Consider the following 57,671-nt stretch of genomic DNA (forward strand, 5'->3'; position numbering starts at 1 on the left):
GGACTTTCCTCCCAAAGCGGGTGCAAATATAAAACCCTTTTTTTATCCCCACAATACTTTTTGAAAAATTTTTTGGAAATATTTTTTTAACACTATTCCACAATCCCAAAATATCCTGAGGATGAACTCCAAAAAAACAACCTTCGCCGTTTTTGCGGGTGCAAACATACCACACATTTTTAATTGAACAATGCATTTTTTGATCTTTTTTTTAAAAGTTTTTTTGACCCTTTTTAATGCGCTTGTTCTCTGATGGTTACATGCCTGAAAATTTATCACAATTACTAAATTAAGACGTCTTAAGCACTAGAAAATGTTGTGTGTCAATTACTATATATCGGCACATTGTACATATATTCATTTTGCCTTGATGCACTATTTGAGTTAAAAATGTCCACTGGACATTTTTAACTCAAATACATGGAACCAAAAAATCAAGTTCAAGCCGAGGCATTTTTCAGTTTTTGAAAAACTGAAAACCGGTTTGAAAACTCCGCGTCGAACTTACGTTCTCCTGTTCTCGGAGCTTTTCTTCTCCTATGCTGCGCCTTGACTCTCAATTCTGCGAATTGATTCGGGGCTTGACTTTCTTGCTACAATGTTTTTCATTACGACTTTCTCCACTTCATATTAACTTAACCTTATTATATACTGTCCATAACAGAAAAACCGAAACTTTAAATCGTAAAACCAGCTTTGGCAGGCACGCCCGCGTTAGGGATTGAACGGCATGTTTGAAATCCCCGACGAAGGAGGGATTGAGTAGTGAAAGCCCGACCCGACCCCAAAGGAGGGGAACGCCCTGAAAATTATACCTACATATATATTGTGTGGATTTGTTTATACTATTATCTTTGTTGCCCATTTTAAATTGATTTATGATACAGATTACTTTGCCTGACGGCAGTGTGAAGGCGTTTGAGGAAAACGTTACACCGATGGATGTTGCGAAAAGCATTAGTGAAGGTTTGGCCAGAAACGTGATTTCGGCCAGTTTTAATGGTACAACTGTTGAAACCGTGACGCCTTTGACCACCGATGGATCGTTAGTACTTTATACATGGAGAGATGATGAAGGAAAGAAGGCGTTTTGGCATTCTTCGGCACACGTTTTGGCGCAGGCGATTGAGGAATTGTATCCTGGGGCTAAATTGACTATTGGGCCTGCGATTGAAAATGGGTTTTACTACGATGTGGATTTTGGTGAACATAGCGTTTCGGAAAAGGATGCGAAAACTATTGAGGATAAAATGCTGGAGATTGCGCGTGGTAAGCACGATTTTAAAATGCGTTCTGCTTCTAAAGCGGAGGCTTTGGAATTGTATAAGAACAACGAGTTTAAGACTGAGCTTATTGAGAACCTTCAAGATGGTACAATTACGTTTTGCGATCATAGTACGTTTACGGATTTGTGCCGTGGTGGACATATTCCTAATACTGGCATAATTAAAGCGGTTAAGGTGACGAGTATTGCTGGTGCGTATTGGCGTGGAGATGAGACAAAACCTCAGTTGACCCGTGTTTATGGGATTTCGTTTCCTAAACAAAAGGAGTTAAAGGAATATCTGGAACTGCTTGAAGAGGCTAAAAAACGTGACCATAGAAAATTAGGTAAGGAACTGGAACTGTTTACCTTTTCACAAAAAGTGGGACAAGGTTTGCCGTTGTGGTTACCTAAAGGTGCTGCGTTACGTGAGCGTTTAGAAAACTTTTTGAAAGCTGCACAGAAAAAGGCCGGTTATGAAATGGTGGTATCGCCACATATTGGGCAGAAGGAACTGTATGTAACTTCTGGGCATTATGCGAAGTATGGTGAGGATAGTTTTCAGCCTATTACTACGCCAAAGGATGATGAGGAGTTTTTATTAAAACCTATGAATTGTCCGCACCATTGTGAAATTTACAAAAGTGCACAATGGAGCTACAAGGATTTACCAAAGCGTTATGCTGAATTTGGTACAGTTTACAGATATGAGCAAAGTGGTGAGTTGCATGGTTTAACGCGTGTAAGAGGGTTTACCCAAGATGATGCGCATTTGTTTTGTATGCCCGATCAATTGGATGAAGAATTTAAAAATGTAATTGACCTTGTACTGTATGTATTTGGTTCGTTAGGTTTTGAAAACTTTACCGCGCAGGTTTCTGTAAGGGATCCTGAAAATCCAGACAAATATATTGGTGATGTTGAAAACTGGGAAAAGGCGGAACAAGCTATCATAAATGCTGCCGAAGATAAAGGATTGGATTTTGTAATTGAGGAAGGCGAAGCGGCATTCTACGGGCCAAAGCTAGATTTTATGGTGAAGGATGCTTTGGGCAGAAAATGGCAGCTAGGAACAATTCAGGTAGATTACAATTTACCAGAACGTTTTGATTTGACTTATAAAGGTAGTGACAATGAGTCTCACCGCCCTGTAATGATACATCGCGCACCTTTTGGAAGCATGGAGCGTTTTGTGGCATTATTATTGGAACATACTGGTGGGAACTTCCCGATTTGGTTGATGCCAGTGCAAGCTAAAATATTGTCGCTTAGTGAGAAATATGAAAAATATTCTGAAAAAGTTTTAAATTTGCTTGAAAATCACGAAATTCGCGCCCTTGTAGACCATAGAAACGAGACTATAGGGAAGAAAATTCGGGAAGCCGAAATGCAAAAACATCCCTATATGCTCATTATTGGCGAGCAAGAGGAAAAAGAAAGTAAAATAACTGTGCGAAAGCACGGTGGCGAGGATTTAGGAATGATTTCCATAGATGAATTCGCTGCAATAATAAAAGAGGATATTAGTAAAACGTTAAAATCGTTCTAAAATATAAGTTTAATTAAAAAACAGATAAGCCATAGCAATTAGAAGAAGAAGACAGCCCAATAGAAGGGTTATTCAAGAAGACAAACACAAGATTAACTCCAAAATTACAGCGCAAAAGTTGCGTTTAGTTGGAGACAATGTAGAAGTAGGTATTTATACCAAAGGTGATGCCTTAAGGCTAGCTGACGAATTAGGTTTAGACCTAGTTGAGATTTCGCCAAAAGCAGATCCGCCTGTTTGTAAAGTTATGGATTATAAAAAGTTTCTTTATGAACAAAAGAAACGAGAAAAAGCTTTAAAGGCCAAGGCCTCTAAAGTAGTAGTAAAGGAAATTAGATTTGGACCACAAACTGACGACCATGACTACGAATTTAAAAAGAAACATGCTATAAAATTCTTAAAAGACGGTGCCAAGTTAAAAGCATTTGTGTTTTTTAAAGGAAGATCGATTATATTTAAAGAGCAAGGACAAATTTTATTATTACGTCTTGCTCAAGATTTAGAAGAGTTTGGCAAAGTAGAGCAGATGCCAAGGCTCGAAGGAAAACGAATGACAATGTTTATTGCTCCAAAGAAGTAATAACTAAAGATAATTAAGCGCAATAATTAAAACCTAGGAAAAGAAATGCCTAAAATGAAAACAAAATCTAGTGCCAAAAAACGTTTTAAGTTGACGGGTACTGGTAAGATTAAAAGAAAGCACGCTTTTAAGAGCCACATCTTAACAAAGAAGTCTAAAAAGCGTAAGCTTGCGTTAACCCATGACACATTAGTGCATAAGGCTGACGAAGATAATATTAAAACTATGTTACGTTTAAAGTAACACAGTTTTAATCGGTTAAAACAATTTATAAACCCTGGAGTTAGGCAAAATAATTTAGCAAGTGTCGATTATCGACCGCCTACTACAAAAAACAATTAAAATTATGCCAAGATCAGTAAATTCTGTAGCAAAAAGAGCCCGAAGAAAAAAGGTTCTTAAACAAGCAAAAGGTTACTTTGGAAGACGTAAAAACGTTTGGACAGTAGCAAAAAATGCGGTTGACAAAGCGATGCAATACTCGTACAGAGACCGCAGAAACAAAAAGAGAACATTCCGCGCTTTATGGATTACGCGTATTAACGCCGGAGCCAGAGAACACGGTTTGTCTTATTCGCAATTTATGGGGAAACTTAAAGCTAACAATATCGAATTGAACCGTAAGGTACTTGCAGATTTAGCAATGAACCACCCAGAAGCTTTTAAAGCAGTTGTAGATAAAGTAAAATAAGGCGCTTAGCCTATTGTAAAACATATTATTCGCTTAATAAAAAGTCCGATTCGAAAGAGTCGGACTTTTTTGTGCATATTAATTTTGTAAGTTTTCTTTTTTAAGACTACTGTTCATCGTAAAAAAATGCAAAACTTTTTTCTTGAACGAATTTTTAGAGCAAGACATCTTTTTTATTATGAACATATTATCTCCAGCATGTAAGTTTGTCCCAAGAACTTATCTTCCCTCGGATTAGTTTGAATTAAAAAATTTAAATTCAAATTAAAATGAGAACCCAAATCAAAAAAGTTTCGCATTTAGTTTTATTAGTAGCTATAGTCGCTGGTGCCTTCAGTTGTCAAGTTGAGCCTATACAGGAAGAACTCGCTATAGAGGAAAACTTATCTTCTAAAAAGAAGAAGAAAAAAGGGAGTACATCTGAATCAGAATATATCTTCTCATCAGAAAAATGTATGCCCCGAAACAGTACAACTCTCTATGCAGGAAAGAACATTGAAGTTGGTAATGTTTCCGTTAAGGTAAATGATATATATTATGATATAACATATAGCATAACGAACAAAGACTATTATTTAGTCGCTACCAACTTATCAGTAGTTAATGATCCATCTGAGTTTCCGTTGAATAAAAAAGGAAATCCAAGAAAAGGAAAATTTGAATTTGGCGACGACATGCTGGATGGTATTACAACAATCACTTATAGTGTTCCAATGTCTAAAGGAACTTATATAGCAGCTCATGCTGTGGTTCAAAAGAATGGTTATGGTTCAAAGAAGCGAAGAAAATCAGCTTGGGGTGATGGATGTGATTTTCCTGGTAATAACTGGGCTACATATTTCCAATTTTTTGCACCAGATGAGTGGTAGGCACATTTAAAACTACAAATTTGGGACGCAACAAAATAGTTTCTTAGTATATAACATAAAGTGATTAGACTAGTTTTAAAATAGTATCACTTAATAAAAAGTCCGATTTGAAAGCGTCGGATTTTTTATTTTTTGGGCGTTACCCTATCGGGTCGGGCTTTCCGCTATATCTTTTTGCTATTGCGGCTTCGAAAACCTCAGCCTCCATATCAAAAAGGATGCCGCTACAATCCCTAACGCACCTATCCGCCAAATGCAGTGATTACCAATTTCCTAGAACCACCATGGTCGCGATGTTCGCATAAATATATTCCCTGCCACGTGCCTAAATTTAATCTTCCATTTGTAATAGGAATTTGTACTGAGGCTCCTAATAATGATGTCTTAATATGTGCTGGCATATCGTCAGATCCTTCGTAAGTATGCTGATAGTAAGGCGCATTTTCAGGCACCATTTTATTAAAATGGCTTTCAAAATCTGTCCTTACGGTATAATCAGCGTTCTCGTTAATAGTTAAGCTCGCTGATGTATGTTTGATAAATACTTGAAGTTGGCCTACTTGAATTTCTTCTAATTCTGGAATAGCCGATAAAACTTCATTTGTAATTAAATGAAATCCTCTTGTATATGCTTTTAATCTAATTTCTTTTTGGAAATATTTCATAAATATTTACTTACTCAACATCCCTAGACATTTCTTTTAATGCCACTTTAAACTCTTTCCAATCTATTTTTCCGTCACCATCTTTATCATAACCTTCAATTAGTTTTGACCCCACTAATCCACGAATAAAACCATTGATTTCGGCTTCTTTTAAAAGGCGAACTACTTCTTTTTTAGACAGTTTTCCATCACCATTTTTATCAAAAAAATTGAAAGCGTCTTGTGGAGAATCAAAATGCTTGGTTAATACAATTTGAATCTTTTTAATAATTGTTTTTTTGGATGCCATGTTTCTAGTTTTAGATTGTTTTCTAAATTTAAGAAAAAGAAATGAATCTAATTTGGCAATCTACAAAAACACATTTAATCGTGCACAGGATCTTGTGTACACGGACAATTACTAATGCCTTGTAAAAAGTTAAGTCCTATGGTAACAACATGTGTGCCTGAATTGTACGCTGCTAGTTCATTAGTGGTAATTTGGTAGGCATACCCAAAATAGAATATGTTTTTTTGAAAGCCAATCATAGGACCAATATTTAGAGGTTTTAACAATTGGTCATTCAAAAAACGATATGAAATCCCACCCCAATAATAATCACCGTAACGGTTATACTTTCTGAACTTAAAATTTAAATCAGTGGCTGAACGTTTATCACTTCCAAATAATTGATAAAATACTGAAGGCTCATACTCTAAACCACTTTTCTTTGGCCCTCTAAACGTATATCCAGAATAGATTTGGTAGTTAAGCAGCAAACTAGGTTCTTTTTGTCTTATAAATTCATCAAAATTCTTGGGTAAAATATTGTTTGCATTAAAACTTAGCCAGAAACCACCAAAGCGATATAAAGCACCAATATCGAAGTTATTGTTTGATGTTCTCCTATCATCGGTTACATAAGGATCTATCGTTGGGTTTTCATAGGTAGTATTAAAATTGTTGATATCGATTCTAAAATTATTAATGTTATACGAAATTCCGAAGGATAAATATTGCTTAGAATAATAATCTATGATTAAATGATGTGCAAAGGAAAACTTCGCTCCCGTTTGGATGGTATTACCGTTTCTATCATTATATAATGAGAGGCCTACACCTGTTCGGTCTGCAATCCTTACGTCACCATAAATAGATTGGTTGTCAGGCGCACCTTTAATGCCTACCCACTGTGTTAATCCGTTTGCTCTTATTTTTAGGTTATCCCCAATTCCTGCATAAGTAGGAGATACCACAAAATTATTGTCTGCTAGGTACTGCGTAAATACAGGTAAATTTAACTCTTGTCCGTAAGCTTTCACTACCAATAACAGTAATAAAGCCATCATTAGGTTTCGCATCTTCTTTTGTTTTATATCTGTCATCATCATCCTCATTTTATCTATATAGGGTAAAGTGCCCCACAAACTCTTTATCGTTTCGGCTATCATTTAATTTTACTACATACCAATAATCTCCAGTAGGTAGTTCCTTTCCTTTGTATGTTCCATCCCATTTTTCATTAACATTAAGGGTTGCAATTTTCCGTCCATATCTATCAAAAATATCGAAGGTTAAATCGTCATATTGTGTTGCACAACCAATACCCCAACTATCTAAAGTGCCATCATCATTTGGTGTAAAATAGTTTTGAATACATATATCTATAAACTCTATAGGTATGGATGCTTCAACCTGACACCCATTATTATCGACAACAGTTACCGTGTAAGTCCCTGTCGCATAAATATTAAATGTGTTTTCACTTCCGTAAGATTCTCCATTAAGGAAATACTCATAATTTCCTGTACCACCAGTGGTTGTTGCTTCAATTTCGTTCAGTCCACTTTCAGTTAATACTAAAGCTAATGGTTGATAATCTTCTATATCGAAATAAGCACTTCTCTGCACACAACCATTTGTATGTCTTACATCTACATAATGGTCTAAGCCTGCGTATACATTGGTAAATACATTTTCTGGTTGGTATGGCCCTCCATCTAAGGCATATTCTAAATCTGCAGGATCGATATTATCTGGATCTAAAGTCACGGTAACACTGTTTGTTGAAGTGTTATTTACACAACCATAATCAATTACCAATTGCGGATTGATTAAAATGGATTCTGGGAAGTCGATTTCAAACTCAGCCTCACACCCTTCGTTATCCCTGATATAAACCACATGGTTTCCACCTGCTAAAGCAGTAAAATCGAAAACAGTTTGTGCATTGGTTCCTGTTGTATATGGACCATTGTAGTCATCTAAACTCACGCTATATGGTAAGCTTCCACCAGAAATATCAACGCTAAATGCTCCATTAAGTTCTCCGCTACATAATTCAGGAACTGTTGAATTTGGCACTACCGTTAAGAATACCGGCGTAGGCTCATTAATGCTAAAATCAATAATTACAAAACATCCAAGTTCATCTTGCACTACGGCTTGATATGTTCCAGGAGCTAAATCCTCAAAAATTGGTTCATCAAAAAATTGATTTAATTGAGGAGAAATGGCGTATTTGATAGCTCCTGTACCACCAGTAGCTATAATTTCTATTGAACCATTATTTTCGCCTGTACAGGTTACGTCTGTTGTATTAAACGTAACCTCTAACGGTAAGGCAGGTTCAGTAATTGGAATCGCTGCAGAAGTTGTTAAACAATCGCCGCTATCCACACGTACCTGATAATTACCCGCAGGCAATTCGGTAAATACACCTGGGCTATTTTGTATAGCAGGAATTGCATTTCCAGAAGTATCTTGTAATGTATACACATAGCTGCCTAAGCCACCCTCGGCAGTTGCAATAATAACACCCGTACTATCCCCGGTACAGTTAATAGTTGCATTCATGGCATCAAGGTTAACCGTTAAAGTTGGTAAAGGATCGATAGTAATTTGATTTGAAACGTCTGCAATACAACCATTGGCATCTCTTACATAATACTGATAATTTCCTGGCGAAACAGAAAATGTAGTTGATGTTGTAAATGTGCCAATCACTGTTGAAAAACTACTGTCTGTACTATAGCTGTAAGGACCATTCCCTCCTGAAGCGCTCAATGTTAATGTAGACTCCGTAAGACAAGTTTGAGATGTTGCTTTTACCAGAGATGCTTGTAATTCGGTAGGTGCATCGATAACAATATTGGCGGTGTTAAACTCACAGTTATACCCATCGGTTACCGTAACATTGTACGTTCCAGCTCCTAAATTATCAAAAACAGTAGAGGTTTGAGGACCTGAACTTGATGCTGTAGGCAACACTTGATTTAAAACATAGGTATAGTTTGAGCCTTGTCCGCCGGTTGTATTTGTTATAGTAATTGCAGCATTGGTATCTCCAAAACAAGACAATAATGTTGTACTTGCAGAGATTGTAGCATCAATTGGATTAGGAATAACAAGTGTAGCATTATCAGAAGCTACACAACCCCCAGCATCTCGAACATTAACAGTGTACACTCCTGCTTCTAAGTTGGTAAATGTACCATTTGGGGAGTATGCAACTATAGCTGCCCCTGTTAATTCGTATTCATAGGTGCCATAACCACCACTGGCCACCGCTGTAATTGTTCCTTTATCATTATCACAAGTAACATTTGATGTTTCAGTAGCAATAACGCTTAAAGCCTCTGGCGGAGATTGAATAATCACATTAGTTGTGGTTGAACAGAACGGACTTGCGGTTTGGGTTACTACAACACTGTATTCCCCTGATTGCATTCCTGTAACCACCTCTGGGTTTATTGATGTATTTGCATTAACAACTCCAGTTACTGAAGTTGATGCACTATCGAACACTTCATAAGTATAGGGTCCTAAATAACCGCTGACATTAACCTCAAAGCTTCCGGTGTTATCACCAAAACAGGTAACCGCATTCGGTACTGTTGTTACTCTTGGAGGAATAGCTTCTGGCAGCAATACCTCAATATCAGCAGAACATGTGTTGGCATCTGTTATAGTAATTGTATATGTTCCAGAAGGCAAGTCTGAGAACACATTGCCACTTAATGTTCCTAAACTTGGGCTAATGGCATATGTATAAACACCTGTCCCTCCACTACCAGTAATGGTAATTTCGCCATCATCATTATTACATGTTGGTAATGCTGTTATACTCGGTGTTAAATCAACTGGGGACGCAATATCTACAGTAACTAAATTTCCACAACCATTAGCGTCTTGTATTTCCACAGTGTGAGTACCTGAAGCTAAGTTTGAAACGGTGAAAGGAGCTGTTCTTGTTTGGAATGCTCCACCATCAATACTATAACTGTATGGTGGAACTCCAATAGCAGTTAAAGCTATATCAAGTTCAAAATTACCTTCAGTTACTGTACATTGATTATTTACTGTTGCAGTAATTATAGGCTCTGGATCTTGAGGCAATACAACTGCCGTTGTTGTCTTAATACAATCGTAAGCATCTTTAACATGAACATAATACGTATTTGCGTCAACATTGAAGGTGTTTGCAGATGCCCAAGACGGATCAGTTGCCAATGGTGCCGTAGCTGATGTTGTAATCTGATACATATATGGCGGTGTACCATCTCTTGCTATGGCGCTTATTAATCCTGAATTTGGGTTACAATTTGCATTTCTATCCGCTGTTGCGGTAATGCTTAAATCTATTGCAGATTCATTAATATTAAATGGTACAGTTACCACACCACATCCAGCATTTGGCCCACTAGTTTCACTAATTGACACAAAATAAGTTCCAAAAGGTAATGGTCCTAAGTTTGAGACTGTTAAACTTCCCCCTGCTGGCACTACTCCTGTTCCTGTAATAGTGGTAGAAACTAGCGATAATGAGTTGAATATCTCATAATTAACATTGGTCGCAACACCGTAAACACTATTGATAGTAAAAGATACATTTCCGTCAGCACTTCCAACACAAGTAATATTATTGGATGTTAATGCTGAGGAAGTCAGCGTAGAGTTTGTTGGCACCGAAGCCGAGGCGGTTTCATAATAACTACATCCTGTTGAGTCATCATAAACTATGAATGTATAAGTTACACCAGGGAGTAAGCCTGTAAATGTAGTTTGTGGTGTACCCACTACCGGCGTATCTTGTAAAACCCATGTACCTCCTGGTGGCGGTGGTGGAATTGTTCCTCTATAGATATCAAAATAAAAGGGACCAGAACTCGCTAAAGCAGAACTTACACTTACTGTAGCTTCACCTCCTGTTGTACAGTTTATAGTTGAATCAACCACAATATCTAAATCGTTTGGTGGGGAAGCAACTAAAACATCCTCTACCAAAACAGAACACCCATTGGCATCAACCACATTTATTTGGTATAAACCAAAATCTACTACATCAAAAGTTGTTGATGTTGTACCCGAAGCATTCAATTCTGTTGCAGAATATCCATTTGTTCCAGTCACATAATAATTATATGGCGCTGTTCCCCCAGTAACATTTTGCACGATTACCGATCCTTTAGAAACTCCTCCACTTAAAACATCACAGGTTATGGGTAATGATGTATGTACTACATTAATAGGTGTTGGTTCAGTGATAGTGATGGTTTCAATATCTTCACAAGAATTGGCATCAGTTAATGTGATGGTATAATCACCTGCTGGTAATCCTGAAGTTTGTGTTCCATAGTCCGTACCTGTAGTATCGTTATTTACATTTATAACGAATGGTGGTGTTCCAACTGTATTATTGATACTTATGCTAATTGCAGCATTAACATCGCCGTTACATAAATTATCAGCCGTTTGAATTACGGAAGCAATTTCTGGTAATGAAATTGCATTTATCGTTTGTACTCCAGATTCTGCAGTACAATTATTGGCATCTGTAATTTGGAATTGATATGTCCCATCTACTGGCACTGAGTAATTAAATGTGGTACCTGTAGCTCCTAAACTAGTATAACCTCCTCCATTTATTGAAATGGCATAGCTAAACGGAGCGACTCCTCCAGTAATTATCCCTTGTATAGTACCGTCAGGTGAGGCTGTACAATCCAAGTTTTTAGTGATTACCGCTCCAACAGTTAACGGTGGTAGTGGATCTATGGTATATGTTTCGGCATAAGTACATTCGTTGGCATCCCTAACTTGGAATGTATAAGTTCCAGGGCTTAAACCTGCAAAAACATTTAATGGTTGATATGCTGTCGCAGCACTAGCTGGGGCAATTATCTGATATTCTAGTGGGCTTAATCCTCCAGTAGCTGTTATAGTAACATCTGAAGTATTTGCTGGACATGTTATTGCGGTGCTACTAAAATCTAAATCCGTTGGTGGGGTTAGCGCGTCAATTATAATTGGAGCTGATACAAACGTACAAACGTTAGCATCTCTAACCGTTACGGTATAAGTACCATTGGTTAAGCCTGAAAATGTTGTCCCAGGTTGAAAGTTTATACCATCAATACTATATTGATATGGCGGTGCTCCGCCTGTTGTTCCTGTAACAGTAATGATTCCGCTTGTTGTACATGTGTACGGCGTAGTAAGTGATACAGTTCCGTTTATAGCAGTGGCTGCAGTAATCGTAATTGTTTGTGGTGCAGTGAAACAAACATCAGTTCCCGAAGTGTACTCTACAATTACATCATAATCGCCAGCCGTCACATTTGTAAAACTCGGGGAATTCTGATATGTAGTCCCGTTATCAATACTATAGCGTAATGCGTTTCCGTTTGGGTTGGTCACATTAACTGTAATTGTACCGCTATCAGGTTCATCAGCACATAAAATATCAGTTTGTGACACTGTAAAATCTGGAGCAGGAATTGCATCAATAGAAATAGTGGTTTCCGCTTCACAATTATTGAAATCTACTACTCTAATTGTATATGTTCCAGCAGTAGGCACATCAATTACAGGTGTACTTTGGAATGTAGTTGAACCATTTACAAAATAGTAATATGGTGGTGTTCCTCCTGTTGGATACGCCGTAATCTCTCCATTAGTACATGTTAAAGGCTTTGTAATAGCCGATGTTACTTCAAGTAGCGGCGGTTCAATGATTTCTATATCTTCCGTAAACGTACATCCATCTTCTGTTGAAACATTTACTGTGTATGTCCCTAGATTTAAGTTATCAAACGTATAATTATCATCTATAATTGGACCAACACTATTTACCAATGTCGCACCATCATATATTGAAAAGAAATATTGAGGACGTACATCATTAGCAGCTAAAACTACACTTCCTAACTCCCCATAACATATTGGTTGTGTAACTGTAGTTTGAACTGTAAAATCCCTCTCTCTTATTTGTACATCTGGGACTGAAAAAATACACGGATTTGGTGTTACTCCTACTTGTCTTATAAACAGGGAATATATACCTGCAGTATTTACAGAAAATGTATTACTAGATTGATAATTTGTGCCATCAATACTGTACTCGTATCCACTTGGTACGCCACCAACTACTATTTCACCTGGGGTAGTACAAATAATATCACGTGATGTTACAGTAGGAACCAGTAAATTTTCATAAACATTGAAATAAAATTGATTGAAACAACCACCATCATAATTCAATGTTAATCTGTATTGACCAGCAGTATCAGCTGTATAATTTGCACCTGTGGCTACTTGATTCCATGTACAAGTGTCACTTTCGTTAGCACAATCTTCATTTAAAACTGCGTCGCAACTTGATTCATCTAAAACTTCCCATATTATGGAAGTTGCATCGGTAATATTCGTTTGAATGAATCTTGAATCGTTTGCCCCACATAAGAAGATATTTGGTAACTCTTTTCCATCATTAGGACAAACAACCACCTCATCAGCAAAAGGAATTACAGGATTAGTAACATTTGAGCCGAAAAGCGTCACATCAAATTGTTGTGTAATAGATTGACATGGTGCAGTGGCTGCATTGTATACATAATACGTTCCTGTAGCGTTTACGGTAATGGACTGCCCTGTTCCGATAACTGGTGTCATACTCGGACTCGTAGACCATGTGTAAGAGTCGTAACCGTTTGCTGCAGTTAAAGTTGTTGAATCACCACAAAGCACCACATTTTCGTCAAACGTACAGTTTAAATCTGCCAAAAAGTTTGTTGCTCTTGGCGTGATTAAACATCCCGTATTACTATTATAACTTGGGTCATCTGAAATTGTAAAGTTTGGATTTATGGTTCCTTGATAAGTTGCATAAGCTTGATTATCAATAACATTTGAGCATGCGTCAGTTAATAAACTACAATCTGAAACTACAGTAACTCTAAAACGAATAGATTGAACAGGGTCATTTTGCTCTACAATTGAACGATCAACGCTAAATACTATTTCCCTAGTTGATGCATTATAACTCTGTACGGTTACCCCTGTAGGTAATGAAACAATATCAGCTGGATAATTGAAAACAATATTTGTTGGTAAAATATCTCGAATAGTAAGATTGGTTGCATCATCGTTACCAGTGTTTTCAAAACCAATGACATAGTTTAGCTCATCTCCGAGATCTACTTCTTGTCCTTCTATATTTGTGCCAAACTCGTCTTCAACAATTTTGGTCAACACGATATTTGGGGCAATAATTTCAATAGCAAAAGCACTAAAATAATAGTAATAGATATCTAAATTACTACCTAAACTTATAGTAGCCGTAGTATCACCATTTCCAATTAGCGTATTTCCTGCATTAGGAATATTAATAATTCCAGCGTCAAACCCTAGGGTATTTGTACCAGCGGGATTTCTATCAAAAAACAACTCTGGCGTATTTGTAACAGGATCTATAATGGATACCGTACTATTAAAAAAGTTATTTCCTGGTCGAATAATGGTACCAGAGTTATCCGTGGCATCAATCACACTTCCATTCAATTCTAAATAATCACCTGTATACCTTCTGTCGCCTTCAATGGTGCTAAACGCAAATTTTGCACGAACAGGCCCTACAGGAATGGTTTGAAAACCAGAAATTGGAAATGTTTCGTTGATGGTGCTTGTAATTTTTGTAAAACCATCAAATGATGTGATGTATTTACTTGGTAATAAAGGATCTTCATAAATAACGAAAAGCGACCAACCTGCTGATAGTCCTTCTGAATTAGGCTTTGGACCTACTAAGGATGAAATATTTGCAACCCCATAGGTGCCTTCTGGATTTGGTAAAGCAGTAAGAATATCGGTTACGTCATGATAATAAACATAAGTGTTTGAATTATTGTTGTTTGTGGCATTTTGAAAATAAATTTGTGTTCCGGTAATATCTTGATAGGCAGAACTCCCAGGCACCCTAAATTTAATATCAGATATTGGTTCAGCACCGTTAACCACAGCACTCCAATATAATCCAGCATAAACAATTTGGTAACAATTTGTGTCACTTGGTACATCTAAATCAGCAGTACTGGAATTAAATGTTGTAGGGTCGCTGTCAATATCTACATAAACTGCAGCATCAACTCTATCATTCGTGTCGTTTCCATTATATGGATTGGTAACATGTAACCCAACGTTACTATTTCCAATCAAAAGCATATCACCCTTAATAGCCTCGTCATATCTAGGTGAAAATGGAACAACATTTTGTGCAAAACACTGTATACCCATTAAGAGCATCAAAGCAAGTGTACAGTTCTTTACATAAGTAGGTGTTTTCATGGTTGTTAGTTTTTCTATTTCAATTCATTTGGGGTTGAGAGAAATAGCAATCTGTTTTTATTTAATTCTTCTAGTTATCAATTTTTACGAGGGACATCTTACCATTGTAAGGTTTGCTTCCTTTTTGGTCTAAAGCATTTTTTGCTTGACTAATGGAGTCAAACTTTTCATAGTATATAAAATATTTGTTAGTTTTTACATCAAAGAAAAAGTTTACGTTTTTCTCTCCAGAGGCAACAACTTTTTCTAAAAATTCATCACGTTTTTCCACACTATTATGAACCGCGATTACCATATAGTACCCTGATTCTTCATTTAATACATTCTTGATGATCTGGATGTTTTTTGTTTGCTCTTCTCCAAAATCAAAATCTTCTTCTTGCAAAGGAACTGCACTTTCATCTGTAAACTTCTTTATTCTTGCTAATGCTGCTTTATCCTTATTATATCTATCTTGCTGGTTATCATATGCCGCACGACGTATTCTTCTTTTTCTCTCAAAATCAGTGTCTTCGTTTATCTTTTCTAAGTTTGAAATTAACCTTTCTTTAGAGCTTTTAATTCTAAGTTGATCTGCCTTTATTTGATCTAAGGCATTTATATAGAATTCATTAATTCCTTCTGCATCTTTTCTGAATTTTCTTTTTCGTTTAATGAGAAGTGCTTCAAGCTCGATCATTTTAATTTCTTGATCTTTCTCAACTTTTTCAATTTCATCTTTTAATGTTTCTATTTCAGCATTTTCCGCTGACAAACTCTTAAATGGTTTTGGAGCCAAATAAATTCCCTTTTCGCTCAGATCGTTTTCTTCTTTTAAATCATCTAAATCTTTTTGCTTCACAGCAATCTTTTCGGCTAATTTTTTCATTAGCTCGTTCTGTGCTTTTTTGGCGGCAGCTGTTTCATTAACTAAAGCACTCATAGCTTTGGAAACTTCGTCATCAGCAGCAGGAGTGGCTTCTTCTTTTTCAGTATTCAACCGTTCTTGTTCTAATCTAGCTTTTTCTTCAGTTTCAGCTCTTTCTCGCTCCTTTTCAGCTTCTATTTTTTGACGCTCCTCTTGCTCTGCTTTTATCCTTGCCTCCTCTTCTATTCTTTTTCTTTCAGCCTCTTCCTGTAATCGTTTTGCTTCTTCGGCTTTTTCATTTTCAAGGGCTTCTTTAGCTTTTTGCTCAGCTTCAAACTTTAATCTTGCTTGTTCTTCTGCTTCCGCTTTAGCCCTAGCTATGGCCTCTGCCTCTAATCTTTCGGTTTCCTGTTTCTTGCGTGCTTCTTCCTCTGCTTTAACCCTTTCAAGCTCCTCAATTCTTTGTTTTTCAGCTTCTTGTAGTAATCGTTCTGCTTCTTCTGCTTTCGCTTTTTCAAGTGCTTCTTTAGCCTTTTGTTCTGCTTGCAGTTTTAATCTTGCTGCTTTTTCTGCTTCTATTTTTTGGCGAGCCTCTTCTTCCGCTTTTGTTTGTTTTTCTAATTCTAGCTTTTTACGTGCCTCATTTTCAGCCCTTAATCTGGCTTGCTCTTCTACCTGTCTTTTTTCAGCTTCTTGCTGCTGCTTTTCTTGTTCATCAACAACAGGTTTCTCTTTGACTACTGCTTTAACCTCAGTCTCATTACTATCTATTTCAACAGTTTTATCCTCAGTAACCTCAGGCTGATCAACTTTTGTATCGGCTGTTACTTGTTTAGCTTTAGCTTCTGCTGCAGCTTTTCGTTGTGCAGCAATTTCTGCTCTTCTTTCTGCGATTCTAGTACGATCCTCTTCTGTTAAATTATTAGGCCTAGACTTTCTCTTTTTATTGGAATTAAATACTGATTGCTCTTCTTCATCATCTCCATAATTGTATCTGTAATTTTTCTTGAATCGATAAGCAAGTGTGATTTCGTGTGAACTTCCAAATCCAGAGAAATCACCCATGGATTGTTCGTAGTTGTACTCAATAGCAATATTGTTAGTTATGTTAATTCCCAAGCCTGCAGAAGCACCATATAACGTATTATAACCCGCCTGTGCCCATATTCCTTTGGGTACGTTTAACATGGCAAGTCCCGAAATAACGGTTTGGTCCTTTTTAAATTCACTTCTTATCAATGTAGAAAATCTACTTTCATCAAAAAATCCTCTTGAATTCATGTACCCTGTGTACATTATATGTGCTTGAAGTGCCTGTTCTGGATTATCCTCAATAATCTGGGATTCGTTTAAATTATAGGAAACCAAATTATTTATGGCTACACCAAAATCAAAGAAATCTGTACCATAGTTTATCCCAGGATTTACGGTGATTAAAAAGTTAGATGGTATATTTTGAAGAGATGGATCAGGCGTATTCACTACTACTTTCCCTTCATTTAATCTGCTTTGGTAAGCTCCAATATTTAACCCAAAAGTCAGGTTACTTTCTCTACTTATATTGGTGTTATATGCGAAATTTAAAATCCCACCAAATGTGGTTAAAACACCAAAATCTTGTTGAAACAAACCAATACCGGCACCTATGTTCTCAGAAAAACGACCTGAATAACTAAATAAATAAGAATGTGGTGCATCGTTAAATTGAGCCCATTGTTTCTTATTAGTAAAACTGATGTACTTGTTTTGCTCTCTTACAAAACTAAACGTTGGGTTAATAGCATATCTATTAAACTTTAAAGAGTTTCTAACAGGTAATGCCAAAGCAACAATACCATTGCTCTCTTGAGAATGAAATTGCTGAATGGTACATAACACTAGAAACATATATAATAGATATTTATTCATTTTATTTTAGAACCGTAATAGATCCCTTCTTTATATTTTGATTTGAGGTTTTGATAATATAATAGTAAACCGGATTTACATCCTTGAAATTTAAGCCACTTTCAGGCCAATTATTTTGATAGTCATTTGTGCGTAACACCACTTTTCCCTGTGCACTTATTAATGTAACTTCCGTATTAGTTCCACTGACAAATTCTTGCGGTATTACCCATGTGTCATTAATGCCATCGCCATTGGGCGTAATCACATTAGGAATATTTGCCACATCAGGAAACGGCTCAGTAACTCTAAAGTTTATTTCTTGTGTAGCATTACAGCCCTCGGTTTGTGTAATCTTTACTTTGTAGTTACCTTGCTCTGTTACTTCATAGCTATTTTCATCAGCACCACTAATTCGTGCATCATTCAAATACCATTCAAATATGGGATTGGTTGCTGATGTGGTTACATTTACCATCAATCTTTCACCAGATTCCAGTCTATTATTTTCATCTACATCAATTTCACTTGTAAAATCTGTATTTATCAAATTTATTGACGCTGAAGCGGTACAGTCATCTAAATCTATCCTTACATCATATTTACCTGCTTCGTTGGTTTCATACATTTGGTTAGTAGCACCTGCAATTGCTTCGCCATCTTTAAACCATTGATAGGATGTACCTTTAATAGCACTTAGGGTAGTTGGACCATTTGTAACACAATAGGGATTACCCAAACTAGAACTAATTGAAGATGATGTTGAACCAGATGTCACTTCACTTACCGTAACTCTATTAGAAAATGAATCTGACGTACAGGTGCCGTAATTGGTTTCAACAAAATATGTGCCTTCCGTATTCACCTCTAGACTTTCACCAGATGCTACAAAAACTGATGTGGTAGGACTTGTTTCTTTGTACCAGTTAAAAGTTAGGCTAGGGTATTGCAAAGGCGAATCATTCATCGCATCACCTGGATTATCAATAGTAAGCAGATAACTTCCTCCAGCGCAGAACACACCTGTATCAATCAAATTGTTGATGGTAAATGGACTGTCTTGTATCTTGTAATAAGCAGCAAACACATTTGAAGCACTACTTGTGGCCTCAGGAGCAGTACTTTTTACTCTTAACTTGTAACCTTCTCCAGCAGTTTCTGTAGGTATTGAAAAACTTAATGTAGCAGGAGAAGTAGTTACACTTCCCGCGGCAGAAGTATATACAGTTGTGGCATTGGAAAAACTGCCGCTTTCATCGGAAAATTCTATAATAAATGCATTGGATGCCCCTAAATTTCCCTCAGGTGAAAATGAAAACGTAACATCGTAGGAATTAAAAGTAGAACTAGCACATGCTTGAGTAAAGCCTAAATTAGGCTTACTTATAACCACTTGTGCCTTAAGGGTTGAGCTAAACCCGATAAGGAAAACAAGAAAATTAAAAATAGTAAAATTCCGCATGTAGTTCTATTATTTAATAAAACCTCTAGGAATTAGATTTCTAATGTTGCCATCAGACTTTGCCAATTATGTTGGGCTGTAAATGAGATTAAATACCTAGAGTTATTTCATAATTATTGATTAATAATATGCTTTAGTCATCTATTGCATCTCTATCAATATTAGATGCTATGATTTTGTTTATTCTAAGTCTATAATCTGGTCGTTTATAATTATCAGCAGCAATAAAGGTTTCAGTGTTATTACTCTTTGAGTATACATTAAAAAACACTCTGTTGCCATACCAATTTTCTAAATCGTCGTTGTTGGAATTATTTTCAACAAAAATGTTGCCGTTACAGTTATTGAAGTACATCTCTTCAAATCTTATTTTTTCTAAATTACCTTGGTTAACGCGGATATTTTCATCTAAAATCACAGCAGGATTAAAGCCGGAAATAACACTTTTTGACATATTTAATTCTGCATCAGCTCCAACATAAATCGCCTCATGCACCAAATTCATTTTAATTGCTGCTTCCAAATCTTTACTTGAGTTTAAAAACGTGAGATTGTTAGCATCTAATGATGTTTTACTCTTCTCAAAATCCACTTCTTCTTTCTTATGGTATGACAGTACCTCCAAACATCTATCACCACTTCCGTTTGAAGCATATGGTGACCTAACGGCTAGTGAGTTAGAAATTATTGACGTAGTTCCGTAATTAAATTTGAAATCTGTCCCTTTGGATCTATAAGACACCATATTCGACATGGAAATATTTCCTCCCCATATTTCAATTCCATCTTCACCAGCATTACTTACCATGATATGATCTATTTCGGTACCTGCTCCAACGCTGGCCAGCAATAACCCATTAAAGTATGTGTCCTGAGACACACGCTTACCCGCACATTCAATACGAACATACCTTAAAACACCAGAAGAACCCAATATTTCATCTCCGCCATAATTAGTATTACCGTAATCAGATGGACTAATATTTGGATAAAAATTTGCTACAGAACCTGATCCGTATCTATTTATTGGAGCATCTCCAAGAATAATCAAACCACCCCAATCTCCAGTTTTTCTAATACTTCGATTGGAAGTAAAAATAATGGGATCTGTTGATTTTCCCTCTGCTAGAATTTGAGCACCTCTTGCTATGGTTAATGAGCCATTAGTCTTGTAATCACCTAAAATTACTGAGCCAGGTTCAATAGTTAGGGTTACACCAGGAGCAACAAAAACACTTCCTAAAAGTAAATAGACTTCACTTTTCTTCAATAGTGCATCTTCAGATATGGTTCCTGCTAAAATTTGTGTTGGCTCACCGTAATCAATCTTATTTGATTTAAACTGTGTCCAATTATTTAGCCAATTTACTTCCCCAACTATACCTTTTTCCTGCTGTGCAAAACAACTAAAAGTGAGTGAGATTGCTAAAATGATTTGAGTAATGTTTTTCATCATACTTATTATTTTCCAATATGGTTAAATGTCTAGAATTCAACATAATCAAAAATAATAGAATTATCTATGAAATACCAAATATTTCGATGAAATACACTTTTATTCATCAAATTAAACATAAAAAATCGATGAAATACACTTATAATTGTTATTGTGAAAATAAGAAAGAATTAGATTACAATTATTTTTAAAGATATTTATTTAGAAATATCCCTATGAAAATTGAAAAGAAAAAACAAAAAAACCCAATAACATTGGGTTTGCATATATTCTAATACTATCGACCATTTGTTAATGAAATTCGCTATACTCATGCAGCGATTTTAGAGTCTCTTCGTAAAATATTATAGCAGAAACTAAATCATTGGTATCAGAATATGGCAATATCCGTTTTTGAAATTCTGAATTTTTATCTAAAAATTCATCCGTAGCATCAAATTGATCATCAAGAGCTTTTCTATTATCGCTATCATTTGGAATTCCTAATGTAGACATGGTAACTCCAGGTTTTGTAGCAAATGCAATATATGGCATCAGTTTTACCAAGCTTTCAATTCTTTCAACATAAAGTACTAATAACTCGCCTTTTGCCATTCTATCAAGCTCATCTTTACTATGATATTTTTTTATAGCTACGCCATCACTAATAATACTTTTTGGCTGTTTCTTTTTTTGTGCGAAACCTACACCAGAAATTAATATAAAGCAAAAAATAAGAAAAAATAATTTCGTTTTCATGGATCATGATTTGGGTTTAGGTCGCTAATTTATGTAATTTATCGTAAAAAACAAGCGTTTTATCGATTTTTTTAAAGAAATTTGACTTAAATTGCAACTCAATTTCAATCTAATTAGATTAAAAATACATATTTGAGTATTAATTAATACGTTATTCATTTTTTCAGCTTAAACAATAAAGTACTTTTACCACTTAAATTAAATACATGAAATTATCACAGGTTAAACTTGTAGTTACCGATATGGATGGCACTTTGTTAAATGCTCAGCATGAAGTAAGTCCCTTATTTTTTAAACTTTTCAAAAAACTAAAAAAACACAATATTATTTTTGTTGCTGCCAGTGGCAGGCCTTATTATGGGATGGTAGACAAACTAGGTGCCATAAAAGACAATGTGCTAATTGTAGCGGAAAATGGTGGTTTGGCTATTCAGAATGATAATGTACTGCTATCCAACCCTATCAAAGAAAAAAATCTAAACAGATTTATAACAATAATTAGCGATATTAAAAATACGCATCCTGTGTTTTGCACGCGCCATAGAGCATATGTAATGAACAAATCTGAAAAGTTGTTAGGGCTATTATCAGAATACTACCATAATTATAAGGTAATTAGCGATCCACATAATATTAAGGAGGAAGTATACAAAATCGCTTTATTTCACGAAGAAAGTTCAGAAAAATTTGTATATCCATATGTGAAGCAACTAGAATCAGAATTTAAGGTAAAACTATCTGCAACACATTGGGTTGATATTTCTGAAAACATCGCTAATAAAGGTACTGCCATTAAACAAATACAACAGAAATATAGCATAAGCCCAGAGGAGACTTTGGCTTTTGGAGATTACAATAACGACTTGGAAATGCTAGAAAATGCTTATTTTAGTTTTGCCATGGAAAATGCACATCCTTCAATAAAATCTGCAGCACGATTTGAAACCAAAAGCAATAACGACCTGGGAGTTGAAATTATACTGCAAAAGCTATTGGAAGAAAAAGAAAAATTGGTAGCTAAACCATAAGTTTTTATCTTTATTACGCAACCTTTACTTATTTTTTACATCAATATAAAGAAAGAACACATCTATTTATCATGAAATTTAAGTTTATAGCCCCAATAATATCACTATTCTTTATACTTGGTTGTAGTGTTAATGATGACACCCCAGAAATACAAGATCAACAAGAAGCACAGGTTTTTCAGTGGCATTTAACAAATGTCTCTGGCGGTATTGCTGGTGTTGATATTGATTTTGAAACTGATACTATTATCTGGGTTTTTAGTGTTGATTTTGTGGGTAATGGTGTGCTAAATGTGCAAAACCAAAATTCAGATAGTTCTAAAGAAGATGGTTTGGATACTGGTGTTTATTCTATCTCAATACCTGTTTACGATTCACAATCTATTCTTTTTATTAATGGCGATGAATATGCAGGGTTACTTACCCCTACTGAAGAAGATTTGATTATAAACCAGAACATCACATCATCTGGAGCAACTGGTTCTGATGGATTTATTTACACATTTAAACGAAAGGTTGTAACTGAAACAACTGATTAAGTTTTTTGTTTTTTCTTTTTTGCTGCAGGAAACAATACATTATTAAGAATTAAGCGATAGCCTGGTGAAGTAGGATGTAAATCCAACTCTGTTTTTGCATCTCCTACCCTATGTTGGTAATCTTCTGGGTCGTGCCCACCATAAAATGTAAAAAAGCCTTTACCCTTAATACCATGAATATATTTGGCTTCTCCATTGGTTCTGTTTTCACCCATTATCAATACATTCGATTTTATTTCATCTCTTGTAAAAGCAGTAGTTTGCCCCATAAACCCCTTAACTAATGCTGTATGATTTTGACATAGCATGGTTGGGATTGGGTCCCATTTTGCAGAAAACTCCATAAGAGAAAAATAATCCGTTGTTTTGGAAATAGCGCGCTTTCGAGTGGTATCAATTGACGAAAACTCATAAACCTTGGGGTTTCTTTCCAGTAGAAAGTTGGTAAAAGCAAAAGTTTTATTGAAATCAATTTTATTCTGATATGCGGGGTCACTACCATCGCCATCAAACATAGGTTCACAAATATCAATACCTTCTGCAGCGAGTGCTATATCAAAACTATCTGTGGCGCTGCACATGGCAAACATAAAGCCTCCACCCAAAACATAGTTGCGTATTTTTAATGCTACATCCAGTTTTGCGTCAGATACCTTGGCGTACCCAAGTTTTGTTGCCAAAGCTTCTGCTTCTTTCTTTTCTTGTATGTACCAAGATGATGAACGATACATACCGTAAAACTTCCCGTATTGCCCTGTAAAATCTTCATGGTGCAAATGCAACCAATCAAATAGTAAAAGCCCATCATTTAAAACTTCTTCATCATAAACGGTTTCATACGGAATCTCAGCATACTTCAAAACCATGGTAACCGCATCATCCCATGGCAATTTACCTTTAGGCGTATAAACTGCTATTTTTGGAGCTTTCTCCAAAACTATAGCTTCCATATTTTGACTTGGACTTGCTATTTCCTCAAGAATACTTTCGGCTTTACCATTAGAAATTATTTCAAAAGAGACGCCTCTAATTTGGCATTCTTGCTGAATTGTTTCTGTGTCGGGCAATAAAAAGGAGCCTCCTCTGTAATTCAATAACCATTTTACCTTTAGCTGCTTTTCAAGCGTCCAATAGGTAATCCCGTAAGCCTTTAGATGGTTTTTTTGAGTTTCTGCATCCATTGGAATAAGGATATAGGATGCATAAGATTTAAATGCTAAACAATAAAAAATCAGTATAAAAATTATCTTTTTCAAATGAGGCTGATATTGAATAAACAGTTGAGTCTGTCTACAGAATTCTAGAGTAAGATACTTAAAAATGAGAATTAAGGAGACTGTTTAAGAAAAAATTATAAATTACAGCTTCCCAAAAAAATTGGTGATATCAAAAAAATAAGTCTTCTCTTCATTGGTCTTAAAAACTTTTATGACTAAAACATCATAGCTTTTATTGCCCTCATGAACCAAAGATTGCTGCACCAAACCCCAATCAATCCCTCTTTGCCCTTCTTTTTTTCCAACAAATTCATATTCGAGAGGAATACCCTGCATACTACCACTGGCATGAATAACTACTGCATCCTCCATACTCAACCCAGAACTTTCTTCATAATAGGCTTTAGAAGAACTAGATTTACTCGACCTGTTTTCAACAGAACTATACGATTTTGAACCTCCACATGATGTCAAAATGACGAACATCCCCAAAAAAAATAGATTTCTTAAAATAGTTTTCATATTAAAAAGGTACATCGTTATCATCTTCCTCGTCGTTAAAAGAACTTCCAAAAGCTTCATCCGGACTTGCTGCAAAGTTATCTGCCTTAAAGGTATCGTCATTGGCTGCAGCATTCATTTTGCTGTGGAATTCAAACGGAGAGTCAAAATCGTCCAAATTATCAAATTTACCTAAATGGCCGATGAATTTTAATCGAATGTTATCCAAACCACCATTTCTGTGCTTAGCAATAATAAATTCAGCTTGCCCTTCAGTTGGTGTTCGTTCCTCATCGTCCCATTCGTCAATCTTGTAATATTCTGGTCTGTAAATAAAACTAACAATATCAGCATCTTGCTCAATCGCTCCGGATTCACGTAAGTCGGACAATAAAGGCCTTTTACTGCCACCCCGTGTTTCAACTGCTCTAGATAACTGAGATAAGGCAATTACCGGAACATTTAATTCTTTTGCCAAAGCTTTGAGGTTTCTGGAAATCATTGAAATTTCCTGCTCACGATTTCCTGAGTGACTGCTTCCGCCCGTCATTAACTGTAAATAATCAATCATTATCAATTTGATACCATGCTGTGAGGATAAACGGCGCGCTTTTGCACGTAAATCGAAAATGGATAATGACGGTGTATCATCAATAAATAATGGTGCTTTTTCTAAATCCTTTACTTTTACATTTAGTTGCTCCCATTCATGTTTTTCCAATTTTCCAGTTCTCAGCTTTTCTGACGATAATCCTGTTTCACTTGAAATAAGACGCGTAATTAGCTGCACAGATGCCATCTCTAGAGAGAAAAACGCAACAGGAATATTTTGGTCTACAGCAATATTTCTGGCCATAGAAAGTGTAAGTGCTGTTTTACCCATACCAGGACGTGCCGCTACAATCACTAAATCGGAGGGCTGCCAACCTGATGTTAATTTATCCAGCTTATGAAACCCTGTTGGAATACCACTTAAACCTTCTTTATTGGAAATTTCCTCAATTTTCTTTTTAGCCTGAATTACTAATTCTTGAGCAGTTTCACTGGATTTTTTAATATTCCCTTGAGTAACTTCGTAGAGTTTTGATTCGGCTTTGTCCAATAAATCAAAAACATCCTTGGTTTCATCGTACGAATCTTCAATAATTTCGTTTGAAATTTTAATCAAGCTTCGCTGAATAAACTTTTGAAGTATGATACGTGCATGAAACTCAATATGAGCAGAAGATGATACTTTTTGTGTAAGGGAAATTAGGTAAAAATCGCCGCCTACCATTTCCAGCTTACCGTTTTTCTTTAATTGGGTGGAAACGGTTAATAAGTCCACAGGTTCACTGCCTTCAAATAACTGAAAAATGGCTTCAAAGATAAGTTGATGCGCCTCTTTGTAAAATGCATCAGGACTTAAAATGTCAATTACCTCATCAACACCTTTTTTATCAATCATCATCGCCCCAAGCACAACTTCTTCTAAATCAACTGCTTGCGGAGGTATTTTACCCTTCTCAAGATTGATAATAGTACTTTTATCTACTTTGTATCCCGTTATTTGGTTAGGTTGTTTCATGGCTACGAAAATATACAAATAAAGTATGGCATTTTAAAAAAATAGGGCTTCGTTGTGAACGCTTCATTAACAAAAGAACTGTTAATAACTCAATTCTATTGTGAATAACCATAAAAAAAATCTGAAGCAAAAACTTCAGATTTTTTATCTTTTGGTTTTAAAGGGGTTACCCTTTATACACTCCCATATTTGAGTATTTTTCCATACGCTGGTTTATCAAATCTGTTGGTGATAAGTTTTTTAACTCGCCAAAATGTTTTTCAATAGCTGTTATAACAGTCTTAAATGTCTTTGCCCTATCTCTGTGCGCACCACCCAAGGGTTCTTTTACGATAGCGTCTATTAACTTTAATTTCTTCATATCCGTTGCTGTTAATTTTAGGGCTTCAGCTGCAGTTTCTTTATGCTCCCAGCTACGCCATAAAATAGATGAACAGGATTCTGGAGAGATTACCGAATACCAGGTATTTTCTAACATTAACACTCTGTCTCCAACACCTATACCCAATGCTCCACCAGAAGCACCTTCACCAATTATAATGGTTATAATTGGCACTTTAAGACGTGTCATCTCTAAAATATTTCTTGCTATAGCTTCACCTTGTCCTCGTTCTTCAGCCTCTAATCCTGGATAAGCCCCTGGCGTATCAAGTAAAGTTACTACAGGAATTCCAAATTTTTCGGCAGATTTCATTAAACGCAATGCTTTTCTATACCCTTCAGGATTCGCCATTCCAAAATTTCTATATTGACGTGTTTTAGTGTTATAGCCTTTTTGCTGACCTATAAACATATAACTTTGGTCTCCTATTTTTCCCAAACCGCCTATCATGGCCTTATCATCTTTAAAACTTCTGTCTCCGTGTAGTTCTAAAAATGTATCTCCACAAATGGCTTTGATATAATCTAAGGTATAAGGTCTATTAGGATGTCTTGATAACTGCACACGTTGCCATGGCGTTAGGTTTTTATAAATATCCGTTGTTGTCTTTTTAAGCTTCTTCTCAATTTGCTCACAAGTTTCAGTAACATCAACTTCGCTCTCCTCTCCAATGACTCTACATTTTTGAAGTTGATCTTCGAGCTCTTTTATTGGTAATTCAAATTCTAAATATTCCATAAGAACTTAATTCAGTTTTAAGTTAGCATACAAAACTAAGGAAATTATTTTGTTTCAATTTTAGAAATCAACGTATTTGTTTTCGTTTGAATGCATGTTTGTTTTTCAATATACCGTTTAATATTACGGTTCCTATTATCATGATCGCACCATAATAGAAATCTGCACACATTTTTTCACTATCAGGGTATAAGATAATTGCAAGTAAAATTCCATAAACAGGTTCTAAATTATAGGTGAGTACGACGGTGAATGGACTAATAAGTTTCATAACATAAACGGCCGCAATAAAGGCATAAGCGGTACAAACTGAAGCAAGTATAAATAAATACCAGAAATCTTTGGTGCTTAGTTTAAAAAAGTCCACCGAAAATCCTCCCTTAAAAAATGCAATAAATATTGAAATGAATAGTACACCACTAATAAACTCATAAAATGATATGACTGTTGCTGAATGATGCTTAAGAAAAACACCATTTAAAACTGCAAATAAAGATGAAAAAAATGCAGATGAAATACCTAGTATAATACCGGTTAAGTACTTTATTTCACCTTGGGTGATTATGAATACACCTATAATCACCAATATTCCAAATATTATTTCGTAACCAATAATCTTTCTTTTGTAGAATATGGGCTCTATAAAAGAAGCAAAAAAAGCGCCCGTTGAAAACATTGCCAGCGCAATGGAGATATTAGCTGCATCTATGGCAGCAAAAAAGGTAATCCAATGTAATGCAATGATAATACCAGCCAATGATAGTCTAACAATAGACCTCTTATCTATTTTCAACTTAACTTTTCTAATCTTTATAAAAAGAAACATTAAAATGGTCGCCATAGCCATACGAAACCATACTAAAGGAATTGCTGTGATAGAAATCTCTTTTCCTAAAATGGCTGTAAAGCCAGCAATAAATACTAAAAGATGTAAATGAAGGTAATTCTTAACTTTAGCGTTTGGCATTATACAATAGATATATAGCTAAAATACCAAAAATGAAATTGGGAAACCATACTGCTATTACTGGTGGAAAGTTAGATTGTTGCGCCATAACACCAAATATTTTATCGAAAAACACAAATACCATAGCGATACAAATACCAAGCGCTAAATTAACGCCCATACCACCACGTCGTTTTATGGACGACACCGCAACCGCGATAATGGTTAAAATAAATATTGAAACTGGTAAACTCCATTTTCTGTATAGCACCAATTTATAGCGTCCTATGTTTGAAGATCCTCTGGCTTCTTCCTTTTTTATGAAGTTAGTTAACTCTGGGTATGATAAGGTTTCAGCAATATAAATTACAGGTGTCAGGTCTTCAGCTTCAAAAGAAAACAATGTATCCTTTTTCCTTTCAATCTCTAAAGTGTCTCCTAATGGTCCAACTTTTCGTTTTACGTAATCTATCAATCTGTAAGACGTGTCTTTGTCAATATATCTTATACTTCTAGCACTAATTTTATACACTAGCTCATTATTTTCAAGATGCTCTAAAGTAAAATTCTGCCCTAGTTTGTTTTTAGAATCGTAGCTGCTTACGTATATAAAATCGTTGTCATTTATTTGCCTGTAAACATTTTTATTGTCCACTGCACTTTTCCCTTTCTTAAAATATTTATAGTCAAACTCATTAAACCCTTTACTAGCTTCAGGTGCTAAAAACATTCCTAAAAAAAGAGCAAATATGGCCGTAATTGACGCACCGTACAAATAAGGTTTAAGGAATCTTGAGAAAGACACACCCGAACTTAAAAAAGCAATAATCTCGGTATTATTTGCCAATTTTGAAGTAAACCATATAACGCTAAGAAACAAGAAAAGGGGAAAGAGCAAGTTTGCAAAATAGATTGTGAAATCTAAATAAAACAACGCTACTTCATTAAAAGGAACATCGTTATCCAATATCTTTCCAATTTTTTCAGCCAAATTCACTGTTATTCCGATAGGAATAAACAGCAATAACATCATCAAAAATGTAAATAAGTAACGTTTTAATATGTACCAGTCTAGAATTTTCACCTAAGCGTGCCTATTACAATCTTTTATCCATTTGTTTCACCATCTTATTTTTCCATTCTCCAAAGTCCCCTGCTAATATATGTTTTCTTGCTTCGCGAACCAACCACAGGTAAAAGCCAAGGTTATGAATTGTGGCGATTTGTTTTCCCAATAATTCATTTACTGTAAACAAATGACGCAAATAAGCTTTACTATATTCAGTGTCCACAAATGTAATTGCCATGTCATCAATATTCGAAAAATCGTCTTCCCATTTTTTGTTTTTGATGTTTATCGTGCCATGAGCGGTGAACAACATCCCGTTTCTGGCATTTCGTGTTGGCATTACACAATCAAACATATCAATACCTAACGCAATATTTTCTAAAATATTGATTGGCGTACCCACGCCCATTAAATATCTTGGTTTATCCTCTGGTAAAACATTGCATACTACCTCTGTCATGGCATACATTTCCTCTGCAGGTTCGCCAACTGATAATCCTCCAATGGCGTTACCTAATGCGCCCGCATTAGCTATGTATTCAGCAGATTGAATTCGCAGATCTTTATAAGTACTTCCTTGAACTATGGGAAAAAATGCTTGACTATAATCGTATTTTAAAGGTGTTTTTTCTAAATGATTAATGCATCTATCCAACCACCTGTGAGTCATATGCATGGAGCGTTTGGCATAATTGTAATCACAAGGATATGGCGCACATTCATCAAATGCCATTATGATATCAGCACCAATGGTACGCTGAATTTCCATCACATTCTCTGGTGTAAACACATGGTGACTACCATCAATATGCGATTTAAACTTTACCCCTTCTTCTTTAATCTTTCTATTTGCTGAAAGGGAATAGACTTGGTAGCCACCAGAATCGGTTAAAATATTTCTATCCCAATTCATGAATTTATGAAGTCCTCCAGCCTTTTCAATAATATCGGTCTGAGGTCTTAAATATAAATGGTATGTGTTTCCAAGGATAATATCAGGATTAATATCATTTTTAAGTTCACGCTGATGTACACCTTTTACTGTGGCTACGGTTCCCACTGGCATAAAAATTGGTGTTTCAATCACGCCATGATCGGTAGTAATAGTTCCAGCCCTTGCTTTACTTTGGGAATCTGTTTGTTTTAAATCAAATTTCATATATAAAAACCAGTGCGCAAACCTACATATTTTATGTCAAAAAAAACAAACTATTCAACACTACTTAATGTTTAAGTAGATTTATGAAAAATAGAATGTTAATACTTTGTAAAACTATTCTAATCCGCTATTTTTGTGGCGCAAAAAATAATCACTACACATGCCAAACATTAAACACTTAGAAGACATCTGTACGCAAGTGCGCAGAGATATCTTGAGACAGGTGCATAAAGTAAATTCTGGACATCCAGGGGGTTCTTTAGGTTGTACCGAATTTTTCGTTGCACTTTACAACGAAATTATGGATAGAAAGGATGCGTTCGAAATGGACGGAATTGGAGAGGATTTATTCTTTTTATCAAACGGACATATCTCGCCAGTATTTTATAGTGTTTTGGCTAGAGCTGGTTACTTTCCAGTTGAAGAACTAAACACATTTAGATTGATTGATTCCCGTTTGCAAGGGCATCCTACTACTCATGAGGGTTTACCAGGAGTGAGAATTGCATCAGGATCTTTGGGTCAAGGTATGAGTGTTGCTATTGGTGCTGCTCAAGCCAAAAAACTGAACAATGATGATAAAATTGTTTATACTTTACATGGCGATGGTGAGTTACAGGAAGGGCAAAATTGGGAGGCCATTATGTATGCTTCGGCAAAAAAGGTAGACAACTTAATTTCCACGGTGGATTTAAATGGGCAACAAATTGATGGCGCCACAGATGATGTACTGCCCATGGGAAGCATAAAGGCTAAATTTGAAGCCTTTGGATGGACTGTTTTAGAAATAGAAGAAGGCAATAATCTTGAAGCTGTTTTAGAAGGTATGGCGAAGGCTAAAGCTGAAACTGGCAAAGGAAAACCTGTATGCGTTTTACTAAAAACCATTATGGGTAATGGTGTAGATTTCATGATGCATACACATGCATGGCATGGTAAGGCGCCAAACGATGAGCAATTAGAAATAGGTTTAGCACAAAACCCTGAAACTTTAGGCGATTATTAACCACTTACTTAAACGATAATGAAAACATATACATACACAGAAAAAAAGGATACAAGAAGTGGTTTTGGAGCTGGTTTAGCTGAATTGGGTAGAACCAATCCAAATGTGGTTGCTTTATGCGCAGATTTAATTGGTTCTTTAAAAATGAACGAGTTTATCAAAGAAAATCCAGAACGCTTTTTCCAAGTAGGAATTGCAGAAGCCAATATGATGGGTATTGCTGCTGGTTTAACTATAGGAGGAAAAATTCCCTTTACCGGAACTTTCGCTAACTTCTCAACTGGGCGAGTTTACGATCAAATTCGTCAATCTATTGCATATTCTGGTAAGAACGTAAAAATATGCGCATCACATGCCGGTTTAACTTTAGGTGAAGATGGTGCAACGCACCAAATACTTGAGGATATTGGGATGATGAAGATGTTGCCTGGAATGACAGTGATTAACCCATGTGATTTCAATCAAACAAAGGCTGCTACCATAGCAATCGCTGAATATGAAGGACCAGTATATTTACGTTTTGGGCGTCCATCCGTTCCAATTTTCACACCTGCAGACCAGAAATTTGAAATTGGTAAAGCCATTAAATTTACAGAAGGAACAGATGTTACCATTGTTGCTACTGGCCATTTAGTTTGGGAAGCTTTAGAAGCTTCAAAAGTGTTGCATGAAGCTGGAATTTCGGCTGAGGTAATTAACATTCACACTATTAAACCTTTAGATGATGCAGCCATTTTAGAGTCTGTTGCAAAAACTGGATGTGTAGTTTCTGCTGAAGAGCATAATATCCTTGGTGGATTAGGAGAAAGTGTTGCTAGATTATTAGCAACTAATTCACCTGCACCTCAAGAATTTGTGGGTACTAACGATACCTTTGGGGAATCTGGAACTCCTGCGCAACTAATGGATAAATATGGCCTTAGCAGTACTGCTATTGTAGAAAAAGTTAAAAAGGTTATTGAAAGAAAATAGCTTATTAAGATATAAAAATGTAAAAGCTCCTAGGTTTATAAACTCAGGAGCTTTTTTTATTATAATTCTGTTTTTGTTAAAATATTTAACGTTTGGCAACGTTTTTGATAATATACTTGACATCAAATCTTAAAACGAATAATTATGAAAAAATCGAATGAATTACACAAAGAACTAAAAAACCAATTTTCTACAGTTAAACTCATTCTGTTACTAGCAGCAGTTGTGCTTTTATCCCTTTCTAGTTTTGCGCAAACACAAACTGGTTTTGGCTTAAAAGGCGGACTAAACTATAATGGAAATGGTGATTACATCGAATCTATAGGAGATAATGCCGAAAATCCCGATAGAAACATTGGCTATCACGTGGGTATCTTCGGTAAAATTGGACAAAAAGTATATTTGCGCCCCGAGTTGATTTATACAAAAACTAAAAGTGACTACAGAAATGATAGTTTCGAAATGAGCAAATTGGATGCTCCAATATTAGTGGGTATAAAAGTTTTAGGCCCGTTAAGCGTATTTGGTGGCCCTTCGTTTCAATACATACTTGATTCAGAATTCGATAATATTTCAATAAATAACATTGAAAACGATTTCTCGGTAGGCCTTAATTTCGGAATAGGATTTAATTTAAAGAAAGTAGGTATTGACCTAAGATACGAAAGAGGTTTTAGTGATAATGAAGCCAGTTTTATTAATAATAATATAGGAGGAAATCCACAAAGTAGACTAGATACACGACCAGATCAATTAATTTTAAGTTTGGCTATTATTTTATAAAAGGTGTTATATCTACAATAAAAAAGCCCACTTAATTGTGGGCTTTTTTATTATTTTGAATCGTTAGCTTCAGGGTCTAAATATCTTGGCAAACTAGGGTTAATAGGACTCATATCGTTTGTTGGGTCGCCATCACCATCCCAATCCTCATTAACAGTCGGTACACCATCACCGTCATCATCGGGATCTACATAATCTGGAGTACGATCATTATCTGTGTCATCATCTCCTTCTTTATCTAAGTCATCGGGGTCAAGAAAAAACTCGCCATCTCCGTCTATATCCTCCTTCCAAGAAGGCACACCATCATTATCATGATCGTTGACAAAACTCTGCAACAATTCAAACTTAAAAATTAATGGTGAATACGCTGGAATACCTGTCCTCGCATCTGCAAAGTATGCCAACCCTGAGGGTAAAAACATTACCCCAGCCCCATGATTTGAATAACTCACTGTACCATCACCGTTTTCAACAAAACTTTCAGCTACATTAAATCTAGGGAAAACTTTTCTCCAACCTGGAATCAACGTTGTTAAATCTAACGTTAGTGGAGTTACTGCACTATCAAAAACTTCATTGTCCAGCGTAAATCCTTCATAAGTGATCAATATGTTATCTGCAAAATTTGGTGAGCTATCACCTCCTCCTTGGTTAAGACTTAAAACGTAATACTCATATTCTACGTCAACAAAAGTTACTTTTATTGGATCCCCAACAGCGTTTATTAATAAAGAGTCTGCATCGCTAGAAATGGTTTCATCTGTTATCTTAGTTATTACTAAATCTGTTGTTTTAGGATTTGTATTCCCCTCAAACATACTTTTATTAAAATAATGTGAACTTAAATAATCATCAATAGAATCTTTATCTACAATTTGTTGCTCAGCTCTATCTCTTAAGATTATTTCTGGAATAGTTACACCGCCATCGTCATTATTACATGACATAAATACAAGTACAATAACTAATATCGCTGAACCTATTTTTCTTAAACTCATTATTGCTTATTTTTGGCGTGCAAGATACAATTTTAATGCAATCTTGTACAATAACATTAACGTTGTTTTTACAAAATTTGTATGCGAATAGATAAGTATTTATGGTGTGTGAGATACTACAAAACAAGAACTTTAGCAACTACAGCTTGCAAAAAAGGTCATATCAAGGTTAATGGAGATACCGTAAAGCCTAGTCGTGAAGTTTACCCTACCGATAAAATTGAATTGCGTAAAAATCAAATTAATTATCAACTGACTGTAAATGATATTCCGCCGAACAGGATTTCCGCAAAACTCGTTGATATTTATCGTACGGATACTACTCCTAAAACCGAATTTGAAGCCCAAGAACTACTAAAATATTCTAAAGACTATTATAGAAAAAAAGGAACAGGAAGGCCTACCAAAAAAGATAGAAGAGATATTGACGATTTTAATACTGAAAATGATTAATTTTAAACTTTAACTTTTATAGCAGCTTCATGAAATTAAAGGATAACGTTATTTTAAACCACAAAGAAATACAACATAAAATAAAGCGTATTGCATTTCAAGTTTATGAAACTAATGTAGATGAAAAAGAGGTGATTATAGCTGGAATTGGAGAGAATGGGCATGTTTTAGCTAAAAAACTAAAAACCATTCTTGAAAAGATTTCCGATATCAAACCTGTACTTTGTAAGGTTACTATTGATAAAAAAAATCCATTAGAGCCAATATCGACTTCCCTTAAATCTGAAGATTACGCCAATAAATCAGTAGTTTTGGTAGATGATGTGCTTAATTCTGGCACTACATTGATCTATAGCGTGAAACATTTTTTGGATGTTCCTCTAAAGCAATTTAAAACGGCCGTTTTAGTAAATAGAAACCATAAAAAATATCCAGTAAAAGCAGATTTTAAGGGTATTTCTTTATCCACATCATTACATGAACATGTACAAGTAGATTTAAAAGGGAAAATGCACCAAGTTGTTTTAGAATAATTCTAGAATAATATCTTCTACAATTTCTATTTTTTTCTTGTTATCGGTTACTACATGAATTTCGGCTTGATTATAAAATTGTGAGCGTTCAAATAAGTGCTTACCGATAAACTCCGTCATTAATGCCTCTGTTTCAATATGCGCTATTAACGGTCGTTTTGCCTTTTTGACAAACAGCTTTTTTGATAAAAACTGCAACGATCCCTTAAGGTAAACAGAAACGGCTTTATCAGAGGCTAAAATGGCCTCCATATTTCCCGCAAAACAAGGTGTACCACCACCTAATGCCAAAACAGTATTATCTTCAAGCTGTAATAATTCTTTTAAATATTCGGTTTCCTTTTTTCTAAAATAAACTTCTCCCTTGGTTTTGAAAATTTCAGATACAGAAGTGTTTTCTTTTTCAATGATATAGTCATCTAAATCAATTAAATTATAGCTTAGTTTTTCCGCCAAAATTCTGCCTACAGAAGACTTCCCAGACCCCATATATCCTAATAAAACTATAATCATTTTTCCGCTAGTATTTGATAATTAAAAACATACATAATTGTGCTGCAAAAAAACGAAAAATTATATAAAAAAAGTATTGTTTTATTAATTAAACATTATATATTTGCACCCGCTAACACTAGAAGGTTAGTCATATATTGACCGGGTAGCTCAGTTGGTAGAGCATCTCCCTTTTAAGGAGAGGGTCCTGGGTTCGAGCCCCAGCCCGGTCACTAAAAAAGTTAAGCTTTATCGCTTAACTTTTTTTATTTTAGCATTTCTTTGAAAAAGCACACGTGGCGGAATTGGTAGACGCGCTGCCTTGAGGGGGCAGTGTCTGTATGGACGTGGAGGTTCGAATCCTCTCGTGTGCACTTATTATTATTACTTAAACCTGCACTTGATAGTAACTAATATTTCTTTTCCAACCATAAAACCTCCATTAGGCCCTAGTTTAAAATCTTTTCGCAGAATCTTTAAAGTCCCTGTTAACTCTTTATTTCGATATTCTAAGGGTATGCTTACTGTTTTGCTTATGCCATGCAATGATAATTCACCCGTTACATACAGTAAATCCGCTTTATTCTCAATAACACTTGACACAAAACAAATATCAGGAAACTGTTCAACATCAAAAAAATCCTCTCCCTTTAAATGGTTATCCCTTTTGGTGTTATCAGTATTGATAGTTTTTGCATCGAGACAAACATCTATGTAACTTTTGGAAGGTTTAGCCTCATCTAAAATAATTTCACCTTTCATGCCTCCTATCTTGCCTTCAACTGTTCTAACCTTCATGTTGCTCACGGCAAATAAAACCTTAGAGTTTTCAGTATCAATCTCTTGAGCATGAATCGGCAATAGAAAAAATGTAAAAAAGAGAAGAACTAATGTTTTCATTAGATATTTCTTTTTCGGGTTAGCTTTTAAACAAATATAAAGCATAAGCACCCATTTATCTACTTAATATTTAAACATTAACAATTATTGTGCAACGTTTAATTGCTTATAGAAAGATAGATATTGCTTGTTATTTGGATACAATTGTACCAATCTTTCAGCCATATTTTTAGCTTTGGCTATATTTCCCTGTTTTTGATAAATATAAGCCAGAACGTAGATTAATCCTTCATTATTCGTATCCAACTTTAATCCTTTAGAGGCAATCTGTTCTGCTTTTTTAAGGTTATTTACCTTATCATGAAGGAGACTTAAATTATAATAAAACCTGATGTTTTCTGGCATGCGTTTTATAGCCAAATCCATCTGTTGAATGGCTTCCTCTACTCTATTTTGTTCAGCCAATAACAAGGCATAAGAATAGTAAGTTTGAGCAAACTCTGGTTCTTGTTTAATTATAGTTTTAAATGCTTTTTCTGCATTTTTTATATCGTCATTTCTATAATAAAGGTTTGCCAAATTGGTTCTGATCATATTATTCATATCATCAATCTCAAGTGCTTTTTCATACCATTTTATAGCATTTACCAAATCCCCTTTTTTTATAAAGTATAGAGCTTTTTTTGCTCGTCCTCCTGTGAAATCAGAAGTAACATCTAAATGGGTATTAAACTCCTTTTCTACCTTTTTATAAACATCTTTATAAGCTTCAGGTATTTGAAACTCATTTAAACCAGCTATGGCCAAAAATGCTTTTACCCTAACAGTACGTTTTTCATCTTTCAACAAAGGCAAAAAGTAATTAGCATAATCTGCAGAATTAATATCATTTAAGGCATCAATGGTTGCCCCTCTAACCAAAGGCGATTCATCATTTAAAAATGCCAACATATTATCTATGGCATTTTCATTCAAATAGCCCTCCATTGCTCTGACAGCTGACGCTCTGGAAATCTCTGGGTAAATTGTGTCTTTTGAAAGTTCCAACAACTTTTCAAAACCATGCGGATCTCCTTTTAAACCGGGCGCCAAAAGCTCAGAAAAATGTTTGTTTTTAGGTGTACCATGAGTTTCTTTGTATTTCTCCCAAGCCCAAGTATCATCTTTATCAGTATGGCATTGTGTGCATGCATTTGGCGTACCATATTTTAAACTTAGATCTGGACGCGGAATTCTAAAACTGTGGTCTCTTCGGTAATCATTACCCATGTAAATTTTTCCCGCCATATGGCAGTTGATACATTTTGAACCTTCTGAAGCCGTTTCGTGAAAATGATGTGAAGGTACATCATACACTTTAGTGTCATGGCATTGCGCACATAACATATTTCCTTCAAACCTTAGTTTTAAAGAATGCGGATTGTGGCAATTGGTACATGTTACATTGTTTTGATACATTTTACTTTGAAGAAATGAACCATAAACATAAACTTCATCTAAAATTTGACCGTCAGGATGATATAAATTATCCGTTAATAATTGGGGGGCGTAGTGATCTAAAAATGTACCTTCAAAATTGTAAAATTCAGAATATTGCTCTCTTCTTGCATGACACCGTGCGCATTGATCCACTAATTCTTTTGGCCCCGTATTTAAAGTCATCTTTAAATCTCCGTTAGGTTTATAAGCATTTCCTAATTTTTTTGCATTTTCAACATGGTTCTTTCCAGGGCCATGGCAAGCCTCACAGTTTACGTTAATCAAAGCATATTTAGTATCATAGCTATGAGTTTCGATATCGTAATTTTTACGAACATTGGTAGAATGGCAATCGGCACACATATTATTCCAGTTTAGCCCACCTCTGGACCAGTGTAGCCATTCGGAATGCACCACCTTAAATTCTGGATACAGATCAAACCACTTATTCTCCTTAGTATCCCAAGCGGTTCTTAAACATTGATAGTGCCCGTCAGGAAACTTAACGATGTACTGCTGTAACGGCTCTATCCCAAAAGTATACTCAATTTTATAATCGTGATATTTACCATCACGCCCTTCAGTATTGACATAAAATGAGTCATCCTTTTTAAAAAATCGAGAGGTTATCCCTTGACTTTTAAAATACGTATTGTTGAAATCTCCTAGGACAGTTGAATCAGCTGCAATCTCCATGGCTTTGTCATGATGAGACTCTTTCCAATCCTTAAATTGCTCATTATGACATGAAGCGCAAGCCTGATCGCCTAAAAAGTGATTATCAGGAATTAAATGAGTGGAGGCAAATTTCTCTTTACTAGTACCCTGTGCATCAACATATTCTGATTTATTTTTTTTACAGGAAAAACACAATAAAAGTGTTAAAATCAAAAATATTGAACGCATAAATAGATACTGTGAAGTTTATAAGACGATAATAAAAGTTGTCAATCAAAAATAATTAATAATCTCACAGCAGCAAAGGTTTTTCGGGGGAAAAGAAATTTAGTGAATTTTTGAAAATATCTTTTAAATTAGATTTAATAATGCATTCTACCACATATCATTTGTTAATTTTTTAAAACTTTTATTATTTTTTTAATGTTTATTCGTTAGGTATTCGTAATTTTGTTTAACAAAAATTGCTTTTTGATGAACAATATACAAGTTAATTTTAGTATTAAAGACCTTGAAAACTTAACAGGAATAAAGGCTCATACTATACGCATATGGGAAAAGCGATATAATTTGCTACAGCCAAATAGGTCGGATACCAATATCAGAAATTACAGCTTGGCTAGCTTACAAAAGCTACTTAACATTTCCTTTTTGAATAATAGTGGATATAAAATATCTAAAATTGCACAACTCAGTGATGAAGAAATCCCCATAAAGGTAAGAGAAATAGCTTCAAGAGCTAAGGTAGAAGATCATGCTATCAATGCATTTAAGCTTTCAATGCTTAATTTTGATCAGGTATTATTTTACAATACATATAATAATCTTATAGAAAATAAATCCTTCAATGATATTTTCTATGATATTTTTCTGCCGCTATTGAACGAAATTGGGCTTTTGTGGCAAACAGATACGATAACACCAGCCCATGAGCACTTTTTAACATCACACATAAAACAAAAAATATTATTAAATATCGAAAGGCTTCAAAGTTTAGAGCCTAAACCCGTTTCAAAAACTTTTATTTTATTTCTGCCAGATAATGAAGTGCACGACATTGGTCTTTTATTTATTAACTATCAATTAAGAAGTAAAGGCTATCACACTATTTTCCTAGGGGAAAGCGTTCCTATGGCAAGTTTAGTAAGTGTCTTAGAATTTTTTGACCAAATAACTTTCATTACATATTTTACTGTAAAACCTGAAATTGAGGAAATTCCAGATTATTTAAATGATTTTAGTGAATTATTACTTGATAATTCTAAAATTGACTTGTTGCTTTTAGGCCCAAAATTATCGGCCTTAGATGAAAACACGCATTTGCCTGAACGGGTGAAAATATGTGATTCCATCGAAAATTTAGTTAAAGATTTATAATTTCACTTATTCTTGTTTAACTTTTACTTATATTTGTTAAACAATGAAGAAAACAATCGCTATAATAGGTTCTGGATTCTCTGCGCTTTCTGCCAGTAGTTACTTAAAGCAATACGGTTTTGACGTATCTGTATTTGAAAAAAATAGTACCGTTGGTGGTCGCGCAAGACAATTAAAAAAAGACGGCTTTACCTTTGACATAGGTCCAAGTTGGTATTGGATGCCAGACATCTTCGAAAAGTTTTTTAATGATTTTGGAAAATCAACCTCAGACTATTACCAGTTAGACAAGCTTAGTCCTGCTTATAAAATTTTCTTCAAAGATGAGATTATCACGATTGGAGACACCATGGACAAAATATGTACAGAGTTTGAGCGTATTGAACCTGGTAGTTCTAAGCCACTAAGGCAATTTATTGACAAAGCTGCAACCAATTATGATATTGCCATAAACAAAGTAGTTTTAAAACCTGGCATTTCACCTTTTGAATTAGTAACACCCGAAACTGCAACTCGTGTAGATCAATTTTTTAAAACCATTAGTGGCGATGTTCGGAAAAAATTTAAAAATCCCAAATTAATTTCAACTCTGGAATTTCCAGTACTTTTCTTAGGTGCAAAACCCAGTAACACACCCTCATTTTATAGCTTTATGAACTATGCCGATTTTGGTCTAGGTACATGGCACCCCAGAGGTGGTATGTACGAAGTCATTAAGGCAATGAAATCCCTTGCTGAGGGTTTAGGCGTAAAAATATATACCAATAGTGCAGTAGAAAAAATAAATGTAGAGCAAAAAACTGCTACCTCAATTAAAGTAAACGGGGAAATTAAAACGTTTGATATTGTTCTAAGTGGCGCAGATTACCACCATTCTGAAACTTTACTTGATGAAGCTTTCAGACAGTATTCTGAAACATATTGGTCTAAAAAAACCTTTGCCCCTTCTTCCCTATTGTTTTATGTTGGGTTCAATAAAAAGTTAAAAAATATCGAGCACCATAACTTATTTTTTGATACAAGTTTTGAAACACATGCTGAGGAAATTTATGATAATCCCCAATGGCCTAAAGACCCATTGTTTTACGCAAATTTTCCATCTGTTACAGATACATCAATGGCTCCTAAAGATTGTGAAACCGGTTTTTTCTTAATACCTATTGCCCCAGGCATTGAAGATACTGATGAAATTAGAGCACAATATTTCGACATCATTATGTCGCGATTTAAAAAATTAACGCAGCAAGATATTTCAAATAGTATTATATTTAAAGAATCCTTTTGTGTTAAGGATTTTATTAAAGAGTATAATTCTTATAAAGGAAACGCATATGGGATGGCAAATACGCTTTCCCAAACTGCCTTTCTAAGGCCAAAGTTAAAAAGCAAAAAGGTAAAAAACCTTTATTTCACTGGTCAACTCACTGTCCCTGGACCTGGAGTACCGCCATCGCTAATTTCTGGAAAGTTAGTAGCGCAACTTATTAATAAATACCATAATCAATAATATGAAAGCATTATTTGATACCGTTTCATACAATTGCAGTAAAGTAGTAACAAAAAATTACAGTACATCATTTTCGTTAGCCACCAAAATGCTATCGAACTCCATTAGAATGCATATATATAATATCTACGGGTTTGTGAGGTTTGCCGATGAGATCGTAGATTCTTTTCACAACTATGATAAAGAAGATTTATTTAAACGTTTCTCCTCAGATTTAGAAAATGCACTTAAGGATAAGATAAGTCTCAATCCTATTTTAAATTCATTTCAGCACACATATCATAAATTTAACATTGATAAAAGCATGGTTGATGCCTTTATGGAGAGTATGCGATTGGATTTACATAAGAAAGACTACCTTTCTGATGACGAATACAAAGCATATATTTATGGTTCTGCAGATGTGGTTGGCCTAATGTGCTTGAAAGTATTTGTAAACGGCGATGACGAAAAATATAATGAATTGAAAGATTCCGCTATGTCCTTGGGGTCTGCTTTTCAAAAAGTGAATTTCTTAAGAGATTTGAAGGCTGATTTTACGGAGTTAAACAGAAGCTATTTTCCAAATGTAGATTTGGACAACTTAGATGAAAATTCCAAACAGCAAATTATTGATGATATAGAAAGTGATTTTGAAAAAGGCTTGAGCGGTATTAAGAAACTACCAATGGAAGCTAAATTTGGTGTGTTTATGGCTTACCGTTATTACAGTCAGCTTTTAAAAAAATTAAAAAAGACGCCTGCTTTAAGAATTAAAGATACGCGCATTAGAGTTTCCAATCCTAAAAAAATTGAACTTTTGGCGCGCAGTTATGTAAAATATCAATTAAATTTAATGTAATTTTATACTATGCAAATTGTGTATTGGATATTAGTGTTTTTAGGCACTTATTGCTTTATGGAATTTATGGCGTGGTTTACCCATAAATACATTATGCATGGGTTTTTATGGAGTTTACATAGAGACCATCATCATAAAGACCACGATAGTTGGTTTGAACGCAACGACTTGTTTTTTATTTTTTATGCCGTAGTAAGTATTGGTTTTTTTCTACTTTGGAGATATTACGGCTTTTGGCCTGGGCTACCCATTGGCTTAGGAATATTCGCTTACGGTTTATCATACTTCTTAGTACATGATATTTTTATCCATCAGCGTTTTAAAATGTTTAGAAATGCTAATAATTGGTATGCTCGCGGCGTACGTAGAGCGCATAAAATTCATCACAAACACCTTGGAAAAACCGATGGCGAATGCTTTGGGATGCTTTTTGTTCCTTTTAAATACTTCAAAAGAAAATAAATAGAAATGGTGAATGGCTCCCATTTCGACTACATCATTATTGGAAATGGTTTGGCTGGTTTGCAGTTGGCTTTAAAAATGGCCTCCGATGCTTTTTTTGATGACAAGCAAATAGCACTCATTGATCCGTCAACAAAAGAAGTTGATGATAAAACATGGAGCTTTTGGGAAACCGAGCCCTCACAATGGCGTGATTTACCCTATAAATCATGGAGAAAAGCTAAAATTTTTACTTCTGAAAAAACAATTGATTTAGAGCTTGCCCCTTACGCCTACAAATCTATAAAGGCCATTGATTTTTATAACTACGCTAAATCAACATTGCAGAAATGTAACAATATCCACTTTTTAATAGATGAAGTAGTTTCTCTAGTTGAAGATGAAAACGTTCTTGTAACTACTGTGGCATCTCATTTTACCGCAAACCACGTATTTGATAGTAGAGTTCCCGATGCCTTTTATCAAGATTCAGAAAGCATTAAAATCAATCAGCATTTTAAAGGTATTGTTATTAAAACTAACAGTGCTATTTTTGATGAAGACCACTTCACCATGATGGATTATAGATTGAAGGATGGCCCGCAAACCACGTTTACTTATGTGTTGCCATTCTCAAAACATGAAGCCCTTATTGAGTTTACTTATTTTACTGAGCATACAGTTGACGAAGCCATATATGATAGCTACATCGCACAATATATTAATGATTATCTAAAAATTGACGACTATAAAATTATAGCATCTGAAAAAGGTAACATCCCAATGACTACGTTTCCTTTTGACAGTTACAATACTAACAGCATCACAAAAATTGGTACAGGAGGTGGTTGGGTTAAGCCATCCACAGGGTATTCGTTTAAGCACACCGAAAAAAAAGTAGTCAAAATAATAGAAAACGTAAAGGCAAACCGGGCACCCTCGGCAAACTTGTTTAAAAACAAATATAAATTTTACGATAAAGTGTTTTTGAAGGTCATAAAAGACGAAAACCATAAGGGCGAATGGATTTTTCAACAGTTTTATGATAAAAATAGTATTGCAACCATGTTGCGGTTTTTGGATGAAGAATCTACATTTGCGGAAGAACTGAAAATTATGAGTTCGCTTTTCTCATGGAGTTTTATCAAAGCTTTTTTTAAGACGCTTTAGTTTGTTTCTGCTACCAATAGTTTATCAATAGTTTCACGTACGGTTTCACTGTTCCAATTTGCAGCACCTGTTTTGTCAATGATTATATTTCCATTAGTATCAATCAAAAATGTTCGCGGAATACCTCCTACATCAAATACCTCTGGATATTTTGTAACAGGCTTATATACGTTAAAATTGTACTCGTTTTTGTTTAAAAACTTTTTAATCACCTCTTGTTTTTCATCAGATACAAAAAGGAACTCTATTTTATTACTGTAGTCTGCATAAAGCTTATCCATACTGGGCATTTCTGCAATACACGGTGGACACCATGTTGCCCAAAAATTGATAAGTACCACTTTGCCTTTAGTATCTCTAAAATTTAGCCCTTCTCCATTAATATCAATTAAAACCCAATCAATTTCACCTATATGCTGTTGCTTTGAAGCCTCAATCGTTGAGGGACTAAATAATGCCAATCCTCTATTTACAAGCACCTGAATTGGCTTCCTTGTCTGTGGTATAATGAACAAAGCGGCTACACCGAGAAAAATCAAATTTTTAATATGTTGCTTAGTAATTTTCATGCTCTATAACGTCTTTACTTCTTCCTTTTATTAGAATTTGCAAATCGAAGATTTTCTATTTTTGAAGCTGCTTTGCCTCTTCCCAAAATATATCCATTTCAGCTAAGGTCATTTCTTTAAGCTGTTTATTGAGAGCTTTTGTCTTATCTTCTAAATACTGAAAGCGTTTAGTAAATTTTTTATTGGTGCGCTCTAAAGCATTTTCAGGGTTGATATTTAGGAACCTTGCATAATTAACCATAGAGAACATCACATCACCAAATTCACTCTCAATACGATTAGCATTTCCCATTTCAACTTCAGCATTTAATTCTTGTAACTCTTCCTGAACCTTTTCCCATACCTGTTCTGGCTTTTCCCAATCAAACCCTATACCAGCAACTTTTTCTTGAATACGGTTAGCTTTAACCAAGGCAGGTAAACTTTTAGGAACGCCTTCCAACACGCTTTTTTTACCTTCTTTAAGTTTTAAATTTTCCCAGTTGCGTTTTACATCGTCTTCATTTTCCACATCAACATCACCGTAAATATGCGGATGCCTGCTAATAAGCTTCTCACAAATTTCATGACACACATCAGCGATATCAAAATCCTTGGTTTCGCTACCTATTTTTGAGTAGAATACTATGTGTAATAGTACATCTCCCAATTCTTTCTTCACCTCTTCCAAGTCATTATCCAAAATAGCATCACCCAACTCGTAAGTTTCTTCAATAGTAAGGTGTCGTAGCGTTTCCATGGTTTGCTTTTTGTCCCACGGGCATTGTTCTCGCAACTCGTCCATTATAGTTAGTAATCTATCAAAGGCTTTCAGTTGGTCTTGTCTGGAATTCATTCTTGAAGTTTTTGTAAAAATAAGGTTTTGACGTTTTTGGATTAAAATAATTTATTGAAAATTTCTTTTAAAATAACAATTGCTATTAAGTTCATAGTTTGTCTTTATCAGAAAAAAAAGATAACTTAGTTTAGTGTCCAACTAAGCCTAATAAAACGAAATTTGTTTTAGATTAAGCAATATTTGGTTAACCAAAATTCAACTTAAAATTAGATGTTTTCAATTGTAAGAAAAACAAGTTTATTCTTTTTATTAGTCCTAATATTATTTACCAATGTAATTAATAGTCAAGAAAACGGGTTGTTTAATTGTAGATTAATAAATGCTAAAGATAAAACTCCGTTACCTTATGCAACTATATTGATTAAAAATAAAGCTAAAGGGTTAATATCTAATATAGATGGAGGATTTAAAATTCCTTATGAACTACAAACATTAAATGATACTCTAGTAATTTCTTCTATAGGATTTGCTACTAAAGAAGTTTCATTATCGAACTTTGATAAGAACATAATTAATATTATAACATTAGCTGAAAAAACAGAAATACTAAGTGAAGTGGTTGTAGTTGCTTCTAAGAAAAGAAGAGAAAGAAAAAGTGCATTAGAAATTTTCAATTTAGCATTAGATAAAATACCAGAAAATTATCAGTTTACACCATATTCTTATATAGGGTATTACAGGGATTATCAAATAAAAGAAGGAGATTATTTAAATCTGAACGAAGCCATCATGGAAGTGTTTGACCCAGGTTTTGCAGCTATCGATTTTAATGAAACTCAAACAAGAATATATCAATACAAAAAGAATACTACTTTTCCAACTGATCTAATTGCCAGTAGGCCTTATGATTTTAAAAAAGGTGAAAAAACAATTTCCTCTAGCTTTAATATACGCAACCAAAATGGAAATGAATTTACTATTTTACGAGCGCACGATGCAATACGCAACTATAGCATTGACACCTATGATTTTGTAAATCGATTTGACTTTAATTTTGTTAAAAACCACCAAATTAAGCGATTACCAGACACTTCAATTAACAATATTGCGCTTTACTGTATAGATATATATAAAGCCATAGAACACGTTGTAGTGAAAGGTAAAATTTACATAAGTAAAGGTGATTTTAAAATTTATAAAATGCAATACGCTGTTTATGACAGCAGAAAATCTAATAAATCTAAAAAGAAACAAGATACTGAAGAACAGAATTTTGGAAAACTACAATATGAAATCATTTTAGAATACCAGTTAAAAGAAGATAAAATGTATTTAAGCTATATTTCTTTTAATAACACATTTGAAGTGTTGCAAAATCCAAAATTTACTACAATTAGTACAGAGGTTAATTACACAAAAAGATTTGATCCTATTTCTAATACCTATGAAATCATTTTTAATAGTTTTGAGATAACTTTTAATAATATTTTATCTCAAAAAAATGCGTTAAAAAAAAGTAATTATAAATTACGGTACAGAGACAAAAAACTGAAAATTGATAGTATAAAAGTTAATAAAGATAAAGTAGTTTTGTATTTAAATAAAAAATTGCTTTTGAGCTCTAGGGAAATGAAGTCTTCAAATAAAAACATTGAAAACGATATAATTATAGAAATCAAAAAGATAAAAGATATAAATGGCAATATTGTAAACCACAGGGAATATGCAAATTACAATCAATATAGAGAGTTTTTTGTTCAAGAACTTAAACTAAATTCTTCTAAACCAGTAGATCCATTTTTCATGCTAAAAAACAAACCGATTTTTAAAAATCAACCTATAGCCCCCTTTGATAACCTTTCAGATTATTGGTTGAATACGCCATTGAAATCAAATTAGCAGCGAAAAAGTATGTTTTAAATAATCAAGCTAAACCATTAACTCAATTATTAAAACTAAAAATCCAGCTTTTTTAGCTGGATTTTTAAATGCAAATATTTAATTAAAACTAAGCGTTTTGCTTCTTGATTAAGTTAAGCGCAGAACCCTCGTTATACCAAGCGATTTGTGCATCGTTATAGGTATGGTTTAACTTGATGGTATCTTTACTACCATCGGCATGCACAACTTCTAGAGTTAACTGCTTATCTGGTGCAAATTCGTTTAAATCTAGGAAGTTGAAGGTATCATCTTCTTGAATTAAATCGTAATCTGATTCGTTGGCAAACGTTAAGCCCAACATACCTTGTTTTTTAAGGTTGGTTTCGTGGATACGCGCGAACGACTTTACAATTACGGCAGCCACACCTAAGTGACGCGGTTGCATTGCAGCGTGCTCTCTTGAAGAACCTTCGCCATAATTGTGATCTCCAACCACAACGGTTTTAATGCCTTTAGCTTTATACGCGCGTTGTACATCTGGCACACCACCGTATTCCCCAGTTAATTGGTTTTTAACAAAGTTTGTCTTTTTATTAAAGGTATTTACCGCACCAATTAAGGTGTTGTTGGCAATGTTATCTAAATGTCCTCTGAAACGTAACCATGGACCTGCCATAGAAATATGGTCGGTAGTACATTTTCCAAAAGCTTTTATCAAGAGTTTTGCTCCTGTGATAGAATCGCCTAGAGGCTCAAAAGGAGTTAGTAGCTGTAAACGTTCTGAATCGTCCTTCACCACCACATTTACGTGACTTCCATCTTCTTCTGGCGCTAAATAACCATTTTCCTTTACATCAAAACCTTTAGGTGGTAACTCCCATCCTGTTGGTTCATCAAGCATTACTTCTTCTCCATTTTCGTTGATTAATTTGTCCGTCATCGGATTGAAATCTAAACGGCCTGCAATAGCAATAGCTGCAGTAATTTCAGGAGAAGCTACAAAAGCGTGCGTGTTTGGGTTACCATCGGCACGTTTCGCAAAGTTTCTATTAAAAGAATGTACAATACTGTTTTTTGGTGCATTTTTTGGGTCTGAATATCTTGCCCATTGTCCGATACATGGTCCACATGCATTGGTAAAAATCTTAGCATCTAATTTCTCGAATACTTGAAGGATACCATCACGTTCGGCGGTATAACGTACTTGCTCTGAACCTGGATTGATACCAAATTCTGCTTTTGTTTTTAATCCTTTATCTAGGGCTTGTTGTGCTATGGATGACGCTCTTGACAAATCTTCGTAAGAGGAATTGGTACAAGACCCTATTAATCCCCACTCCACTTTTATTGGCCATTCATTATCGGTAGCCTTTTTCGTCATTGCTGAACCTACTGTAGTAGATAAATCTGGAGTAAACGGCCCGTTTAACAATGGACCTAATTCTGATAAATTAATTTCAATAACCTGATCAAAATATTGCTCTGGATTTTCGTAAACCTCTGGATCTGCTGTTAAATGTGCTTTAACTTCGTTAGCAGCATCGGCAACATCCTCTCTATCTGTTGCTCTTAAATAGCGCTCCATAGAATCATCATAACCAAATGTAGATGTAGTTGCACCTATTTCAGCACCCATGTTACAGATGGTTCCTTTTCCTGTACAAGACATAGACAATGCACCCGGTCCAAAATATTCTACAATAGCACCAGTACCACCTTTAACAGTTAGTATTTCAGCTACTTTTAAAATAACATCTTTAGGTGCTGTCCATCCAGATAATTTACCTGTTAACTTCACGCCTATTAGTTTTGGAAACTTTAATTCCCAAGCCATACCAGCCATTACATCAACAGCATCAGCACCACCAACACCAATAGCTACCATTCCTAAACCACCAGCGTTAACTGTGTGTGAGTCAGTTCCAATCATCATACCTCCTGGAAAGGCATAGTTTTCCAAAACTACTTGATGGATAATACCTGCACCAGGTTTCCAAAACCCGATACCATATTTATTAGATACAGATTCTAAGAAATCAAACACCTCACTACTTACCGTATTAGCATGTTTTAAATCTGTTGCGGCACCTTCCTTAGCCTGGATTAAGTGGTCACAATGTACCGTAGTTGGTACAGCAACTTTATCTTTTCCAGCTTGCATAAACTGCAATAACGCCATTTGCGCGGTAGCATCTTGACATGCAATTCTATCGGGAGCAAAATCAACATAATCCTTTCCTCTTACAAATGCCTTGGTTGGCGTACCATCCCATAAGTGATTATATAATATTTTTTCAGAAAGCGTTAGTGGCTTTCCAACAACCTCACGTGCTTTATCAACTCGTTCGGCCATTGTGGAGTAAACTCCTCGTATCATTTCAATGTCAAATGCCATATAAAATTTTTTAAGGTTTGTTATTTTTTTCAGTCTCGCAAATTACGAAATTAATACAAAGTTTTAAAAAGAAACAGTAAGTAACAAGTAGTATTGATACTTATTTACTATCCCGCTATTATTTGAGCATATGATTGTATTTTCTTTACCTGTACGCAAGTATTTCTAATGAATTAATAATTTAAGATTTGCGATTTATATATACCTTTGGTAAAAACCTAACAGCAGAATGCTTCTTATTCTATTAACCTGGATTTATATTGCCATAACCTGCCTGAATTTTGGGTTTGTTTTTCGAAAACTTTTTAAAATTACTGATTGTCATTTTGCAATCCATCTGGTTTTAGGGTTATTTCTTTATACCACCTTAACCAGCTTTATTGCATTTTTTTTTCGAATCAATATTGAATATTACATTGGTATTTTTTTGCTGACTTGTGCGCTGTACTTTTGGTTTAGAAGTGATATAAAGCGCTACTTAAAGCTTGTTTTACAAACTTTAAGTAGTTTAAAAAATTCTTATAAAGCCTTATATCTATTATTGTTTTTCGTAGTGCTTGCACAAAGTGCTACTAAGCCCTATTTAATTGACAATGAATCCTATTACATACAAACCATTAAGTGGATAAATGAATTTGGCTATGTAAAAGGTCTTGCCAACTTACACATCTTCCTAGGGCAAAACTCCTCATGGCATACGCTACAAGCTGGATTTAGTTTTTCTTTTATTTCTAATTATTTCAATGATATTAATGGGTTTCTTTTTATCGTATTGGGGTTTCTTTTTATTGAAAAGTTGAATAACAATTCTAATGTTCAGGATTATTTCTTAGGACTTGTACTGGTCTTCAGTTTATTTTTTATGCAATTTGTAAACGCGCCTTCTCCAGATTTGGCTATCTTTTTATTGACACCCTATGTGGCTTATGAGTTCATTGTAAACTATTATAATATAACAGCTAGCAAGTTTAAAATATTACTGTCCGTAGTACTCTTTTTGTGCTTTATAAAAGTGACCATGCTCGTTATAGCCCTTTTAGTATTGATACTATTTTTGAAACACTTTAAAACCTTGAAAGCACAAAGCCTAAGGTATGGGGTTTTATGCGCCGTTATACTTGTATTGTTTCTATTTAAGAATTATACAATTTCTGGGTATTTGCTATATCCAACATCGGCATTTGATATTTTTGGAGCAGATTGGAAACTACCCAAAGAGTTATTACAACTTTATCAAACTGGTACGTACCAATCCGGTTTTAACAACATTGACACGTCCTCTTTTAGCTTTTTTGAAAAACTAAAATATTGGTTGCAAATTCCAAAACTTCATGGATTATTCAACAAATTATTTTTATTACTGTTGGCAATCTTTCCGGTTTTTATTTGGAAGCGTAAAAACAAAAAATCACTTTTCATAATTTATGCTCTTGGCATTCTTCAATTTATAATCGTTTGGTTAAACTCACCGCAATACCGTTTCTTTTTTGTGTTTATCTTAATTTTCTCACTTCAGATATTCATTACAGTTTTTAAATCGCGAAAACTTGGTTTGTATCTCGCTTACTTCTCTATAGGTTTAAGCGTTATTCCTATATTCATTCCTTTGAATCTCAATGTCTTTACGTCCAATCAGTTTGCAATGTCTTTCAGTAATTTCAAACCTAAAAACATTGTAATACCAGAAAAAAACACAAAAACAGTAACTACATTTTCTGAAGTTAATATTGACGGTTTTGATTTTAACTCTCCTGGTGAAGAAGTTTTCTTTTGGGGTACCGGAGATGGCGATTTACCTTGTGTTAACCAACAACAGGTGGAGTATATAAAAACTTACTACAAGTATATTCCTGAATTAAGAAGTGAAAATTTGAAAGACGGGTTTATTTCTAAAAATTTAAAACGTGATGAACTAGAATAAGCTCTTTATCACTTGATATTCTGAAATACCCTCAGCTTCAGCTTTGTAGTTTTTGATAATTCTGTGTCTTAGCACACTTGAAGCAACAGCTTGCACATCTTCATTATCTGGAGAAAACTTTCCATTGATAGCTGCGTGTGTTTTTGCCGCTAAAATTAAGTTTTGAGATGCTCTTGGTCCCGCACCCCAATCGATATATTGTTTTACCAAGTCTGGAGCTGTTGAACCATTAGGTCTTGTTTTACCCACCATAGCCACAGCGTACTCTATTACATTATCAGCTACAGGAATTCTTCTAATAACATGTTGAAACTCTAAAATTTCCTCTGCTGTAAACAATGCATTTACTTTAACTTTTACATCATTTGTTGTTGCTTTCACCACTTCTACCTCTTCTTGAAATGAAGGATATTCTAAATTAATAGCAAACATAAAACGATCTAATTGCGCTTCTGGTAAAGGATACGTTCCTTCTTGCTCAATAGGATTTTGTGTGGCCAACACAAAGTATGGTAAGTCCAATTTATAGTGATGACCTGCAACCGTAACGGCGCGTTCTTGCATCGCCTCTAACAAAGCTGCCTGTGTTTTTGGAGGGGTTCTATTTATTTCGTCCGCTAAAATAATATTGGCGAAAATAGGCCCCTTTACAAATTTAAAGTGACGGTCTTCATCAAGAATTTCACTCCCTAAAATATCACTTGGCATTAAATCTGGCGTAAATTGAATGCGCTTAAAATCCAGCCCCAGTGCTTGTGCAATTGTATTTACCATCAAGGTTTTGGCTAATCCAGGAACACCAATAAGCAAAGAGTGACCACCAGAAAAAACAGATATCAAAATTTGGTTTACAACATCATCTTGTCCAACAATAACCTTAGCTATCTCTTGTTTTAAGTCTTTATATTTTTTTACAAACTGTTCTACTGCAGCTACGTCAGACATAAACTTTTATTTTTTTAACCAGTTACTAGAAAATTCACAAGCTCTCATATTCCCTGTTATTTTAATGTAGGTATCATCAATTTTTTCAGCTTGCCAATCTTCTATTGCTTTAATTTTCTTTTCGTTTAAGGCCAACTCTTTTATCTTTAAAAAGTCTCTTGCATAATCAGCCTCGTGATCTTCCACTCTGTCAGAAACCGTAAGAATCTTAAATTTAAGTTTATTTGATCTATCTGTTTCCCCAACTACTTGACTTACCTCTCCGTCTTTCAAATCTTGAATTTGAGAATATAATTCAGGATCCATTCTTGTTAATTCAAAGTTATAATCTTGGGTCTCAGGATTTATCAATTGTCCTCCATCTAATCTCGTTACAGAATCATCGCTTATTTCCTTAGCAGCTTCGGCAAAGGTAATTTCACCATCAACGATTTGCTGTCTTACTTTCTCAAGTTTCTCCTTAGCTTCAATGACCGCTTCACTTGATACTTCTGGGATTAAAAGTACATGACTCACATCATACTCTTGACCTCTAATTTTTTCACAATACACAATATGGAATCCAAAATCAGTCTCAAAAGGTTCTGAAACCTCGCCTTCTTGTAGGGAAAATGCAGCTTCCCTAAACTCCTTTACCATTCTTGGTTTTTTTCTATTCAGTGTATATTTATAGCCCGATTGTTTGATACCAGGGTCTTGACCGTATAGGATGACTTTTGATCTAAAGCTAGCACCATTCTCTTCAACATCGGCCTTAAATTGTTTTAGCTGATTGATAACTCGCTGTTTTTCTTCTTCAGATACCTTTGGCTCCACTACAATTTGTGCCACTTTTAATTCTGTACCAAAATTTGGACGATCTTCCTTCGGTATTTTATTAAAAAACTGTCTTACTTCCTCTGGAGTTATTTCAATTTCCTCAATTACCTTGGCCTGCATACGTTGGGACAACATCATGTCCTTATTGGTTTTAAACATTTCATCCCTCAGGCTCTCTTCACTTTCTTTATTATAAATGGATAACAATCGATCCATATCTCCATTTACCTGAGCTAAAAATTGCTGAATTTGATACTCAACGTTATTTCTAACTTCTGCATCAGAAACTAAAATACTGTCTTGAATGGCATGATGTGCATACAATTTGTTCTCTAAAAGCTTACCAAAAAGTTGACATCTGGTAATATTTTTGGTATCCACTCCAGAAGCCTGTAATTGTAAAAATTCTTTATCAATATCAGAATTTAGCACAATATAATCTCCAACTACTCCAGCAACACCATCAACTTTTACAGGTTTAAACGCCGAAGTAGAATCATTAGCTTTCTCTTCTATTTCCTTTTCTGCCTCAATTGGCTTGTCTTCAATAATCTCTTGAGCCTGTATTATTCCAACAAACATCAAAAGTGATAAAAGGCTAATTATAAATTTCAAATTCCTTGTTTTTAATGGCATCTTTTGTAATATCTTTTTCTAATTTTTTTATCAGTTCCAACTTACGTTTGTTGATAACAATTTGATTAATTGTTGGTTTTACATACTCTAACGGCGCAGTATCATTACGCAGCAATACATCATTAACTTGCATCAAATATACTCCTAATGAATCTTTGAGTTGCACAAAATTAGATTTTTTTAACAGTTGATTTTTGTTTTCTGAATTCACTCCTGGAATCTTCGAAATAACCTGACTCATTTTAACCCAAATAGAATCATTAAGTGAGTAGGATTTAAATTGGATTGCAATAGAATCTAATGCTGTTTTATCATCTTCTTCAAAACGTCTAAATCGCTCTTTAATGTTGCTGAAATCTATAATATTTTCATCAACGTGGATGTATCTAAATTTTATAAGCTCTTCGTTCAGCTTAAACACATCTTTATTTGCTTCATAGTAGGTGTCGGCCTCTTCATTGCTGACCGTAGTATCTAGATTTTTTTTCACTAGTGCTTCCAAATAGGCTTTACTAAATAGATCGTTTTTGTATTGTACAATCAGTTTATTAAAGTTCTCCTGTTTTTCTTCACTTAGATTTATTTGGGCACCACCAACTAAAAGTTGCTCTGTTGCCCATTCCTTTATAAAATTTTGGACTATCAAAGTACTATCCTCGCCAGTAACCCCTTCAGACACCAAACCCTCTAAATCATCTTCATAAAGGTAACTGTCATTTACCCTAGCGATAGGTTTTCTATCATCAGTATTTCTAAAAATATCGCAGGACACTATTAGAAGTACTATAAGGATTATGTTGAGGGATTTTGTGCTCACAATTATTATTTAACATCAGCTTTAACTCTCTTTAAAGCATCATTATTAATGACCACTTTATACTTATTTTTAAGCTCTTCCAACCAAATATCTTCTTTATACGTTTGGTAATCGCTCATCACCAGTCCTTTAACGTCTTCGTATGGTTTTTGCTTCTTAGGTAATACTTCTGAAACATTTGCTACAATAAAACCATTGTTGTGTTTATATACTTTTGAAACGCCTTTCTCCATTTCAAACGTTTTTGGTAATGCTTGATGGCTTACATCCATGGTGTCGGTAGTGAAAATTACATTAATTTCTCCATTAGTATTTACCAATGCTTTAATGTCTTCAGCAGCCATGTTTTTTTCCATGAGTTTAGCTACTTTCTTTATTACTTTTTTACTGTTAGAAGATGCTACCTCAGCATAAACCCTAACAGGTAAAACATAGTTTTCCTTATTTTTTACATAGAATTTTTCAACCTCTATAGAATCTGCTTTAGCTGCTTCCCAAATCGTGCTCTCCATCAAATCAAATAACAACAACCCATCTCTATACTCACTTAAGATATGCGCATAATCTTCATTTTCATTTTCAAGATTTTCTTCTTGATACTGCTTTAAATTTGAGTTTAAAAACGAGGTGTAGGCATCAATCACTATCTTATCAAAGCTTTTCTTTCCTATAATGCGTTTTTGTTGAGACAACAACATATCTGCAAAATCCGCATTAGTTAATTGCTTATCACCAATCTTTAACAAAGGGACATCGCCTTTAAAATCCTCAGGTAATTTCCATGTACGTTGATAAAAATCTTCATTTAATATTGAGACGAAATAACTTAAATCTGGTATCTTATCTGCAATATCATACTTTTCTTTTAACTTTGAAATTAATGCTTTCTCAATCAATTTTGAACGTGAATCTCTTTTTACTTTTTGTTCCAGCTCTGGCTTTATTTCTTCAAAAGCACCAATGGGTTTAGCATTTACTAGTTTAATAATATGCCAGCCAAATTCAGTTTTCACTGGTTTCGAAATATCTCCTTCATTTTGTAGTCCAAATGCGATATCTTCAAATTCTGGCACGCTTAATTGTCCACTGGAAAATGCCTTAAGTAGACCACCTCGTGGTGCTGAGTTCTTGTCATCTGAAAACTCCTTAGCCAAAGCTTCAAACTCCTCTCCTTGTTGAATTTTTTTATGAATCTCACGTATACGCTTTTCGGCATCAAAAACAGTATCGTTCTCTTTTGGCCTTATCATTATATGTTTCACCGTTCGCTCCCCTCTTGCTTTGCGCTTATCCAAAACTTTAATAATGTGATAACCAAATCCCGTTCTAAAGGGTTGAGAAATTTCTCCAACTGAGGTTTGATATGCCGCTTTTTCAAACTCGTACACCATTTTAAAAGCAGAAAACCATCCCAATTCTTCACCAAAAACCGTCTCACCATTATGCACTTGTTTTCTGGTTGTTTCAAAACCGTCGTTCAGAACACGCAATCTTAAATCTTCAATCCTGTTATATGCAGCTAATGTGTCTTCTGGGTTGGCGTCGTGTGCTACCCGAACCAATATATGATTTGCATTTATATCTTTAGTCATGTGTTCATAAGCTTCCCTAACCAACGCATCATTTACATCAGCGTCTGTCATATAGTTTTTTGCCAATTGCTTTTTGTAAGTTCCCAGCTCTCTTTGGTAGGTAGACTTTTTGTGTAAACCTTGTGCCTTAGCTTCTTTTAGCTTTAATTTATAGTTTACAAACAACTTAAGGTATTCTTCAATGTCTTTTTGAGATTCGTCCTGAACCAAATTGAGATTCTTATTATAAACCCTTAAAAATTCTGAAACGTATACAGGTTCATCTGCAACAGTAAACAATACATCTTTATGTTGTACTTGGGCAAATCCGAAACTTATAGAAAGTAATAAAATTATTAAGACAAGAGACTTTAATTTCATAGTAGGATATTATTAATCAACGGATACAAAAATACTAATATATAGCTTTAAAACAAGTTGTGTTAACAAACGTAAATAAAGGGATTTTATTTTAAGTTTTTAATGGGACTTTACTTCAAATTTTAGACCTTTGACTATCAATTCTACACCTTATGCGACAACTAAAGCTAATTTGGGATTTTCGTGGGCCAGATGCCTTAAAAATTGCGGAGCATCATGAAATCCATTTAAAGGAATATATTAATGCCCAACATATTTCTTTGAATATTACTGGTTTTGAATCTGTTAATGAATTACACGCCATAGCTTTTATGGTAGTAGTTGAAGATGAAATGAAACCTGTAAGAGATGCTTTAAAACCACATCGAGGGCAAGTATATCAGCAATAGCTCTTCTATATTGACAAAAAAAGCCAAATCTTTTTGATTTGGCTTTTTATTTTAAGTAGACTATTGATTAATCCACTTTTGTCTCGTTCTTAATTTCCGGTGCCTTTTCAAAATCTCCCGCATTCACTACCGTCCATTCATCAAAAGGTTTAAAGTATTTTTTAATTACCTTATTTACATCCTCAACAGTCAAAGAAGTTACTCTATCTTCAATTTTTTTATAGAACATCATATCTCT

General features: G+C 34.8%; 48 protein-coding genes and 2 tRNA genes (1 of these 50 running past the window's edge). 22 read left to right on the forward strand and 28 right to left on the reverse strand.

The annotated features are described in order from the left end of the window. The coding region (locus tag EYD45_RS16885; RefSeq protein ID WP_207303293.1) for a hypothetical protein at positions 1-196 on the reverse strand (196 nt) is incomplete at its 3' end. Positions 197-878: 682 nt separating this feature from the next. On the opposite strand from EYD45_RS16885, the gene thrS reads away from it, so the two are divergent. From thrS to EYD45_RS05195, 5 genes are all read left to right on the forward strand, one after another. After that, entirely contained in the window at positions 879-2,813 is a 1,935-nt protein-coding gene (gene thrS / locus EYD45_RS05175) for a threonine--tRNA ligase (protein WP_130963299.1), read from the forward strand. 70 nt (positions 2,814-2,883) lie between these two features. After that, a complete protein-coding gene (gene infC / locus EYD45_RS05180) occupies positions 2,884-3,393 on the forward strand; it encodes a translation initiation factor IF-3 (protein WP_130963300.1) in 510 nt (169 codons plus the stop codon). A gap of 45 nt (positions 3,394-3,438) precedes the next feature. Continuing rightward, on the forward strand, positions 3,439-3,636 hold the full coding sequence (gene rpmI, locus EYD45_RS05185) for a 50S ribosomal protein L35 (RefSeq protein WP_019388182.1): 198 nt from the start codon (positions 3,439-3,441) through the stop codon (positions 3,634-3,636). Between the two features lie 103 nt (positions 3,637-3,739). Further along, a complete protein-coding gene (gene rplT, locus EYD45_RS05190) occupies positions 3,740-4,084 on the forward strand; it encodes a 50S ribosomal protein L20 (protein ID WP_130963301.1) in 345 nt (114 codons plus the stop codon). Between the two features lie 269 nt (positions 4,085-4,353). Then, positions 4,354-4,953 carry a hypothetical protein gene (locus EYD45_RS05195; RefSeq protein ID WP_130963302.1) on the forward strand — a complete coding sequence of 200 codons (600 nt, stop codon included), beginning with the start codon at positions 4,354-4,356 and terminating at the stop codon, positions 4,951-4,953. 242 nt (positions 4,954-5,195) lie between these two features. On the opposite strand, the gene EYD45_RS05200 is transcribed toward EYD45_RS05195, so the two are convergent. The 8 genes from EYD45_RS05200 to EYD45_RS05235 form a co-directional block, all read right to left on the reverse strand. Next, positions 5,196-5,618, reverse strand: coding sequence for a secondary thiamine-phosphate synthase enzyme YjbQ (locus EYD45_RS05200; protein WP_130963303.1), 423 nt, complete (start codon positions 5,616-5,618; stop codon positions 5,196-5,198). 10 nt (positions 5,619-5,628) lie between these two features. After that, positions 5,629-5,907, reverse strand: a complete 279-nt coding sequence (locus EYD45_RS05205) for an EF-hand domain-containing protein (RefSeq protein ID WP_130963304.1) — start codon at positions 5,905-5,907, stop codon at positions 5,629-5,631. Positions 5,908-5,981: 74 nt separating this feature from the next. Further along, complete coding sequence (locus tag EYD45_RS05210; protein WP_130963305.1) at positions 5,982-6,959, reverse strand: PorP/SprF family type IX secretion system membrane protein; 978 nt, start codon at positions 6,957-6,959, stop codon at positions 5,982-5,984. A 37-nt stretch (positions 6,960-6,996) separates the two neighbouring features. Beyond that, on the reverse strand, positions 6,997-15,222 hold the full coding sequence (locus tag EYD45_RS05215) for a T9SS type B sorting domain-containing protein (RefSeq protein WP_130963306.1): 8,226 nt from the start codon (positions 15,220-15,222) through the stop codon (positions 6,997-6,999). A 70-nt stretch (positions 15,223-15,292) separates the two neighbouring features. Further along, positions 15,293-17,977 (reverse strand): PorP/SprF family type IX secretion system membrane protein, encoded by a 2,685-nt coding sequence (locus EYD45_RS05220; protein ID WP_130963307.1) that lies wholly within the window; start codon positions 17,975-17,977, stop codon positions 15,293-15,295. A 1-nt stretch (position 17,978) separates the two neighbouring features. Further along, positions 17,979-19,418 (reverse strand): T9SS type B sorting domain-containing protein, encoded by a 1,440-nt coding sequence (locus EYD45_RS05225; protein WP_130963308.1) that lies wholly within the window; start codon positions 19,416-19,418, stop codon positions 17,979-17,981. Between the two features lie 133 nt (positions 19,419-19,551). After that, the gene (locus tag EYD45_RS05230) at positions 19,552-20,874 is read right to left on the reverse strand and encodes a hypothetical protein (RefSeq protein ID WP_317127928.1); all 1,323 of its coding nucleotides are present in this window, start codon (positions 20,872-20,874) and stop codon (positions 19,552-19,554) included. Between the two features lie 291 nt (positions 20,875-21,165). After that, on the reverse strand, positions 21,166-21,612 hold the full coding sequence (locus tag EYD45_RS05235) for a hypothetical protein (RefSeq protein ID WP_130963309.1): 447 nt from the start codon (positions 21,610-21,612) through the stop codon (positions 21,166-21,168). Between the two features lie 206 nt (positions 21,613-21,818). Here EYD45_RS05235 and EYD45_RS05240 point away from each other — a divergent pair, with 206 nt between their 5' ends. Further along, positions 21,819-22,640, forward strand: coding sequence for an HAD family hydrolase (locus EYD45_RS05240; protein ID WP_130963310.1), 822 nt, complete (start codon positions 21,819-21,821; stop codon positions 22,638-22,640). A 71-nt stretch (positions 22,641-22,711) separates the two neighbouring features. After that, positions 22,712-23,179, forward strand: a complete 468-nt coding sequence (locus tag EYD45_RS05245) for a hypothetical protein (RefSeq protein ID WP_130963311.1) — start codon at positions 22,712-22,714, stop codon at positions 23,177-23,179. On the opposite strand, the gene EYD45_RS05250 is transcribed toward EYD45_RS05245, so the two are convergent. The 7 genes from EYD45_RS05250 to tgt form a co-directional block, all read right to left on the reverse strand. Then, on the reverse strand, positions 23,176-24,360 hold the full coding sequence (locus tag EYD45_RS05250) for an asparagine synthetase B (protein WP_130963312.1): 1,185 nt from the start codon (positions 24,358-24,360) through the stop codon (positions 23,176-23,178). The two genes, EYD45_RS05245 and EYD45_RS05250, sit on opposite strands and share 4 nt — an antisense overlap. 177 nt (positions 24,361-24,537) lie before the next feature. Then, positions 24,538-24,918 carry a hypothetical protein gene (locus EYD45_RS05255; protein WP_130963313.1) on the reverse strand — a complete coding sequence of 127 codons (381 nt, stop codon included), beginning with the start codon at positions 24,916-24,918 and terminating at the stop codon, positions 24,538-24,540. A 1-nt stretch (position 24,919) separates the two neighbouring features. Beyond that, the gene (dnaB, locus tag EYD45_RS05260) at positions 24,920-26,464 is read right to left on the reverse strand and encodes a replicative DNA helicase (protein ID WP_130963314.1); all 1,545 of its coding nucleotides are present in this window, start codon (positions 26,462-26,464) and stop codon (positions 24,920-24,922) included. A gap of 166 nt (positions 26,465-26,630) precedes the next feature. Further along, positions 26,631-27,584, reverse strand: coding sequence for an acetyl-CoA carboxylase carboxyltransferase subunit alpha (locus tag EYD45_RS05265; RefSeq protein WP_130963315.1), 954 nt, complete (start codon positions 27,582-27,584; stop codon positions 26,631-26,633). 67 nt (positions 27,585-27,651) lie between these two features. Further along, entirely contained in the window at positions 27,652-28,551 is a 900-nt protein-coding gene (locus EYD45_RS05270) for a DMT family transporter (RefSeq protein ID WP_130963316.1), read from the reverse strand. Continuing rightward, positions 28,538-29,614, reverse strand: a complete 1,077-nt coding sequence (locus EYD45_RS05275; RefSeq protein WP_130963317.1) for an LptF/LptG family permease — start codon at positions 29,612-29,614, stop codon at positions 28,538-28,540. The genes EYD45_RS05270 and EYD45_RS05275 overlap by 14 nt, the downstream gene beginning before the upstream one ends. A gap of 13 nt (positions 29,615-29,627) precedes the next feature. Next, positions 29,628-30,758, reverse strand: coding sequence for a tRNA guanosine(34) transglycosylase Tgt (gene tgt, locus EYD45_RS05280; RefSeq protein WP_130963318.1), 1,131 nt, complete (start codon positions 30,756-30,758; stop codon positions 29,628-29,630). Positions 30,759-30,918: 160 nt separating this feature from the next. On the opposite strand from tgt, the gene EYD45_RS05285 reads away from it, so the two are divergent. The 3 genes from EYD45_RS05285 (at position 30,919) to EYD45_RS05295 (ending at position 33,519) form a co-directional block, all read left to right on the forward strand. Continuing rightward, positions 30,919-31,764, forward strand: coding sequence for a transketolase (locus EYD45_RS05285; RefSeq protein WP_130963319.1), 846 nt, complete (start codon positions 30,919-30,921; stop codon positions 31,762-31,764). Between the two features lie 18 nt (positions 31,765-31,782). Next, positions 31,783-32,736 (forward strand): transketolase family protein, encoded by a 954-nt coding sequence (locus tag EYD45_RS05290; protein WP_130963321.1) that lies wholly within the window; start codon positions 31,783-31,785, stop codon positions 32,734-32,736. A gap of 144 nt (positions 32,737-32,880) precedes the next feature. After that, complete coding sequence (locus tag EYD45_RS05295) at positions 32,881-33,519, forward strand: outer membrane beta-barrel protein (protein WP_130963323.1); 639 nt, start codon at positions 32,881-32,883, stop codon at positions 33,517-33,519. Positions 33,520-33,569: 50 nt separating this feature from the next. Here EYD45_RS05295 and EYD45_RS05300 read toward each other — a convergent pair whose 3' ends face one another. Next, positions 33,570-34,520, reverse strand: coding sequence for an FKBP-type peptidyl-prolyl cis-trans isomerase (locus tag EYD45_RS05300; RefSeq protein WP_130963325.1), 951 nt, complete (start codon positions 34,518-34,520; stop codon positions 33,570-33,572). Between the two features lie 81 nt (positions 34,521-34,601). Here EYD45_RS05300 and EYD45_RS05305 point away from each other — a divergent pair, with 81 nt between their 5' ends. Both EYD45_RS05305 and EYD45_RS05310 read left to right on the forward strand, forming a co-directional pair. Continuing rightward, on the forward strand, positions 34,602-34,973 hold the full coding sequence (locus EYD45_RS05305) for an RNA-binding S4 domain-containing protein (RefSeq protein ID WP_130963326.1): 372 nt from the start codon (positions 34,602-34,604) through the stop codon (positions 34,971-34,973). Positions 34,974-35,002: 29 nt separating this feature from the next. After that, a complete protein-coding gene (locus EYD45_RS05310; protein ID WP_130963328.1) occupies positions 35,003-35,506 on the forward strand; it encodes a phosphoribosyltransferase family protein in 504 nt (167 codons plus the stop codon). Here EYD45_RS05310 and EYD45_RS05315 read toward each other — a convergent pair. Further along, positions 35,498-36,019, reverse strand: a complete 522-nt coding sequence (locus tag EYD45_RS05315; RefSeq protein WP_130963330.1) for a shikimate kinase — start codon at positions 36,017-36,019, stop codon at positions 35,498-35,500. The genes EYD45_RS05310 and EYD45_RS05315 overlap by 9 nt on opposite strands. Positions 36,020-36,158: 139 nt before the next feature. On the opposite strand from EYD45_RS05315, the gene EYD45_RS05320 reads away from it, so the two are divergent. Both EYD45_RS05320 and EYD45_RS05325 read left to right on the forward strand, forming a co-directional pair. Next, positions 36,159-36,231, forward strand: a tRNA-Lys gene (locus EYD45_RS05320). 57 nt (positions 36,232-36,288) lie between these two features. Then, positions 36,289-36,372: transfer RNA gene (locus EYD45_RS05325), tRNA-Leu, on the forward strand. A 10-nt stretch (positions 36,373-36,382) separates the two neighbouring features. Here the strand turns inward: EYD45_RS05325 and EYD45_RS05330 are convergent. Next, positions 36,383-36,898 carry a YceI family protein gene (locus tag EYD45_RS05330; RefSeq protein ID WP_165453890.1) on the reverse strand — a complete coding sequence of 172 codons (516 nt, stop codon included), beginning with the start codon at positions 36,896-36,898 and terminating at the stop codon, positions 36,383-36,385. Between the two features lie 84 nt (positions 36,899-36,982). Further along, complete coding sequence (locus EYD45_RS05335; RefSeq protein ID WP_130963334.1) at positions 36,983-39,223, reverse strand: tetratricopeptide repeat protein; 2,241 nt, start codon at positions 39,221-39,223, stop codon at positions 36,983-36,985. A 246-nt stretch (positions 39,224-39,469) separates the two neighbouring features. Between EYD45_RS05335 and EYD45_RS05340 the strand changes: the two genes are divergently transcribed. The 5 genes from EYD45_RS05340 to EYD45_RS05360 are packed head-to-tail and all read left to right on the forward strand — an operon-like array spanning position 39,470 to position 44,331. Then, positions 39,470-40,372 carry a MerR family transcriptional regulator gene (locus EYD45_RS05340; RefSeq protein ID WP_130963336.1) on the forward strand — a complete coding sequence of 301 codons (903 nt, stop codon included), beginning with the start codon at positions 39,470-39,472 and terminating at the stop codon, positions 40,370-40,372. A gap of 43 nt (positions 40,373-40,415) precedes the next feature. Further along, complete coding sequence (locus EYD45_RS05345; protein ID WP_130963338.1) at positions 40,416-41,879, forward strand: phytoene desaturase family protein; 1,464 nt, start codon at positions 40,416-40,418, stop codon at positions 41,877-41,879. 1 nt (position 41,880) lies between these two features. Further along, the gene (locus EYD45_RS05350) at positions 41,881-42,720 is read left to right on the forward strand and encodes a phytoene/squalene synthase family protein (protein ID WP_130963339.1); all 840 of its coding nucleotides are present in this window, start codon (positions 41,881-41,883) and stop codon (positions 42,718-42,720) included. 9 nt (positions 42,721-42,729) lie between these two features. Then, positions 42,730-43,182 (forward strand): sterol desaturase family protein, encoded by a 453-nt coding sequence (locus tag EYD45_RS05355; protein WP_130963341.1) that lies wholly within the window; start codon positions 42,730-42,732, stop codon positions 43,180-43,182. A 6-nt stretch (positions 43,183-43,188) separates the two neighbouring features. Beyond that, positions 43,189-44,331, forward strand: a complete 1,143-nt coding sequence (locus EYD45_RS05360; protein WP_130963343.1) for a lycopene cyclase family protein — start codon at positions 43,189-43,191, stop codon at positions 44,329-44,331. On the opposite strand, the gene EYD45_RS05365 is transcribed toward EYD45_RS05360, so the two are convergent. Continuing rightward, positions 44,328-44,900, reverse strand: a complete 573-nt coding sequence (locus tag EYD45_RS05365; RefSeq protein WP_130963345.1) for a TlpA family protein disulfide reductase — start codon at positions 44,898-44,900, stop codon at positions 44,328-44,330. The genes EYD45_RS05360 and EYD45_RS05365 overlap by 4 nt on opposite strands. A 55-nt stretch (positions 44,901-44,955) precedes the next feature. Then, complete coding sequence (gene mazG / locus EYD45_RS05370) at positions 44,956-45,735, reverse strand: nucleoside triphosphate pyrophosphohydrolase (protein WP_130963347.1); 780 nt, start codon at positions 45,733-45,735, stop codon at positions 44,956-44,958. 213 nt (positions 45,736-45,948) lie between these two features. Here mazG and EYD45_RS05375 point away from each other — a divergent pair, with 213 nt between their 5' ends. Further along, complete coding sequence (locus EYD45_RS05375) at positions 45,949-47,577, forward strand: carboxypeptidase-like regulatory domain-containing protein (RefSeq protein ID WP_130963348.1); 1,629 nt, start codon at positions 45,949-45,951, stop codon at positions 47,575-47,577. Positions 47,578-47,686: 109 nt separating this feature from the next. On the opposite strand, the gene EYD45_RS05380 is transcribed toward EYD45_RS05375, so the two are convergent. Then, positions 47,687-49,954 carry an aconitate hydratase gene (locus EYD45_RS05380; RefSeq protein ID WP_130963350.1) on the reverse strand — a complete coding sequence of 756 codons (2,268 nt, stop codon included), beginning with the start codon at positions 49,952-49,954 and terminating at the stop codon, positions 47,687-47,689. Positions 49,955-50,183: 229 nt separating this feature from the next. On the opposite strand from EYD45_RS05380, the gene EYD45_RS05385 reads away from it, so the two are divergent. Next, positions 50,184-51,875 carry an LIC_10190 family membrane protein gene (locus EYD45_RS05385; RefSeq protein ID WP_130963352.1) on the forward strand — a complete coding sequence of 564 codons (1,692 nt, stop codon included), beginning with the start codon at positions 50,184-50,186 and terminating at the stop codon, positions 51,873-51,875. Here the strand turns inward: EYD45_RS05385 and EYD45_RS05390 are convergent. From EYD45_RS05390 to EYD45_RS05405, 4 genes are read right to left on the reverse strand one after another with little or no spacing between them, the layout of a single operon-like run. After that, the gene (locus EYD45_RS05390) at positions 51,867-52,820 is read right to left on the reverse strand and encodes an AAA family ATPase (protein ID WP_130963354.1); all 954 of its coding nucleotides are present in this window, start codon (positions 52,818-52,820) and stop codon (positions 51,867-51,869) included. The two genes, EYD45_RS05385 and EYD45_RS05390, sit on opposite strands and share 9 nt — an antisense overlap. A gap of 6 nt (positions 52,821-52,826) precedes the next feature. Next, on the reverse strand, positions 52,827-54,254 hold the full coding sequence (locus tag EYD45_RS05395; RefSeq protein WP_317127929.1) for a peptidylprolyl isomerase: 1,428 nt from the start codon (positions 54,252-54,254) through the stop codon (positions 52,827-52,829). Beyond that, complete coding sequence (locus EYD45_RS05400; RefSeq protein WP_130963357.1) at positions 54,238-55,098, reverse strand: peptidyl-prolyl cis-trans isomerase; 861 nt, start codon at positions 55,096-55,098, stop codon at positions 54,238-54,240. Before EYD45_RS05400 ends, EYD45_RS05395 begins: the two co-directional genes overlap by 17 nt. After that, on the reverse strand, positions 55,098-57,044 hold the full coding sequence (locus EYD45_RS05405; RefSeq protein WP_130963359.1) for a peptidylprolyl isomerase: 1,947 nt from the start codon (positions 57,042-57,044) through the stop codon (positions 55,098-55,100). Before EYD45_RS05405 ends, EYD45_RS05400 begins: the two co-directional genes overlap by 1 nt. 152 nt (positions 57,045-57,196) lie before the next feature. On the opposite strand from EYD45_RS05405, the gene EYD45_RS05410 reads away from it, so the two are divergent. Then, positions 57,197-57,433: a hypothetical protein gene (locus EYD45_RS05410; protein ID WP_130963361.1), complete on the forward strand. Its 237-nt coding sequence runs from the start codon at positions 57,197-57,199 to the stop codon at positions 57,431-57,433. A 67-nt stretch (positions 57,434-57,500) separates the two neighbouring features. Here EYD45_RS05410 and EYD45_RS05415 read toward each other — a convergent pair whose 3' ends face one another. Then, a protein-coding gene (locus tag EYD45_RS05415; RefSeq protein ID WP_130963363.1) for a M16 family metallopeptidase crosses the window boundary here: on the reverse strand, positions 57,501-57,671 show its final stretch. 2,595 nt of this gene lie beyond the right edge of the window; 171 of the gene's 2,766 nt are visible here — the last part of the coding sequence; its start codon lies beyond the right edge, outside the window — the gene reads right to left on this strand; its stop codon occupies positions 57,501-57,503.

The sequence above is a fragment of the Hyunsoonleella flava genome (assembly GCF_004310325.1).
GTDB lineage: Bacteria > Bacteroidota > Bacteroidia > Flavobacteriales > Flavobacteriaceae > Jejuia > Jejuia flava.

Bases quoted from the DNA above. Each gene is read 5' to 3' on its own strand.
- EYD45_RS05295 (WP_130963323.1), top strand. From the start codon at position 32,881: ATGAAAAAATCGAATGAATTACACAAAGAACTAAAAAACCAATTTTCT.
- EYD45_RS05240 (WP_130963310.1), top strand. From the start codon at position 21,819: ATGAAATTATCACAGGTTAAACTTGTAGTTACCGATATGGATGGCACT.
- EYD45_RS05205 (WP_130963304.1), bottom strand. From the start codon at position 5,907: ATGGCATCCAAAAAAACAATTATTAAAAAGATTCAAATTGTATTAACC.
- EYD45_RS05360 (WP_130963343.1), top strand. From the start codon at position 43,189: ATGGTGAATGGCTCCCATTTCGACTACATCATTATTGGAAATGGTTTG.
- EYD45_RS05345 (WP_130963338.1), top strand. From the start codon at position 40,416: ATGAAGAAAACAATCGCTATAATAGGTTCTGGATTCTCTGCGCTTTCT.
- EYD45_RS05265 (WP_130963315.1), bottom strand. From the start codon at position 27,584: ATGGAATATTTAGAATTTGAATTACCAATAAAAGAGCTCGAAGATCAA.
- EYD45_RS05355 (WP_130963341.1), top strand. From the start codon at position 42,730: ATGCAAATTGTGTATTGGATATTAGTGTTTTTAGGCACTTATTGCTTT.
- EYD45_RS05285 (WP_130963319.1), top strand. From the start codon at position 30,919: ATGCCAAACATTAAACACTTAGAAGACATCTGTACGCAAGTGCGCAGA.
- mazG (WP_130963347.1), bottom strand. From the start codon at position 45,735: ATGAATTCCAGACAAGACCAACTGAAAGCCTTTGATAGATTACTAACT.
- EYD45_RS05405 (WP_130963359.1), bottom strand. From the start codon at position 57,044: ATGAAATTAAAGTCTCTTGTCTTAATAATTTTATTACTTTCTATAAGT.
- EYD45_RS05340 (WP_130963336.1), top strand. From the start codon at position 39,470: ATGAACAATATACAAGTTAATTTTAGTATTAAAGACCTTGAAAACTTA.
- rpmI (WP_019388182.1), top strand. From the start codon at position 3,439: ATGCCTAAAATGAAAACAAAATCTAGTGCCAAAAAACGTTTTAAGTTG.
- rplT (WP_130963301.1), top strand. From the start codon at position 3,740: ATGCCAAGATCAGTAAATTCTGTAGCAAAAAGAGCCCGAAGAAAAAAG.
- EYD45_RS05290 (WP_130963321.1), top strand. From the start codon at position 31,783: ATGAAAACATATACATACACAGAAAAAAAGGATACAAGAAGTGGTTTT.
- EYD45_RS05235 (WP_130963309.1), bottom strand. From the start codon at position 21,612: ATGAAAACGAAATTATTTTTTCTTATTTTTTGCTTTATATTAATTTCT.
- dnaB (WP_130963314.1), bottom strand. From the start codon at position 26,464: ATGAAACAACCTAACCAAATAACGGGATACAAAGTAGATAAAAGTACT.
- EYD45_RS05250 (WP_130963312.1), bottom strand. From the start codon at position 24,360: ATGGATGCAGAAACTCAAAAAAACCATCTAAAGGCTTACGGGATTACC.
- EYD45_RS05200 (WP_130963303.1), bottom strand. From the start codon at position 5,618: ATGAAATATTTCCAAAAAGAAATTAGATTAAAAGCATATACAAGAGGA.
- EYD45_RS05195 (WP_130963302.1), top strand. From the start codon at position 4,354: ATGAGAACCCAAATCAAAAAAGTTTCGCATTTAGTTTTATTAGTAGCT.
- EYD45_RS05220 (WP_130963307.1), bottom strand. From the start codon at position 17,977: ATGAATAAATATCTATTATATATGTTTCTAGTGTTATGTACCATTCAG.
- tgt (WP_130963318.1), bottom strand. From the start codon at position 30,758: ATGAAATTTGATTTAAAACAAACAGATTCCCAAAGTAAAGCAAGGGCT.
- EYD45_RS05310 (WP_130963328.1), top strand. From the start codon at position 35,003: ATGAAATTAAAGGATAACGTTATTTTAAACCACAAAGAAATACAACAT.
- EYD45_RS05270 (WP_130963316.1), bottom strand. From the start codon at position 28,551: ATGCCAAACGCTAAAGTTAAGAATTACCTTCATTTACATCTTTTAGTA.
- EYD45_RS05210 (WP_130963305.1), bottom strand. From the start codon at position 6,959: ATGCGAAACCTAATGATGGCTTTATTACTGTTATTGGTAGTGAAAGCT.
- EYD45_RS05300 (WP_130963325.1), bottom strand. From the start codon at position 34,520: ATGAGTTTAAGAAAAATAGGTTCAGCGATATTAGTTATTGTACTTGTA.
- EYD45_RS05335 (WP_130963334.1), bottom strand. From the start codon at position 39,223: ATGCGTTCAATATTTTTGATTTTAACACTTTTATTGTGTTTTTCCTGT.
- thrS (WP_130963299.1), top strand. From the start codon at position 879: ATGATACAGATTACTTTGCCTGACGGCAGTGTGAAGGCGTTTGAGGAA.
- EYD45_RS05365 (WP_130963345.1), bottom strand. From the start codon at position 44,900: ATGAAAATTACTAAGCAACATATTAAAAATTTGATTTTTCTCGGTGTA.
- EYD45_RS05380 (WP_130963350.1), bottom strand. From the start codon at position 49,954: ATGGCATTTGACATTGAAATGATACGAGGAGTTTACTCCACAATGGCC.
- EYD45_RS05215 (WP_130963306.1), bottom strand. From the start codon at position 15,222: ATGAAAACACCTACTTATGTAAAGAACTGTACACTTGCTTTGATGCTC.
- EYD45_RS05390 (WP_130963354.1), bottom strand. From the start codon at position 52,820: ATGTCTGACGTAGCTGCAGTAGAACAGTTTGTAAAAAAATATAAAGAC.
- EYD45_RS05245 (WP_130963311.1), top strand. From the start codon at position 22,712: ATGAAATTTAAGTTTATAGCCCCAATAATATCACTATTCTTTATACTT.
- EYD45_RS05315 (WP_130963330.1), bottom strand. From the start codon at position 36,019: ATGATTATAGTTTTATTAGGATATATGGGGTCTGGGAAGTCTTCTGTA.
- EYD45_RS05410 (WP_130963361.1), top strand. From the start codon at position 57,197: ATGCGACAACTAAAGCTAATTTGGGATTTTCGTGGGCCAGATGCCTTA.
- EYD45_RS05375 (WP_130963348.1), top strand. From the start codon at position 45,949: ATGTTTTCAATTGTAAGAAAAACAAGTTTATTCTTTTTATTAGTCCTA.
- EYD45_RS05385 (WP_130963352.1), top strand. From the start codon at position 50,184: ATGCTTCTTATTCTATTAACCTGGATTTATATTGCCATAACCTGCCTG.
- EYD45_RS05350 (WP_130963339.1), top strand. From the start codon at position 41,881: ATGAAAGCATTATTTGATACCGTTTCATACAATTGCAGTAAAGTAGTA.
- EYD45_RS05330 (WP_165453890.1), bottom strand. From the start codon at position 36,898: ATGAAAACATTAGTTCTTCTCTTTTTTACATTTTTTCTATTGCCGATT.
- EYD45_RS05225 (WP_130963308.1), bottom strand. From the start codon at position 19,418: ATGCGGAATTTTACTATTTTTAATTTTCTTGTTTTCCTTATCGGGTTT.
- EYD45_RS05305 (WP_130963326.1), top strand. From the start codon at position 34,602: ATGCGAATAGATAAGTATTTATGGTGTGTGAGATACTACAAAACAAGA.
- EYD45_RS05255 (WP_130963313.1), bottom strand. From the start codon at position 24,918: ATGAAAACTATTTTAAGAAATCTATTTTTTTTGGGGATGTTCGTCATT.
- EYD45_RS05230 (WP_317127928.1), bottom strand. From the start codon at position 20,874: ATGATGAAAAACATTACTCAAATCATTTTAGCAATCTCACTCACTTTT.